This window comes from Streptococcus sp. OMI750, from assembly GCF_047463895.1.
GTDB lineage: Bacteria > Bacillota > Bacilli > Lactobacillales > Streptococcaceae > Streptococcus.
On the sequence record NZ_JASHCZ010000004.1, the window covers coordinates 57,672 to 115,342 of the forward strand.

Consider the following 57,671-nt stretch of genomic DNA (forward strand, 5'->3'; position numbering starts at 1 on the left):
TTTTGATAGTGGCAAAAGAATTGATGAAGCAAACTTGAAAAATTATGTTTTGGTAGCAGTAAATGGGAAAGAATTACTCCCAGATTATGGAATCAAACTATCATCTTTAGTAAATGGGCAGCTACATCCATATGTCAAAGAGCCTAGTAGAGGATACGAGAGTTTGAAGGACATAATTGAAGAAACAGAATCTGAGCCGTTTATACTCTATATCAGCTCAGTCTACGATGATATAGTTTCAAGAATAGACGAATATAAGATGGAGGCAAGTATATATGTTATTGGTCTTGTCTTATCTATTGTTATTTTAGCAACGTTATTAAAAATAGATAAAGAAACATATTTTTATAATCATGGACAACGAATAGATGTTTCTAGGTTGTTGGGATATGGATTTTTTGATATACATCATAAGAAAATTATTGAAAATATCGTTGGTTATATCATAAGTATTATTATTTTATTTATGGTTATTATGGTAACAGGAGTAATAAGTGATGTTGGACTGTTTATACCAAGAGATGGTTGGAGTATGTCTAAACTTTTGATTAGTTTAATAATAGGTATTTGTGGAAGCCTTATATGTTTTGGCATAGAAATTTTACAACTAAAGAAAAGTGAAAGAAGCATTGTACTTAGGTTAAAGGAGGGGTATTAAATGCAAAAAGAAAAGGAATTGCAAATAACCTTAAGAAATGTCTCTAAGAAATATGGGGAACACAGTATTTTGGAAAATATTAGTTTGGATATTTATAAAGGAGATTTTGTTTGTATCTTTGGGAAAAGTGGAGGAGGAAAAACAACACTTTTGAATATAATTGGGACATTAGAAAATTATGATAGTGGTAGTGTAACCTGTTTTTCAAATCGAGATCCTATAAAAGATCCTAAAGTAGGAGAGCTATTACGCAGAGAAAAAATTGCTTATTTATTTCAAAATTTTGCTTTGGTGGAAAAAATGACGGTTGAGGAAAATATGATGCTTGCTGCCAAATACAATCAAGAAAAAAATAAGAAAAATCTTATAGAAGCTGCCTTGAATAAAATGGGCATTTCAGACAAATTAAAATCGAAGGTTTATGAACTTTCAGGTGGAGAACAGCAAAGGGTAGCCCTTGCAAGAAATATGATAAAACCGTTTGAAATTATGTTGGCGGATGAACCGACAGGTTCTCTTGATTATGAGAATAAAAAAATTGTAATCGATACACTTATTAGATTAAATGATGAAGGTAAGACGATCGTAGTTGTAAGTCATGATAAGGACTTTGAAAAAGTAGCACATAAGAATTATATTATTGAAAAGTCAGCTATAAGGGAGGTGTTAAGATGAAAAGGAAGATTGCTTTATTAGTACCGGTTATAGCACTGTGCATTTGTGGTTTATTCTTTTACATGAACAGAAATAGTGATGATATTGATGTTGCATTTACAGTAAAAAATGAAACAAAAGAAAAAATAGATACAGTGGGTATTGCGATGGGGAAAAAATGTATTTTGAATAGAACAAATGGAGAAAAATTTTATTTTCCAAAAGATCTAGTCAAAGAAAAACAAGACAAAGCTATTGTTTTTGTAGTATCTAAAGATGGAATCATAGCAAAGTCAGGGGAAATAGATTTAAAAGAAAATAAAGAAGTAAGCATAAGGGAAATTAAAGAAGGAGAAATATCATTGGATATAGCTGCTCAAAAAACAGATATAAAAATTAGTATTCCTAGATTAGATGCTTGGAAAGTTAGTACAGATGAAAAATTTATCAAGGGTTCTTATGAAGCAAATACTGATTCGCAATATACATTATATTTATTAGGAAAAGGAGGAAAATTAGGTATTTCCAGTACAGAAATGAAAGGAATACGTGTTATTGCAAGTTGGGAAAAACCGAAAGATAAAATAGATAGTTGGCTTATATTTAATGATTAAAAACACAATATTTGTAATAAAAGTTGTAAAATAATAATTTATTGTTAGGGGAGGATTTTATACTGACCCCAAAAAGATAGACAAATAGGCTATCCAAAGGATTTAGTTCTGTATTTCACATGACTAAATCCTTTTAGTTTTACCTGGACAACAAGTGAACTATAAACGGGTATTTAGATTTATTAAAAATAACCAAATTTGTATCAATTTCATTTTTGAATTCATCAGATTTCCCGAAAGTTATTATTTGCTATTATAATAGACATTTCTTCATTTTTCCGTTATAACAGACACTGACATACTCTTGTAATATTATTTTGGTATAATTAAAATTATAGAAGGAGGCACAGATTATGAGAAAATTAATAGGTATATTACTACTTTCATTATCAATAATTACGTTAATTGCTTGCTCTAAAAACAACTACCAATCTTTAGATGGTGAGTATTATTGGATCTCAAGTGAAAGAAACGAGTTAGCGTTTACTATTAAAGGAAATAATGCTTCCATTGAGCATGGAGAAGCCGACGGCTTTACCATTAACAAACAAAAGAATACGATCGAATTAACTGGACAAAATATTGCAAGTCGAACAGAAGAATATTCATTTAAAGATGGGGTCTTTTCTGTTGATATTAGTGGAGTTAAGCATGACTACTATCTTAAAGGTAGCGAAGCGTATAAAAAGGCTCTAAAACAATATGGATATAAATAACATCATTCACACCTATTTTACCGAATAGGTGTTTTTTTGTGCTGAATAGATTACTTCAAAAAATTTTTAAGCTTATTCTTAACCGAATAGTTTATATTTTATGCAAATTAGTTTAATCAAAGAGATTGGATTATATTTTATTATACAATGGAGTCATGAATAATTTAAAAGAAGCGAATATTAGAAAAGTCATTTGGCATATTAGACGTCACCTAAACGAACTATTAAACTCACAGGATGAAAAATATAGGAAACATGAAATGTTTCACCTAAGATCTAGTATTGAATGTTTAGAACGTGTAATGAACAACGAAAAACCCTATCCACCTATGGATAGGGAAGAAGTGTTTTAAAAGTCATTGTATCTATTATATTATAAAATTTAGTATTAAAAAAAAGTATGTTTTTTAAATGATAAAAATAGATACGACCATCCCAGATAGGTTCTCTATCCCTTTAGGTAAAAATACCGATTTTATGGTATAATAAAGATAACGTTATACAAGGAAGTGTGCCATGACTCTTGATGTAAATAAAGAAGAATTAACAATTTTAGGGATTCCCTTTGATAACTTTTCAGATTTCGATACCGTCTGGTATGCTATTGGGTCATCAATGATTGAAAATTATGAACCTACTGTTCAAGATGTGATTGATTTAAAAACTTATGTTATCAACAAACGAAAGGAATTGAATATTGGTTAAAAATCAATACGAAGGCTATGAGTACATTGACCCCAATCACCAATATACCTATCCAAATTCCACAGTCTTAATCAACAAACAAAATATTACAAATATTGAAGAAGCCTACCGGAATGAGCATTTATTTGTTACTAGAAGGCTTGCAGACTTACGCTTGAAAGTCATTGAAGTCTACTCCATTAGTGATATTTTAGCCATTCATAAATATTTATTTCAAGATGTCTATGCTTGGGCGGGACAATATCGCAAGGTGAATATCTCAAAAAATGGGAATCCTTTTATGTCAATACAATCTTTCAGTACTGCCCAAGCATATATAGACCGCCTTATTCATACCTATTATCAAACTGCTAATTCAAAAGATGAGATTATTAAACAATTAGCAAAAATTCTTGATAATCTTAATTATTTCCATCCCTTCCGAGAAGGTAATGGACGAACTCAACGAGAGGTCATTCGTTCTTTAGCACTATCAAAAGGATATTCTGCACAAATACGTGTGGAGCAAGATGACGAGGTTTACAATCTTTATATGGATGGAACAGTTTATGGAGATTTAGGAAAGTTAGAAGAACTACTTGGTAAAATACTGGAAAAATTGTAAATTAGTCTACAAAAATACTTCTATATTTTTAAATATCCTAAATATCACAGAAAATTATAACTTACCAAGGTTTAAATCATAATAGATAGACAAAAAGCTTCTGAAATTTAACATTTCAGAAGCTTTTTTCTTGTCATAAAATGGCTGCAACTATTATTATTCAATACATATTATATCAATTTATGTGATAATCTTTCTAAATTATCCTTGCTATCCTAATATCATTCCTAAGAAAATCAAAGATTTATGACTAAATGGATAGATGATTACGAATATAAGGTTAGGAGATTAGAGAATTTTATCAATATACTTGATAATACAAGAAATCAAAATGTTACCAAATTAGAACGGGAAACAAAATCAGTATAGTTATTTGAGATACCATGAAAAAATTATAAGGCTGATAGTATTAATATCACTATCAGCCTTACAGGTTATTTAACGTTTCAGAAAAACTATAATGTCAAGATTAACTAAACAGTATCTAATTCTTTCAAATAATTCTCTATCTTCATCAACATTAAAGGATTGTTATAAATCTTACATAACTCTCTTGCTTCTATATAATAATTTTTGACTTGTTCTTTGTCTAGAAATTTGGCTCCAGCATTTCCTACAAGAATAAGTAGGGGAGCCAGTTGGTAGCTTGTCTGTCTTTGTTTACAGAGTTCAATCGTCTCAAGAGCTTCTTGGATAGCTTCGTTATATTTTTCCTTTGACACTAGGTAGTGAGCGTAGTTATAACGAACTCTGATGTAGCCAAATAAAAACTCTTGATGCTCAAAATTTTTTGTCTGATATAACTCCATTAAATGAGAGTAGTTTGCCTCATATTCTTGTTCACGACCCACTAAGGAATAGAAGTTAGATAGAGTATTCAATACCTTTAAATAAATCAGAGTATTTGAGGAGACTTTTAATAATATATTTTCCAATGAAGAAATAGCCTCACACTTACTGTCATATTGATAGAAGTCAATAATAGCTTTAATCCATTCAAGGTAAGTTCGGTCTTCTAGTGTTAGAAAAGTACTTCGTTCGATCTCTATTCTATAAATATATTCCAAATCTTCATAATTTCTGTCATCTAATAGTCGAGCAGATAATTGCTTGAAATTAGAGAGGTTAGATTTAATTTCAATTTGTTCATTAAAAAAATAATCTAATGGTACTTCAAGTCGTTGTGAGAGTTTGAACAAAAGGTCTGCGGAGGGAATGAAATGCCCTCTCTCAATTTTACTAATCTGGCTTTGTTCACAAATTCCTTCTGCAAGAGTTTGTTGGGAGAGTCCTAGCTCTTTTCTTTTTAATCTGAATTTCTCTGCGAGTGTATTCATTAAAGATAATAAACCTTCCTATTTGCTTAATTTCATTATAAAATTTTTAGTTCAAAATAGCAAGTTAAAGGAATAAATAATTCTTTATGGTAATAAAAAAAAAAAAAAGTTCAAAGTGCAATAAAAATAATTGCCTAAATAATATATATGTGTTAGAATAAAAACAAGGAAAAAGAAAGGGGTTTCATTGCATGAGAAAAAAACGTGGAATTAAAAAATTAGTTACATTTGCATTACTAGGTGTTTTTATGTTTAGTAATACAATTCCTTACCAACAGTTTATTCAGAAGAATAAACAATTGGAGATTCGAGTGCAATCACAAAAGGAGTCCAATGGTCTTGATGTTGGGAAGGCTGATTAGTTGATTAAATGATGAAAATACTAATTAACTATATGGTATTTCTGTTTTATCTAATTTTTAATTAGAAAGAAGTGATTCTAATGTACAAGGGTGTAATTTGTTAGAATTTCAAAAATTTAGAGCATTTTTGGCTTAGTAATATGTGTTGAAGGCTCAAAATCTATGGTAAAAAAGTAGCTTTGAAAACGTATTACCTCCAAAGATTTAGTTAAATAATGAATTAACATAAAAAGAAATTATTGAAGTTCTGGAAAGATGTTGTTTCAGTATTGAAATCATTGAGAAAAAGTGGGAAAAATTTGCGATTTTCACAGAGAAAGGAAGAAAAAGTATAGAAATAAGTCTTGAAAAACTGGATTTGAAGAATTATTTTGATTATATTGTTTCGGATGACAATTGCTATTGAAGATTCGTACTCAGGGATACAGGTATCAACTAGTGCTGGTATTGATACTATTGGATATTACGATTACCCATTGCCTTTATTTAATGCTAAGGCAAATTGGAAGTCTGGAAGTATGCAAGAAGTATTGAACGTAATTCAATCACAACATGAGTTTTAAAACGTCTAGACGTACTTAGAAAAATTAGAAATATACTTTTCGGGAATCTGTCCATAGATGAACAAAAGAAGCTTCAAAAAAATGTTTCTAATATTTATTTTAGGTCTATTCTTAATCCCATTACTTAGACCACATATAGTTGGTTGGCTAAAAACTATATGTGGTTAATAGTAATGATAACCTTATTTAACAAAAAGTTTTCCCTTTTATTTTTTAATAGCATTGTTTCGACAAATTGACTTCCACGTTTATTGGCGGTAGAAGTTAGTTTAAGAATATAGCACTTCGAGAAATTGCCTATTTTTATAGAAGCATATTATTAAGTAAAAAAACAAAAGGAAGGTGATATTATGAAATATCATAAAATAATTATTAAAGGTAGTTGTACCTTATTGTTAATTTTTTCTTCGTTCTCTCCCTTAAGTACTGTACTGTCTGAAGAACAGTCAGCTCCTCCGATTGAGATTTTGCAACAAGAAATCTCCAAATTAAGATTAGAAGAAGGTAAGCAATATACATTACAAGAATTATTAGACAGAACGTCTCTGTCAAACTATGAAAAAGAAACAATATCTAAGGAAATCATTACACAAGTACAAAAAGAAATTAATGAAGAACAGTCAAGATCTATGTTTCGAGCTCTCGTAACTAATGTTTATAGACATTTAAGTCCTTCGGAAGTTAAAGAATGTGCACGACAATTTCGAACAATTGGTAGTTTAGTAAAATTAATTCCAAGATATGGCTCTTTAATTGAAAAACTCTATATCGTAAACGCTGAATCATATGAATATGCTGCTGCAAGAGGTTGGGGAATTGATCTTTTGATAACCTTAGATCCTTATAATCCTACAAGTACAGGTATGACTTTTAGTTATAGATATTCTCATTAGTTTAATTAAAGGGGGGACTGTGTTATGGTAACTAAGTATTACAAGTATATTCCTTGGTTGGTTTTAGGAGCTATTGGATCTTATGAGTCCGCAACTTATTTTGGACATAGTACATTTGATATACTGTATTTATCTATTGTTTTTATGATTGTTTACGTAGCTTTGTTCATTCTACACGAAAAATATCTGAAATATAAATATAAAGAAATATTTACAAAGATTATGAGCAATCCTGAAAAAGATCATCATCCCTAGTAAGATATAGCATAATAAAGCCCTAGCAACCAGATTGTACTGACCCCAAAAAGTTAGACAATTAATTTAAGCAAAGGATTTAGTTCTGTATTGCACAGGGCTGAGTCCTTTTCTATTATTTGTATAGAAGTGTATACATTTTTAATCTATAGTCGTAGAGATTTAGTAAAACTATAGCCAAATATAGATCTTTTTCTAAAATTTACTAATGTCTGTTATAATGGACATTATTTGAAATTTCCATTATAACAGACATTGATACAGTTTTGTAACATTATTTTGGTATAGGAATATTATAAAAGGAGGCGAGAAACATGAGAAAATTTGTTAGCATATTATTGTTGTCATTATCAATAATTACGCTAATTGCTTGCACTAAAAATAAGCAACAATCTCTGGATGGCGAATACTATTGGATATCAAGTGAAAGAAATGAATTGGCATTTACTATAAAAGGGAATAGAGGTTCAATAAAACACGGAGAAGCTGATAGTTTTACAATTGATCAAGAAAGTAACACCTTCCTTTTATCAGGAGAAGGTAGAAGTGATTCAACAGTAAAATATAAAGTTAAGGATGGCACCATTACAGTCGATATATCTGGAATAGAACATGAATATTACCAAAAAGGCAGTAAAGCATATAATAAAGCACTTCAACAATATAATAAGTAGAAATAGAGCGATGAAGTTTTGGTTTCTTATGATGTTGCTTTCGGAATGATTGTTATATTAACAAGACAATATGGAAAAAGGAGAATGATTCATGAGTAATATTTTGGTGACAGGCGGTTGTGGCTATATTGGTTCAAGATTAGTTGAAGAATTGCTAAATAATCAAGAAAATAAGGTTGTTGTTTTAGACAGCGGTATATTTGGTTTTGATTCACTATCTGAGTTTTTATATTCAGAACGTTTTAAATTAGTTAAGGGGGACATTCGAATCAAAGAGGACATTTTGAAATCCCTAAATCAAATTGATACAATTATTCATTTGGCAAGTCTAGTTGGAGAGCCTTCATGTGTTGTTGACAAAGATATCGCTTACGATATTAACGTTCGTGGAACAAGAAATCTAGTAGAATGTGCAGTCAAAAAGGGGGTGAAAAATTTTATTTTTGCCTCAAGCTGTAGTGTCTATGGTTTTGGTAAAGATAAGTTTGATGAACATAGTATTCCCAATCCTGTTGATTATTATGCAGAGCTAAAGCTACTTTCAGAGAAAGATTTATTAAATTATAAGGATAAGTTGAATATTATCATATTGCGATTTTGTACCGTTTTTGGTTTATCGAGGAGGATGCGATTTGACTTAGCTGTAAATGTAATGACTGCCTCTGCATTAAATAACGGAGTTATAAATGTTTACGGCGGTCAGCAAGAGAGACCATTTATTCATTGTGGAGATGTGGCCAGAGCTATCAATTTGCTTTTTGAAGAAAGATGTAAAAATAAATATACAGATAACGGTATAGAAGTATTTAATGTTGGTAATAATTCTGAAAATTATAATCTTACTGAAGTAGCTAGCATAATTTCAAAAGCTACTGGAAATACTAAAGTTAACTTAGATGGTTTAAAGGAAGATAATCGAAGCTATAGTGTTTCTTTTGATAAAATAGAGCAGTTGGGTTTTTCATCACAGAAGTCTATTGAAGTTGGAGTAGAAGAAATTGCAAATAGCATGAAATCAGGGTTAATTAATAATCCATTCTGCGATATATATAGCAACGTAAAAGTTGCTACTAAGGAATATTTGAATTAAGGAGTTAGAATATGAAACAATTAGCAATATTAGGTGGGAAACCAGCGTTTTCAAGTCAATTAAAATTTATAAAACCTATGTTTCCTACTTATTCAGAATCAAAATATGAGTCATACTTTAACGAAGTTTTTAAAACTGGGATGCTCTCAAAAGGGAGATTTTTAGAAAAGTATGAGTCTGAGGTGAGCAGTTATTTAGGAGCTCCCTATGTAACTGCTGTCTCTTCTGGGACTATAGGATTAATTTTAGCATTAGAAGCATTGGGAATAAAAAGTGGTGATGAAGTCCTTGTCCCTAGTTTTACATTTTGTGCAACTGTTCATGCAATTAAAAAGGTTGGAGCTATTCCTGTTTTTGTAGATTGCAACTCTGAAACATTTACAATCGAAACAAATAACATTGAAAAATATATCACTCCTAAAACAAAAGCAATTATTGCTGTGCACATATTCGGAGTTGGAGCAGAAGTATATGAATTAGAAAGGGTATCTAAAACCCATAATCTTAAACTTATCTATGATGCTGCTCACGCATTTGGTAGTACCATTGACAAAACACATTTGGGAAACTTTGGTGATATCTCAGTATATAGTACCTCTCCTACAAAAACTCTAGTTACAGGTGAAGGGGGAATTGTCGTAAGTAAAAATAAAGAAATTGATAGCAAAATTAGACTTTTAAGAGAATATGGAAATCCGGGAGATTATAATTGTACTGAGATTGGTGTTAATGCTAGACTTAGTGAGTTGGCAGCTATAACTGGTCTAATGTCATTGAGTATAATTGACAAAAATCTATCGGAGCGTAAAAAGATTGGCAATTATTATAGACAGTTATTATCTGAAATTGAAGGAGTATCGTTGCAAAAAATACCGGATAACCAAATTAGTACATATAAAGATTTATGCATAGTAGTGCATGCAAGGTCATTTGGGTTAGATAGAGATACAGTTGTTCAGAGTTTGAATAGAGAGGGTATTCCAACAAGAAATTATTTTTCTCCTCCTATACATAAAATGGATTGTTATTCTGAATACAATGATCTTGTTTTAGAAAATACTGAAAATATTTCCAAAAATATAATTTGTTTACCTATGCATCCATTTCTAACGTATGCAGATATCGAAATGATAGTTAATATTTTAAGAAACATTCATATCAATGCTGAAGAGATAAAGAAACGGGTGATACAAGATGCTTAACACACCAACAGAAAATTACGTGTCAACAATTCGAAAAAAGATAGGTAATGACTTACTTATTCTAGTAGGTTCAAATGTTATTATTGAAAATGAACTAGATCAAGTGTTGCTTCAAAAACGGTCTTCAGGAACATGGGGATTGCCAGGTGGATTATTGGAAGTAGGAGAGACACTTGAACAAACGGCAATTAGGGAAGTATTTGAGGAGACCGGATTAACAATTGAAGAATTGAAGTTAATTCATACTTTTTCAGGGCAGGATTATCATTTTGTTCTGCAAAACAAAGATGAAATCTATGTAGTTACCTCTCTATACAAAGCGATTAATTATACGGGAGAATTGAATGTAAGTTCAGAAGAAACGCTGGAGTTAAGTTATTTCAATTATAACTCCCTTCCTTATAACATTGAACAAGAATATCTTGATTATATAAACTATTATAGAGGACTAAGATGATTGACAAAAAAGAAATATTTATTTTTGATTTTGATAATACTATTATTGAATCACTCCCTCTTTGTTTTAGTTGCTTCAGGATAGTGTTTGAAAAATATAAAAATATCAAAATGAGTGATTCGGATATTGAATCATTATTTGGAGGTAGTGAGGAAGATATTATAAGGAGCCATGTAGAAGAAAAATATGCTGATGAAGCAGTCGAATTATTTTACATTCTTTATGAAAATTTACACGATCATTTTATTGTTCAAAATAAAGTATTTGAAAATATTACTTTGCTATTAAAAAAATTAAATTACAAAGGAAAAAGACTTGCTGTTTTTACTGGTAAGGGGCGAAAAAGTATACAAATAAGTATGAAGAAATTAGAATTAGAAAAATATTTTAATTACATTGTATCTGATGATGATGTTGCTAATTCTAAACCTGATAGTGAAGGAATTTTGAAGATACTTGACCATTATAATGCAACTCCCTCAGATGCGATATTCTTTGGTGATTCAGATGCAGATATTATCTCAGCCAAAAAAGCAAATGTACTAGCTGTTGGTGTCAATTGGTATAAAACAAGAAAATTTACTATTTCTCCTGATATAATATCTAAGAATCCATTAGATATTATATACTCCTGCTGATAGTTGATTTGACTTAACAAAAAAGCCCATTTGGTGTACACTGCAAGTGAAGAAAAATAGCAGGGAGGTAAACCAAATGGACATTTTCCATTATACACCGAATCGCCATCACCTTCAACTCAGTATGCCGCAGCTTCGTAAAGTCTGCCGTGACTTATATCAAAAAGTCGCTCCTGATGAGTTGATCCACCGCAAGAATGTAGAGCAATGCAAGGTTTCGAATGTTTCTGTTTTAACCTTGATGCAATTTCAGGCAGAAATTGGGATGAAGTCACAGCGAAAGTTTTATCAATTTATCCGAAATTTCTTCGGATTCAGGGATTGGAGAGAAGCCGCTTCTATCGCCGTGTTCATTATCTGATGCCCCTGCTTCAGCTGATTTGCCTCTATTTCAATCAGCTGGATTTTGATGAATTAGTCATTATCGACAGCTTTCCAGTCCTCTTGTGTCAGCCGGTTAGAAATCATCAGGCCAAGGTCTTGAATGAGGTGGCCAACATCGGCTACTGCGCTTCCAAAAACATGTGGTTCTATGGTTTTAAAATTCATCTGGCGGTGACAGAGTCGGGCTATATTTTGGATTACTTGGTTACGCCTGTCTCGGTCCATGATATTCAGGTGGCAGAAGAGTTGCTGGATGCCATCCCCTATACTCCTGTTTTAGCGGATTTGGACTACTTGGGTAAGGAACTGAAAAAACGATTGGAAGCCAAGGGAATAGACTTTTTGACGCCGATTTGTAAAAATATGAAAGGAGCAGCTGAGCACAACAATCCTGCTATCCTGACAATCCGAAGGACCATCGAAACTCGGATCTCTGTCCTAAATGCATTGTTTAACATTGAACATCCGCTTGCTCGCTCTTTAGCAGGTTTGCAATTAGAGATCGAACGGGCTATTTTGGTCTATAATTTAGGATTTTTTATCAACTAGCAACATGGGTATTATATATGATAGATTTTGATTTTAAAGGAGGATTTATGAATTTGAAAGGTATAATCTTCGATATGGATGGAGTTATAGTTGATACAGAGTACCAAGATTTTCTAATACAGAAAGATTTTATCAAACACCTTAATCCAAAATCTAGTTACGAAGATTCTGAGCTATTGGTATTAGTTGGTAAATCATATTTTAATCTTTATAGGCTTTTACAGCAATTTATTGGGAAACAATATGATATAAAAACTATAGAAAAAGAATATGCTTCTTTTAGTGATGAGAGATATGAAAAAATTGATTATTCTTTACTTTTTAGAAAAGAAATTCTAAAAATTATTGACTATGCATTGAAAAACGGAATCAAATTAGCTGTAGCATCATCATCAAAATATGAGCATATTAATGAAGTTTTAGAAAGGTGTGACATAAAAAAATATTTTGATGTCATCGTTAGCGGAGAGAATTTTGTAGAAAGTAAGCCAAATCCGTCTATCTATTTAACAACGCTACATAAGTTAGAATTGCAAGCAGAACAATGTATTGCAATTGAAGATTCATACTCTGGAATTGAATCTTCAACTAGCGCCGGAATTGCAACTATTGGTTATTATGATAGCCGATTACCATTTTTTAATGACAAAGCGCAATGGAAAGTTGAAAATATGAAAGAAGTTTTACAAATAATAGAATCACAGAGTCTTTGAGTTGAAAGGCGATGAGGGTCTTGAGGACGTTAGAAAGAAATAAACTTGTTTCATAACGAAATTTAAGGTAGAACTTATCAGGACTCTGCCTTTTTAGGCTCTTTTCTACCATTTGTCAAGTCTGTCAAGGCTTTAAGTAAAAAAATGAGATATGAAAAGGCAACACTTTTCTATACAAAATTTATAAAGTGTTTTTTTAAAGCGCTGATTCGCTTAGCGATTGGGGTTTGGTAGTTCAGACTGCTGTGAATGCGGTGATGATTCCACCAGTAAACGTAGTCCTTTGTTTTAAAGGTTAGTTCTTTCAGCGAATGGAAGGTTTCTTGGTTGACAAACTCGAGTTTGAAGGCACGGTAAGTACTTTCAGACACGGCGTTGTCATAGGGACAAGCTGCTTGACTTAGAGACCGAGCGATGCCGCATCTCATCAATCAGCTGGTTATCAAACTCCTTACCACGGTCAGAATGGAACAGCTTGACATTGGTAAGCGCGTAAGGAATGCTTTGATTGGCTTGTTTGACGAGCTCTGCAGTCTTGTGCCACCCAACTGACAGTCCAATAATTTCGCGGTTAAAGAGATCAATGATCAAACAAACATAAGCCCAACGATTTCCAACACGGACGTAGGTCAAATCTGTTACAATTGCTTCAAGTGGCTTTTCTTGGTCAAATTCTCGAGCCAATAGGTTTGGAATAGGTGCTTCATTTTTTTGAGCTAGTTCTTTATCAAAATAAACAGTATTATAATCCTGATCATTATAAACCGTTGAACCGATACCAGCAGACATTTTTTCGTAAACATGATATTCGTATAGTTTTGCTGATATTGAAACAACGTTCTTATAAGCTTCTTTTTGAACTAGGTTTCTGACATAATTAAGTGCATTATTCTTACCTTCATCTGATAAAGTATTATATAGTCGGACGATTTCGATCTCTGTAAAAAAACCTTTTGGTACATTTAGAATCTGCTCTAGTTGTTGCACTTTTTCTCTAGATGGTTGTTTTACTCCACGTTCCCATGCGGAATAGGCTTGATAGCTGACTCCCAACTGATCAGCAATATCTTTTTGAGTCTTTTTTAGCTCTTTTCTACGAGCTTTTAGTTTTTCTGGTTGATACATCGTTTTCCTCACATTAATAGTAACTTCAATTCAGCTTTTTGTTTTGCCTCTTTGTCTGTTAGCTTATTTTTATCCCAAACATAAGCTATAGATTTTCCTTTATCATAGATGAGCCATACTTTTAGATTGTCACAGCAAGTCTTAATTGTTTTCCAATTCTCTTGGTTTAAAAGTTCAGGATACTCTTGACTAGTCACAAAACTTTTTTTGATCACAGATCGCTCTATCTTATAGATTAGAGAAGCCTGATAGTTTTACAATTGATCAAGAAAGTAACACCTTCCTTTTATCAGGAGAAGGTAGAACTGATTCAACAGTAAAATATAAAGTTAAGGATGGCACCATTACAGTCGATATATCTGGAATAGAACATGAATATTACCAAAAAGGCAGTAAAGCATATAATAAAGCACTTCAACAATATAATAAGTAGAAATAGAGCGATGAAGTTTTGATTTCTTTCCCAATTTGGCTATAAGAAAACACCCTGAAAGATAGATAGGAAAATCTAACTTTTGGGGTGTTTTCAATTTTAAGAGCGTTGAATATGTCTTTATTTTGTGAGTGAGACACGGAAATCATTGTATTTGCTATAATCAAAGTCTTCATTAAGTCCTGTTACAAATACAATCGGTGTATAATGGCCCTCTTCCAAAATGAAACCGGCTTTTACCTTGGCATTGGCTCCCCCAAGTCCAGCAATACCGGGAAGAAGGGCATCAAAAGCTCCAGGTTCGTCTGTTTCCCAGTAATAGATATTACCAGAAGCTTGAACAGCTTTTGCTCTAGTCGTTGCTGTACGAATTGGGTTCACATCTGCTTGATAAAAGTTTGCTGTCGTAGTAACCGTTCCGTCCGCAGCCACTGTCATTTGGACATCTTTTGCGATTTCAGTTGTACCTGTCCAAGTCCCTACCAGCTCTGCAGGAACCATTTGAGATGAATCTGTAGCTTTGTCACCACTTGTTGTATTAGACGCTGTGGTTGTTTGACTTGATTGTGTTGTTTCTTCTGAACTAGATTCAGTTTCTTTTGTATTTTTCTTTTTAGAAGACTGATTTGTTTTATTCTGACCAGATTTCATAGAAGTCTGTGTTTCTTTTACAGAAGAACTGTTCTCCTCTTTTTTAGAACCACAAGCTACTAGTAGAGTTGCAGAAGTTAAGCCTAAAAGTGCTAAACTTGTCCATTTTTTCATAATTATGATACCTCACCTAAATTTATATTAGCTATTATATTACAATGTTACAGAATGTCAAGTGTTTTTGAAATATTTTTGTAACATTTGTAATTTATCTAAATTTTCAACAGGGTGGCGCATAGGGTTACAAAGTAAAAGATTTCTATATTCTTTGTTACATAATCATCAGAAATAGAAAAACAACGTAAATAAAATGTTGTTAGAGTTTCATTGGTACAAAATTACCAACAATAATTCCTACAATTCTAGGATCTTCATCATACGAAAGAAAAATATCTTTATAGTTTGGATTGATAGAAACCAGCCTTAAGCCATGCTCCTCTCGATAAACTCGTTTAATATAAGTCCGGCTATTGCAGACTACGGCATAAACTGCTCCATCATAATCAAATCCTGTCTCACGAATGAGAGCCACAGAGCCATTTTGATATTTGGGCTCCATTGAGTCACCAGAAATCCATGAGGCGAAATCATGGGCTAGTTCTTCATGAAAATAAACAGTATCATAGTTCTGATCGTTATAAACCGATGAACCGATACCGGCAGACATTTTTTCGTAAACATGGTACTCGTATAGTTTTTCTGATATTGAAACAACATTCTTACATTGTTCTTTTTGAACTAGTTTTCTAACATAACTAAGTGCTTGATCTTTAGCTTCATCTGACAAACTATTATATAGTCGGACGATTTCAACCTCTGTAAAATAACCTTTTGGAGCATTTAGAATTTGCTCCAAAAGCTTTACTTTGTCTCTAGATGGTTGTTTTATTCCACGTTCCCATGCAGAATAAGCCTGGTAGGTAATACCTAATTGATCTGCAATATCTTTTTGAGTCATTTTTAGCTCTTTTCTACGAGCCTTTAGTTTTTCTGGTTGGTACATCATTTACCTCACATTAACAATAATTTCAATTCAGCTTTTTGTTTTGCTTCTTTGTCTGTTAGCTTATTTTTATCCCAAACATAAGCTATTGATTTTCCTCTATCATAAATGAGCCATACTTTTAGATTGTCATGGCAATTCTTAATTGTCTTCCAATTATCCTGATTTAAAAGTTCAGGTAACTCTTGGCTAGTAACGAAGCCTTTTTTGATTACTGATTGCTCAATCTTATTGATTAGAGAAGTCTGATAGTTGTTGAATTCCTTTATAATCTGATCTTTGACACCGTGAAACAAAAGGAGTAGTGTGGCATTTTGTCCATCAATATAAGCATCGATAGTCTGCTTAATGGTACTTTCTTTTCCAGGATAATATTCTCTAAGAAGATCTAAAAGGCGATAAAACAATGCCTGTTTTGAAACATCCAGACTATTTTGAATCTTTTGAAAGGTGTCGCAACTATAATAAATCTTTGACAACAAAACAATGTCAGGCATTAATACTACAGCAGAGAAAATATTCGCTTCTCGCTCTAGTAGGTTCTCCTGATTATCAATAGATTCTGCAAAATAATTACCTTCATGCTCTAGGATAAAATGTCCTAGCTCATGACACAGAGTAAAATTTTGCTTCACTATTGGATTATCTTTTTCAAAAGAAAAACTAATACCTAATTCATCAATAACAGTTAATCCTTCAATCTTATGATTAGAGAAGTGGTGACTAATCACTTGAATCTGATATTCTTGAATACAGTGTTGAAAGAAGTAGTTGAAATTATAATTTAGTAATGAAATATCATGATTCTTCATATACTGGTATAACACATGTTTTGTAGACTTACTTATTCTTGTATACAATTCATCCAAAGAATGATACCTCCTTTAAGTATAAAACACAAAACTAAACCGATTTGGTTGAGTATATTGTATAAAAAAAGTGGACTGTTGTCCACTAAGACTTGGGTTTAGGGTAATATAATATTCTTTCTAAATTAACAAATTTTTCTAAAATCGGATCAAGAATATCTGATAAAGAAATTGTTTCTCCTGATGAATCAAATGCAGTCAAAATATACCCTTTTCTATATATTTCCAAGTATTTTAAGAATTCTAATATATCCTTTTCATTCATTTTTTCATATATCTTTTTCAGATCAACTTCTGATTCTTTTACATTTCTATAATCTCCCTCAACCAAAAAGTATGCTACATCAGCAGGATAATCAATTGTCTTATTAGCATTTTGAATACAGGAATCTATATAAACTTTGGCTTGTTCTTTTAAATTATCATAAAAATGAGAAAACACATTGATTTTTCTATATATATGACATTTTTTTCCAACAGAATAATCTTTTAGTTTTTCTTCCCAAAAATCAAATGTACGTTGTTTAAACGTGTCAATTGGTCCATTTTTAAGTCCCACTGAATAAGTCACACAAGTGTATAGTACTTTATTTAATTCAAAATATCCATCTTTATCTATTGTTTTTAAAATTATTCTTACTATTTTATCTTGATCGGATTTTTCAATGACCTTATTTTTCAGATACAATAAAAATTCACCCTCTTTATTAGTTTTAGATAGGTAACTATTTGGATTATCTAGTAAGTTTGTATATATACTATCAGCTTCTTTATCAGATAAATTTGTTATATTGTCATCTAAAAAATAGGATATTGGGTTATCAGAAAAACATTGTGGGAATTCGTCCTTATATGAGTTGAACAGTAATTCTTCAATAAATTTTTGTTTTATATATTTACTTTCATTAACACTAATTTCATTAACACTAATTTCATTAAAAAATGTTACATTGTTTTCTACTTGGTAATTTTTTATTAATTGATTATACAATCCTTCCTCAAATAAACTTAAGTATAAAATAGCAATGAATTGATGTACTTGTACGCTTCCATATTTATATCCTAATTCATAGTTTAGAAGTTCAATAAAATGATCAATCTCTCTCAAAGAATAGCGATTACTAATAAATACTTCATTTAAAAAATTTTTAAATTGTTCTTGTTCTATACCACGTATTCCTCCATAAATATCTAATATTTTTTCTGAATATAATTTCGATACTTCAAAAGAGCTGAGATTTACTGGTAATTCACATTTTCTATCAACAAATTTGGACAGGTATTGAGAAGTTATGGTTTGACTGCTAACGATCTTTTCCCAATCACCAACAAATACAATAGGAATTTCCCCATGTAAAATATTAAATAGCTTATACACTTCAAGTTGTTTGTCATTAGATATTCTATCAAAATCATCAATTATCAATACTTGTCTAAATTTAAATCTATTATTATTAAACAGGTGAAGTAAATTAACGTAGATACTATCTGATTTCGCCTTAATAAATTGAAAAACCAAAGCAAACAGTCCAAATAGCATAAAAAAGGATTTCATGGGTTCAGTTACCCATGGTGGGGCTCCAAAGAGATTTAAGAATAAAATATAATATTTTTCTAACCCCAAATTAAAGGTAGGAGTACTTAATATAGCAGTAACTATTGAAGTTATAATTATAACGGATACTATACGATATGTTACTGGGTGTAATTCTTTAAATGCAATTTTTATTAACGACCTATCATCCTTAATCTCCCAAACTTTTAAGTATTTTAATTTCCAACCATCTTTTTTAAATTTACGCTCACATCTTTCTAAAAACTGAGTTTTACCGCTGCCCCACTTACCATTAAGAAAAATAGTCATATAATTTCCATCATTTTTGACTACAATTTCTTTGAATTTTTTCTCAGCATAATCAGTTTCGATGAAAATTTTTTCAATTGATTTCTTTTCCATTTTCGCTTTCTAAAGTTAATTCAAAATTCATTTATTTTTAAAATATTTCTTTCTCTCTTCCATAAATTCAATTAGTTCTTTTTTGAAGATTTCCTTTTCTTCATCAGTTAAACCTTTTGAATTCATACGGAAAAGGAGTTCTACATTATCTAACTCTTCATCATTTCCCGCAAGGTAGTCCATCGTAACTCCGAAGAAATTCGCAAATTTCTCTAAAGTTTCAGACGAGGGTTTTCTTTTTCCACTTTCCCATTGCTGATAATTAGGTTGCTTGATACCAAATTCTTCCGCAATTTCCTTTTGTGTCAATCCTTTTTTCAAACGGAGTTCTTTTAATCGTTCTGGAAATCCCATTTCTAATTCCTCAAAAAGTTTTAAAATATTTTGCAATAATCTCTTGACAATATACTCAAACGAGTATATAATATAAATATATTCGAAAGAGTATATATCTTCTAAAAATAATAACCTTATTTTAGAAGGTTTAGATCATTGACAATTAAATAAAAAGTGCGTCTGACAACCAGAGGACTGACTATCAAACTACACTAAACTTCGTACCTTTATTGTAAATGTTTTGATAAGAAAAGTCAAGTCCGTTTTATGGTTGAAGTGAAGATAAAAAACAAGACTCCATTCTTGTGGGCTTACACGCATTTCGGACTTTCGCACTTTTCCGAATAGTAAAGTGAACTGGCTTCGCCAAAGGGCGTAAGAGAATCTTTTGGGCATGATCATGACTACCTAAAGAGATTGGCTGGGAAAGCGATGGTAATTGACGCAAAGCACCTTGCTAAACGTTGCCACCGTGAAGGAGGGATCCTTCAACCAAATAACTTTTCTTTACTGCTGTCTATCTAATAAGATAGACCTACTCTCAAGCTACTAAGTTCTTTCCTTTTTTCACTTAGTAGCTTTTTTACTTATTACAATAAAGGAGAATGATATGACAAACTTTTTTCGCACTACAATGTAAACGACTCTATGAAAACTATCTCTTTACCTATGAGATGTTTGATCGTTCAGAAAGTCTACTAGCTAAACTATATAGTCAAACTCTGGTAGATATCGATCATTTGGTCTCTAAGGCAAAAGAAACAGGATTTGCTTATGGAGATATTGATCTCTATAGTCGCATGTATAAACGCAAAATTTTTACACACTATTACTCAAGAGTGAAGCAATTAGCTTAACTCTTTTTATTTTACACTCAGAAAGGAAAATCTTATGATCTCAGAAACACTTAAAATGAAACCAGAATTTATTGGCCCTGCTTACTATGAACGTTTAGGAGATGCTCCTAAATTTATTTTTAGAAAAGAAGGCAAATACCAACGTCACATTCTAAACAGCGCAGAGCACGGCGCCTTTCATGTCATTACACCAGCCTCTACAACAGTTTTCCCAGAAGATGCTCTAGTAGAAGCGGTTAACCCAATCTTTTTCCCAGATACTGCTTTAAACGGCAATACTGTTGCCCCTTATCTCAATGTCTTTGCGGAAAAATTGGTAATCAAAAAATAAGAAATAAAAGGAGAAAATCACATGGCTAAAATTGGATTAAACTACGGAGAAAAACTACAAATTGCTGACAAGACTTATCGTGTTATTACAGACGGGTTAGATGTCCCAGCTGTTCTTGGAAAACTGACTTTCCGAGGCATTGAAGGGCCTGATATCATCTTTGAAGTGGATCGCTCGCAACGTAATCCTGATGGCTCATTTGTACAAGTCAATACAGGTGAGATCCGTGGAATTGTCGTAGGGATTCACTCTTCTGTCCAGCATGAAACCCTCTTTTTCACTATCGCAGATATGTCTGAGTCTGAAATTGAAGACCTAGGTATTAAATACCGAGAAGAGGTTGAACTAGAAGATATTGTTATCACACATACTCACGTCAATCGTAATGATATCTATAAGCTCTTTGCTTCTAAAATCAAGAAAAAAACTGGAGGCGCACCAACCAAAGAAAACAAACCGGTAGAAAATAAGAAGGAAAACTAGGAGGTGATGCAGAATGAAACTCTTTACCTATCGGGGAAAAAGAGTTCGAGTTTTTCATCGTAAACTAAAGGGAATCACATGGTTTAGCTGGTGGTTTCCTTTTTTGTTGGCTATTAGTTTCTACAGCTACTTACATCTAGAAGAATTAAAAGTCCATCCCTTACCTCAAGGATATTTTCTAGGAGCTGGGCTTCTCTTTTCTTTAATCTTCTCATGGTTTATCAATCGGGTTTGCTACAGGAAGTTGCTCTTCTTTCAAAAGCTCAATAGTCTTCGGATACTCTCTCGCTTTCTGCTAGAGAATAACCTCTATCTTGTTAAAAAGGTCAAGCGTGAGAACAAGATCATTGAAAAAATAACCTTACCTCAAGTGTATATCAAACAGTCTCGCTACAAGATTGAAGTGAGTTTCATTCTAGAAGGTAATAAATTTCAAGATCGCTTCCTCAACCTTGGGGCTACGCTTGAAGTCATGTTTAACGGGGACTTTCGTAATAAAACCTTTGATAATCGCTTTATCAAATATGAAATTGCTATTAACCGAATTGATAGCAGGATCACCATCGATGAAGTAAAAGTTAAGGGATCCAAACTCCAGCTCATGAAAGATGTATCCTGGGATTATATCGAAGAACCTCATCTTCTAATCGGTGGTGGAACTGGTGGAGGTAAAACCGTTGTTCTCATGACCATTATCTATGCACTAGCTAAAGTCGGCTTTGTTGATATCTGTGATCCAAAGAATTCTGACCTGGCTGGATTAAAGAAAATTCCAGTCTTCCATGGTCGAGTCTACACCAGTAAGGAAGATATCATTAACTGTTTTAAAGAGAATGTAGAGTTCATGGAAAAACGCTATGAATTGATGTCTACTTCGCCAAAATTCCAAGCTGGGAAGAACTTTACTCACTATGACATGAAACCAAAATTTATCCTAGTGGACGAGTGGGCAGCTCTCATGGCAAAGATTGATCGTGACTATAGCCAACAGTCAGAACTCATGGAATATCTCTCACAGTTAGTTCTAGAAGGTCGTCAAGCTGGTGTCTTCATCATATTTGCTATGCAACGGCCCGATGGGGAATTTATCAAAACTGCTCTTCGGGATAACTTTATGAAGCGTCTCTCCGTCGGTCATTTAGAATCAACAGGATATGACATGATGTTTGGAGATGCCAATAAAACCAAAGAGTTCAAAAAGCTAGATGAAATCAATGGAGTCAAGGTCAAAGGACGGGGCTATATCGCAAACAATGGCGAGCTGGCTGGTGAGTTTTTCTCTCCTTATGTACCGCTTGATCAAGGTTTTTCCTTCTATGATGCCTACTCTAAAATTCCGATCATGGAGTTTGAAGGAGAAGAATTCTCAGTATTTGAAGAATATAAACCACCGGTTGAAACAATTGATCCTATAGAGGAAGAGGAGGCTATAGAAAACGAATCAAACAAGAGACCACTCAAGGAATTTGCGGACGAACAAAATCTTAAAATGCCAACCTTACGCAAGATTATCTATCTCTTAACAGAACAAGGGATCATCTTTGAACGGACTGTATCCGCTATTCTAGTGGATCCTTTTCAAGAAAAACTTCTTCTTGAAATCCTCGCTCAATTTGAAGAGGGAGGACGCAGGTCTTATCCAAAAGCAGTTGAAGCGACGATTGTTCATCATGGGCTAGGGCAAGGGCAAGGGCAAGCCTGACCGCAGGTCAGGCGCAGACCGTAGCCCGAAGTCTCTAGGCCATGGTGAAACTTCAACCCCCGTTTTCTAATAGGGGGGTTACATTTGGCAAAAACGCCAAGTCCACCCCTCCTCATTCCTTATGGGAGTTGGGTTTTCAATTTTTATGAAGTGTGTCACTTTCGTCAAAAAAGTGTGTCACTTTGTTAGAAAGAGGTGTTGCGATGAATGGACAAAATTAGTCCTTTTCATATTAAGAATTTCAGAAAACAAACAGGACTTAGTCAAAAAGCATTTGCACAAGCTGTTGATCTCCCTACAAGAACCTATCGCTCTTATGAAACAGGCGAAAGAGGACTGACGATTGATAAGTTTAGAGAACTTAAAGAAAGACTTGGTTACTATCAAGATTGCGATAAAAATAGTCTTCGGGCTCAAATCGACTATCTACGATTGACCTTTCCTCGATTAAAAGATTTAGATGCTTTCTGTGAAAACTTTCTTCACTGTCACCTAAGCGAATTTACAGACCAAGAAACTCGCCTTATGAACTATACCCACTTATGGCAACGAGGAAACATCTGGATTTTTGATTTCTTTGATAAGTCTGTGACCAATGACTACCAAACTTGTCTTCAACTATCCGGTCAAGGATGCCGTGAGTTGGAATTGCTTCTAGAAGACAAGGGAATCACTTGGCAGATCTTTCTTCAAAACATTCTTTATTCCTATGAAGATGTTCGGGTGAAGCGACTCGATATTGCTCTAGATGAACTATATAAGGGTTATGGTCACGAGGACGAACAAATTCAAATTCCCAAATTGATTGATAAACTCTATTCCAAAGAGATTGTCCTAGACACGATCAAGAAATGGAATATCACGGGTGGTGGATCTTTCACAGATAATGAAGACATGGAAGCGAATCACGGCTTGTCCATTTACTTTGGAAGTCGTCAAAGTCAACTTTATTTCAACTTTTATGAAAAGCGCTATGAAATTGCTCGAATGGAAAACATCTCCTTGGACGAATCCTTGGAGATTTTTGGTATCTGGAATCGCTATGAATTGCGTTTTTCAGATCAGAAAGCTCAGGGCATTGTGGAAGAATACATCAATGGTGTAGATCTCGGAGAAATCGCTAGAGGCATCATCAATAAAGAAATCCAAGTCTATGATGGTGTTACTCGTTTTGGAGCTTATAAACCTGATGAAAAATGGCAACGTCTCTTTGGAGGCGTCGAACCCTTAAAGCTCTCAACTAACCCACAGCCTTACAGTATTGAGCGAACGATTCGCTGGCTGACCTATCAAGTTGCTAACTCCCTTGCACTAGTCACTGAAGCAGATAAGATCCTCCAAACAGAATACATGAAGATGATTCAGAACAGCGGAGAAATAACAGATCGAGGAAAAGCCATGTTACGACTTCTCAAAGCCAATAAACACTATGAACACTAGAAAGGAAAAACTATATGGAATACAAAGTTCAAATCAATTCACTAGACAACTTTAAAGCCTGGTCTGGTGGACTAACCACCTTGAACACTGTCCGTGAACGTGGTGGAGTAGATACCCTAACCGTCATTTGTGAGGATATCTTCTCTGGGAATACACCAACTGAAGGACAGATCAATGACTGGCTCTGGTTCGATTCAGATTTTATCTACCAAGCTCTAGGCTACGATGATCTGCTTGAGGCTTCTTAAGATGTTAAAGAAGATCTATCAAGCTGACTTTTTACTTCTTCCAGAACATGAATTCTGGAATATGTATATCCTCTTACGAAAGGGCAAAGACTTCTACTATGAATGCGCTGGAAGATCTACCGAAAAACCACCAGATGCGAAAGGTTTCTATGACTATGAACATGCCTGTTTCACGCTAGATGGTCAAGTGTTGAGCGTAAATAAAAAAATGCGCCCCTCACTCATTACTTATATCCAAAAGACCATCAAAGACAATCAAGAAACATTTAGAAAGGAAATTGAAATGGCTACTAAAACTATTTTTGAAAAGAAAGTCTCTCAAGTCACGAATGAACTGGGAGAATTACTTAAAAAGAAAGATCACAGAGAGGCTTGGACCAAGGCTGGAGAATTAAATAGTCTCCTTAAAAAAGAAGAAGCCAAAGACCTAAAACCTGACCTGATCGAACAACTCCAAACTGAGCTACGAGGCTACTATTACATTAATGGCGAGATCGAAAAAGCCAATAAGCGCCTCTATGCAAAAGGCTCAAAGCTCATTGAACTTGCTAGTCTCTAAAAGGAGGATCTATGGATAAAGCCAAACGCTACTTGCTTCAAGCAAAAGAATACCTCTCACACTTTAAAAAGGTGGAGAAAAAAGGAGGCCCACAAAAACTAAAAGTCACCAATAAAAAGACCGTCAATATTGCAGTCATAGGAGGAATTGCTTTCCTCCTTTTTGTTGGTCTCTTGGGATCCTTTCGTGCTATTACACTATCAAATAAGGTAGGTACACTACAAGCTCAAGTAGAGGCTACTAAAAAACAAAAGGCACAGCCAATGGAGTCTAGTAGAAAATACGACTATAAACTCCAGTACTACTTGAACGACTATGTCTATGCTTATTTCACCCTTCCACAAGAAGGAGACAAACAACAAGCTCAAGTGGAATACTTAAATAGCTTTTACAACTTCATTCCTGATGTGAAAGCTCAAGGTCAAGTTCGAAATCCTAGTGAGCTTCTCTACTCTCAGTTAGTGACTGTAGAAGGAAAAGTTGCGACCTATAAGATCAAATACAAGGAGACTATCCGCCGAGATAATAACACAGAAGAAAAAGAAATCGTTACAGGTTTCAATATTCCATTTGATGAAAAAGATGGGAAATATTATATTTCTGGCCTTCCTTGGTTTTCTGCTATTGAATCTTCACAAGCTGGACACTTTAGCGAAGACGATCAGCTCCAACTAACTGCTAATGATCACTTTTCGGATACTCAGCGTAAGAAGGTTGAAAAGTTCCTCAAGGTTTTTTTCACCAACTATACTACTAACCAAGACAACCTCAATCTGATTGCTAAGGATGTGGATATTATAGCCAATACCACCTTCAAAACAATTGATTATACCTATCTTAAAAAAGATGGAAAAAACATCATCGCATATGTCCAAGCAACCTTTGAGGTCGGAGGAACCACTCACTCAGAAAACTTCACCTTTACCCTCTCAGAAAAAGAAAAGACCTACTATGTCACAAAACTAGAACACACCATTCCACTGAATTATGCAAATGATAAAGAATAGGAGAACTCTATGAATACAGACAATCTACGAACCTTCCTCCAGGGCGATGGAATTTGGATTCTGACAGCCATTGCCGTGCTCTTAGCGATCAAGGCTTGGCGAAACAGCTCTTGGCTTCAACTCTTCTCTGTCGTTGGCTTCTATGCCGTTATTGTTTCTATTGCGAAAGGACAAGATATCCTAAAAGCAGTCGGCTGGTTCCTGCGACTCTTCGGTATTGAATCAGGACTTTAAGTATGAATGAAGAAAGACTTTATGATTACAGTAAGGGCCTAAATGCTCCTTATTGGATCCAAGAAATCAAGACAAAAAAGGGCACTCGACTATGGTACTTTGCAACACCGATGCAGTTGTCCTTTTTCATTGTCTTTATCATCGTCTTTGTGGCCATGTTACTCTTTGGTGGGTTTATCTTTGTGCCACTCGCAAAAATCACTCACTCAATTTCATTGCTACTCTATTGGTATCTCCCTTATAAATTGGCAAAGTTCTATACTGAATATGAGCCTCACGGTAAAAAGATGCACGTCTTTATTGGAGATTACCTGATTTACTTCTGGGATTTTAAGCTAAACAAAAAAGCTATCTACCATGAAGATCGAATAGAGCCTGTAGAAGAAATTGTCTTTGAAAAAACAAATCTATAGAAAAGGAGGATCTATGAGTATTACTTTAACCTATCCTATTAGGGAAACACATGAAAATCTAGCTCTCAAAAAAGATCAAACTGTCGTTGCTTATTATCGTATTCCAAACACTCCCATCACAATCACGGATGATGAGAAAAAGGGCAAACATAAAATCACTGTTGCTCAAATGATGAAAAAGCTCCAGAAAAACAAGTTCTTTGAAATATCTCTGATCCCTAAAGACTATCTCTTAGAAGAGAAAATGCGGGACTTTTCAGATGCTCTAGCAGATGACAGTCGTGAACTTGGAGAAGAACTGCTTCTTTACACCGTTGATCGTCTAACAGATGAAATGGAAATTCCTTATCAGTTTGACTGGGTCGTTGGAGTGACCTTACGCAAACAAAATCATGGAGCTACCGTCAAAGACTTGGCCTATGAGAGCTTTAATGAGTTCACTGAAAAAATTGCCAAAGGCCTTGGCTATGAATATGAATTAAGTCCCACCTGGTATGAAGACTACAAAAGTGATGAATTCACTATTTTCCAAGCCTTCTCTGTCCTTCGGGCAAAACGGTTATCCAATGAAGAACTCTTTTATTACCAGCGGATGCAGTACCTTCGCTATATCCCTCACTACAAGAAGGAGGTGCTCGCCAATCGTGCTCAATTCAATATTACAGACACCTTGATTAAAGTCCTAAAAGGTGGCTTTCTTAAGCTAGAAAGCCCTTATGGATCCTCTTTTGTGACGATTCTTCCGGTTGGTAAATTTCCTGTTCAATTCAACGGCTTTCACCTAGGCGAATTTATCCAACGCTTAAACTTTCCTGTAGAGCTACGAATCAAGGCAGAATTCATTGATACTGGTAAAATCAAGGGTCGAATGGGACGTTCGAATACACGTTACAGAAACATCATGGAGGAGGCAGAAAATACCGATACTGTCCAACAAGACGAGATCATTATGGGATCCATCTCCCTAAAAGACTTAATGAAGAAAGTCGGAAACAAGGAAGACATCATAGAATATGGAGCCTATCTTATTGTCTCTGCTTCTAGTGTGAACCAACTCCGCCAAAGACGACAAGTTGTTTTGAATTACTTTGACGATATGGGAGTCGAAATTAGTGAAGCATCTCAAGACGGACCTTATCTCTTTCAAGCGCTGCTTTATGGAGAAAACCTCCAAAAGAAAACTCGCACTTGGACACATATGGTCACAGCTCGTGGCTTTTCAGAACTCATGCCCTTCACCAATACCTCTTCTGGAAATCGTATCGGTTGGTATATTGGCCGAGTAGATAACTGGACAGGCCGTTGGGACAATATTGCGAAAGCCATTGACTCTTCTAAAAATATCGTCCTCTACAATGCGACAGTAGGAAATAAAGAAGATATTGCTGGAAAGATTACCAAGAATCCACACATCATTATTACGGGGGCAACAGGTCAAGGAAAATCCTTCCTTGCTCAGATCATCTTTTTAAGTGTGGCTTTACAGAATGTCAAGACACTTTATATTGACCCTAAACGTGAACTTAGAAATCACTATCAAGAAGTGATCAGCTCACCTGAATTTGCACGTCTCTATCCTGAACGCAAGAAACAGATTGAAAACTTTAACTTTGTGACACTAGATAGCTCGCTTCCATCAAACCACGGAGTCTTAGATCCTATTGTCGTTCTAGATAAAGAACAAGCTGTAGAGGTCGCAAAGAACATGCTTGAGTTTCTACTACAAGCTGTTGATGATGTCACAATGGATCAAAAAACAGCTATTACAGAAGCTATTAATGCGATTGTAGAAAAACGAGTCGCTGGTGAGAAAGTCGGCTTTAAACACGTCCTAAAAGTGCTGAGAAGCTCAACTTCCCCTGAAATTGCTTCGGTTGGTCGTTATCTGACTTCAATTGTCACAAACTCTATCTTGGAACTAGCCTTTTCAGATGGAACCACTCAAGGACTTAACTACGAGTCACGGGTGACCATCCTAGAGGTCAATAACCTCAAACTACCAAAAGACGATTCCACAAAAATTTCAGATCATGAACGCAATTCTATTGCTCTCATGTTTGCGCTTGGTGCCTTCTGTACCCACTTTGGAGAACGAAATGAAAATGAAGATACCATTGAGTTCTTTGATGAAGCATGGATTCTTATGAAGTCCGCAGAAGGAAAAGCCGTTATCAAAAATATGCGTCGGATTGGACGCTCCAAAAATAATACCTTGGCACTGATTACTCAATCTGTACATGATGCAGAAAATGACGATGATACAACGGGGTTCGGGACCATCTTTGCTTTTTATGAAAAGTCTGAACGTGAAGATATCTTAAAACACGTCAATCTCGAAGTCACTGAAAGCAATCTCGAATGGATTGATAATATGATTTCTGGTCAATGCCTGTACTATGACGTCTATGGCAATCTCAATATGATTTCCGTACACAACATCTTTGAAGATATTGATATGCTTCTAAAACCAATGAAAGCTACGGTATCATCAAGCCTTGAAAATAAATACGCTAGTTAGGAGGTGAATCCATGCAAGAAGCTTTTGACAAACTAAGAGGAGTCGATATCTTCTCTCTCAAGTCCTACATGGAGCCTACTGGATTCGCTTCCTTTAACGGGGCTTGGGTTCTGATTAATGAGCTTTTCGTCAACTTCTTCTTTTTCATTCTAAACGCAGTGGTGGGCTTCTTTTCTTTGCTGATTCGAATTCTTGAAAAGATTGATCTCTACTCCAACTATAAGAACTATGTATTTAATGGAGCGATGAATATCTGGAAAGGATTCATCGGTTCAAGCTCTGGTGGAGTCGCAAAACAATCACTCGTTTCAATGTTGCTTCTGATTCTAGCTTTCTACCTCTTTTATCAGTTTTTCTTTTCTAAGGGAGCTTTTTCAAGAACTCTCCTTCATGTCTTTCTAGTTCTTATCCTTGGCTTTGGTTATTTTGGAACAATTGCTGGAACATCAGGTGGTCTGTATCTACTTGATACTATCAACCATGTCTCTCAAGATGTCACTAAAAATATCACGAATATCAAGGTGGAGTATGGCAATAATAAATCCATTAAAATTGGTGATTCCATGGCAGATAGCTATATAGCAGAAACCTCTTATAAAGCCTACGTTTTCGTCAATACTGGACAAGAAAATGGGAAATATAAGAATAGCCAAGATGGGAAACAAGAAACTTTTGACGATAGTAAGGTATTAGGAACAGGCGATAAGAATGGAAACTTTAAAGCAGTTAAGTCTAAAGATCGCAATAAATATCTAGATGAACTAGGAAATGGAGCCAATGATGATGGTGAAAAGAACCGTTGGGTTTCAGCTATGCCTGACTTCATCTTTACCCGCATGTTTTATGTCATCTTCAAAATCTGTGAAGCCTTCGTATTAGCGATACCGGTTATTTTGATTCAGATGTTAAACGTCATCGCGCAAACACTCGTCTTGATGATGATCCTGCTCTTTCCGATTGTGCTATTGATGTCTTTTGTACCAAGAATGCAGGATCTGATTTTTGGAGTCTTGAAAGTCATGTTTGGTGGGCTACTTTTCCCAGCTATCACTAGTCTACTGACTTTGTTAGTTTTCTACATTGAGAAAATGATTGAAAATATCGTCATTACTGGCTTTGATAGCATCCTTAAAACTCTTCCATCCTTGATCATCTTCGGCCTTGTCTTTAAACTACTCATCTCAGTTGTCTCAAAAGGACTTGTATATTTCCTTCTATGGAAATACAAAGCTGAGCTGATCCAATTCATTCTTGGATCTAAAGCTCGAATGGTGGCAAGTGATATTGGAAACAAAGTTGAAAAAGGAGTCACAAAGACCAGAGAGGTAGCTTCACAAGTACCATCGAGAAGCCTTTCATCTGCTCAACACCTTGGAAACTTTGCCTTAGCAGGTGCTGGTTTGGGAGCTGGGATGATGATGAATGCCAAGAGTCACTTCCAAAATGTTGGTTCTTTCTTTACCAATAAGGAATCAGAGCACCAACCTGATGAAGTGCTCCCAGTAGAAACACTTGAGACTCCAATAAGTCCAGATACTCCAGAACCAAACATTCCGAAAACAAAGGCAATTCCTGAGAAGGTTAAACCAGTTAAGGAAAAAACACCAACTCCCTCAATGGAATCCCCAATCACAGCGGAGCCAACATCAAGTTCAAACGAGGAATTCCAAACCCTTAAAGAAGAATGGATTTCTCCATTTAAACAACTCCGCATTAATAGTATTGAGCGCAAATTAGAGGAATATAAAGATCATCAAGCCATGTACAAAGCTCAAGGATCGAATGCTTTCACTCGTGCTTATAGAAAGACTATGACACGAGACGATAAATTGAGAGCCAATATTGAACGAAGAGACCGATTAACAGAACGCTTAAAACAACTCAGAGGAGAATGATATGAATACCAAAATACGCTCAAGAACTTCTTTTCCAAGAGTTCTTGAAGAAACTCTTTATCAGGCCTACCAAGAAGGAAAACGCTCAGTCGATTTCCTTCTTTTATTTCCAGTCACAGAACAAGAGCGAGACCAAATTATCTTACAGGCTAAGTCCTATTCAGTCGTTTTAGATGCAAAATGGCGTTTTGGGACTGTTTTGTTCACTGCTTATATAAGACATTAACTAGAAAGGAGATTCGATGAAAAAACTAAAATGGTTTCTATTAGCCGGCCTCATTCCTCTCTTTCTACCAGTCCTCATTATCATTATCCTTATGGGGGCTGTCGGAGGTGGTGGAACAAACGGCTCGCCCCAATCTCAAAATGGAGTGACTTATGCGGATCACTGGTCAGATGGGGACCCTTATACTCATAACCTACTGGTTCATCGCTTCGGGATCACAGCAGAGCAATTAGATGGCTTTTTAGATACGTTAGGAATCTCCTATGATAAGAACCGAATTAATGGGAAAAAGCTCCTCGAATGGGAAGCTAAATCTAATCTTGATGTCCGTGGAATCGTTGCGATCGCACTGAATGAAAGTTCCCTTGGAACTGCTGGGGTAGCCACTAATCCTGGAGCCAATATGTTTGGTTTTGGGGCTTACGACACCAATCCAGGATACGCCAATAACTTTAATGATGAAGTCGCGGTTGTCGGACTAACCCAACAAACTATTATTGGGAATAAAAACCAAACCTTCAAAATTCAAGATGACAAAGCTAAAAAGTTTGCGAATGGAACACTCAATCCAGCAACTGATGGTGGGGTCTATTTCACAGATACCACCGGATCAGGAAAAAGACGTGCAGAAACCATGCAAAAACTGGATGCCTTCATTGATGAACATGGAGGAACACCAAAAGCTCCTGAACAAACTACAGGAAAAACTAGAGATGGTGGTGGCATCACTTCAAATGATATACCAGTAGGTTACAGTCTGACAACAGCTATTGATACCACAGGATATATCACTAGTACATATCCTTGGGGACAATGTACCTGGTATGTCTTCAACCGTGGAAAACAAGTCGGAGTCAACTTTGATCCATTTATGGGAAATGGTGGTCAATGGATGAATAAGCCAGGATTCACAATAACCCATACGCCAACAGAACACTCTGCACTATCATTTAGCCCTGGACAAGCTGGAGCTGATCCAATATACGGACATATTTCATTTGTGGAACAGGTCAAATCAGATGGTTCAATTCTCGTATCAGAATGTAATGTGAAAGGATTGGGGATTATTAGTTACCGTACTTTTGACGCAGAAACTGCCAAACAATTTACCTATGTTATTGGACATTAGAAAGGAATAGATATAGATGATTCAAGTTGTAGATAAAAATGATTTAATGGAATTGATTGGATATTCTGAAACACAAGCTAGTAAATTAATACGAAAGGCTAAAAGCCAGCTTGTACAAGAAGGATTTGAATGGTATAAGAATAAACGTATTGGACGTGTACCGATTATTACAGTTGAATCCATTCTTGGTTTTCAAATACAATTAAAAAATGATATAATTGAGGAGAACCTTCAAAGCGCTGTCATGACTGAAGGAGAAAAATAGCATGGCGGTAATAAAACAGGACGATGGACTGTGGCTAGTTGATATTAGTGATGGTAAAAGTTCCTTAACTGGCAAACGTATACGACATCGCAAATCTAATTTTTTAACAAAAAAAGAAGCAGAGGAATATGAGGCTTATTACCGTATCCATAAGTTAAATCAGATACAGAATACACAAAAACTCACCATTTCCTCTCTTTATGTAATGTTAAAAGAAGAAGATGAGCTTCGTGGAAATAAAAGAGGTACAGTAGATACCCAGAACTCATACTATACCCAATATGTATCGCGATTCTTTGAAAATGCTGATATGTCTTCAGTTACCATTCAAGATGTAAAAAAATATAGAGATTGGTTAATTGAACAGCCTAGTGTAAAAGGTGGCACACTTACAGCAACGCATATTAACCAACAAATGATTTTTGTTCATAAGTTGTTTGATATCGCTATTTCAAAAGGTTTTAGACAGGATAATCCATGTGATGCTATTCGGAAACTTCCAGAAAAGCATAAAGAAATGTCTTACTATACTCCTGAACAATTCAAGGAGTTTGAGTCCTATTTCGAAGAAAGTGAATATCCTTTTAAACTTCTATATCGTGTACTCATGTTTACGGGAATTCGTATGGGAGAGGCACTTGCCTTGACTTGGAGAGATGTTTTTCTTGACGAGGGATATATTAAGATCCGTAAGTCAGCCTATTATCGCAATGGGAAAACACATATTGGATCTGTAAAGACAACTCAATCAAATAGAGAAATCTACATCCATAAAGCTTTTGTGGATGAGTTGAAAACTTGGAAGTCAGTACAAAGTCAGAAGTTGTCTAAGCTAACTGATTCAACTGATGATTTACAGATTTTCCAATTTTTAGGGGAGCCTATGACTGCTCCGAATGTCTCTAACTTTAGAGCATCATTCAAGAAACGATTGCCAAAAGACTTCAAATTGATTCGAAACCATGATTTTAGGCATTCGCATGTGGCCTTTTTAATTAATCAGGGATTGAGGAGAGGAGAAGGAAAGGATTATATCTTTTTCACTCTGATGAAACGACTAGGACATAGTTCTATCAATACAACAATAAATATCTACTCACATTTGTTCCCATCACAACAAAAAGAAGTCGCTAACGCATTTGACGATTTTTAAAAAAATGGGCAGAAGTGGGCAGTAAAAATAAAACAATAGGGTATAAACCCTTGATACGAAAGGAATCTAGAAAACATTATGATGAATATGCAAAATATGATGAAGCAAGCTCAAAAATTGCAAAAGCAAATGGAGCAAAGCCAAGCAGAATTAGCTGCAACTCAATTTGTAGGGAAATCTGCTCAGGACTTGGTTGTTGCAACCCTGACAGGCGATAAGAAGGTCGTTTCCATCGATTTCAACGCCGCAGTGGTTGACCCAGAAGATACAGAAACGCTTTCTGATATGACGGTGCAAGCCATCAATGCCGCCATTGAAGAAATTGATGCGGCAACTAAGAAAAAACTCGGTGCTTTCGCAGGGAAATTACCATTTTAAGCAAAGAAAGTTTCATCAACTCAAAAGAGGCTGGGACAAAAGTCCTAGCCTCTTCTTGTTTTTGGATTGTCGAGCAAGATGCAGTGGTTGAGTGGGCTCTACTACGCTGATTTCATCAGCTTTTACAGCCCTACTCAACTGTGCGGAGGTGGGACGAAGAAATTGAATTCTAACGAATTACCGATTTCTGTTCCACTCTCTCTTTTTATTCATCAAAAAATCCGGATAAGTCCAAGCCTCCAAAGGGGTTGATGGAGAAGTTCTCTTGCTCTTCAAGGAGGGTACGGCCTTGATCAAATTCGAGGAATTGTTGGTAGACAAGAGCTGTCATGCGGGCGTCTTCTAAGCTATCGTGTGATTTTCCTGCAACTCCTAGAAATGCTGCAACGGTGTGGAGTTGGAGATTTTTAATGCCATGAAGGTCAGATGGACGACGTTCGAAGGCTTCGTCAAAGACATCGACAGCGTATTGCTCTTCTAAATCCAAGCCATTTTCAAGTAGGATGGGAAGGTCGCTTTTTTTGGCATTGTATCCAATCAAGGGCCGGTCTCCAACGAAGGCCTTGAATTCGCCGAGGACCTGCTCTAGTTGAGGGGCGTTTTGGATCTTATCCTGAGTAATGCCGGTCAGGCCGTTAATAAAGCTTTTTAGAGGCTTATCGGTGTAAACGTAGGAGTCGTAGTGGTCGACTTCTTTACCGTCCGTGAAACGCACGGCAGATACCTGGATGATCTGATAGGCACCTTCGTATTGGTTAAATTCGAGATCGAAGGCGATATAATCTTCTAATGCTTTCATGGAAAATCTCCTGTGGTAGAAAAGAAAAGGGACTGGTAGGATCCAGCCCCAGATTATCGACGGAAAACGCGTGCCCAGAAACCTTTGCTTTCTTGCTCTTGCACTTTTTCATTGGCTTGTTCGAGTTCAAGTTTCAAGGTATCGCGGTCGTTCATTGCTTGTAAAGTCAATTGTTGTTGCTGGTCCAATTGCTTGTCTTTTTCAGCAATTTGAACGTCTTTCACGCGCAACTGTTCATCTTTCTTAGCGAGTTGCTCGTCTTTGGCTTTGAGTTGCTCGTAGAGACGGACGATTTCAGCATTTTTTTCATCTACCAAAATTTCCATCAATTCGCGTTGCTTCACATCATCGCTGACTGGCTCATCTTCAAAAATAGTTTTTTTGTAGATTTCTTCGAGCTTGATCAAGCCACTACGGGTTACAACGGTAACCCCTTTTTCATTTTTTTGGGTATCTTCTGGAGCCAGCGCCTTGACACGGTTATTGACCGCCTGGCGGCTGACTCCTAAAATTTCAGCAATTTCGCTGACAGTTTTTTCAATCGCCATAACTTCCTCTAATATCTTTTTCTATGAAATACTCTATTAGATAGTAACATAAGTGGGCTAAGCTGTCAAATGAAGCAAAGAAAGGATAAGCCTTGATACCACGATTAGTGAGCCTCTGTCATTTCAGGAAGATGGAGGCTTGATTGTGCTACATCAATGGTCAGTTGGTAATCGGTTTGATCGAGCACAGTGATTTCAAAGTCCGTTGTGTAAAGGACCAGGCGAAGGGTCGCTCCTTTTTCGAGCTTGTAGATGGTTGGTTGGAGATCAAAGTCAAATTCCATCCACTCTCCTGGTGTGACAGGCTCGACTTGTAAGAGGTCATTTCGGTTTTGAAGGTTGAGATAGCCCTTTGTAATCACTCGTTGGCCGGCCTCTTTGAAAGGCAACTCGGTCAAGTTGTCCAGCATATGGTAACGACCGTTATCAAGGGTACGGACGGATAAGACGGCTGGATAGGGTTGGAGGTACTTCTTGTTTCCTAGCTCCATGAGTTGGGCTGAAAGAAGCCCTTTATTGGTGCTGGAGTGAAGCCGTAGGTGAAGGCGAGCTTTTCCGTTGAGGTGCAGGTCTTCTTCGATCGGAAGATCAATCGTTACTTGTTGGGCCTTATCCTGGTAGAGGTCCGTTAAGAAGGTCGGATAGGCCTTGCCATAGCGCTCATAATCTTCTGTCTCGTAGCGGTTTTGGATGACCTTTTCACCATCCCCCAGTGAGAAGGTTCGCTGAGCTGTTTGGTTGCCAAAATCATCCAAGGAAATCCAGCTTTGCTCTCCTGTATTGTCCTGCCAGATGACAGTTGGCAATTCATAGTTTGAATCGTAGCCTAGCAATTTTTTAGAGAGAAGGGCATTCATGCTCTCACGGAAGTCAATGGACTGCCAGTTGTTGAGGTAAACATGGGCTCCATTGTGGTAGAAGAGGTGTTTCTTGATGTTTGCTGGAAGAGCCTGGAACATATTAAAGACATGGAGGGGCTTCACGTTCCAGTCTTGCGAACCATGGGTGAAGACGACTTCAGCTTTGACTTTGTCTGCCTGAAGAAGGTAGTTACGGTCGTGCCAGAACTGGTTGTAGTCCCCTGTTTTGCGATCCAATTGCTCCTTGAGTCGTTTCAAATCCTCTAGATGGGCTGCATGGTGGCGGAGATAGTCACCTGCCCGAAGGGCGCGTGAATAGGTCAACTCAGCGAGCGAATCAAAATCCTCTCCAGGATAGCCCCCAGGACTCGTCACGAGTCCGTTTTCCCGGTAGTAGTTGTACCAAGAAGAGATACCAGCTTCTGCGATGATGACTTCTAGGCCATCGACACCTGTAGTCGCAAGACCATTAGACATGGTTCCAAGGTAAGAGATCCCTGTGGTTGCTACCTTGCCATTAGACCAATTCGCCTTAATTTGGCGTTTGCGTGTATGGTCTGTGAAGGCACGACAGCGTCCGTTGAGCCAGTCAATGACATTCTTATAGGCCTCGATTTGGCGGTAATCCCCGTTGGTCATCAAGCCTTGGGAGTCCTTGGTCCCTAGACCGGAGACGTAGAGATTGGCAAAGCCACGGGCGAGAAGGTAGTCATTGAGAGTATAGCTGCTGTTGATATGAGTGAGAGTTTCTTCAGCCTCAGAGACCAGTTGGGCTTCTCCAACTGGGTCAACGATTTCGAGCGTGGGTTGACTGACTTGGATGCTTCTTGCTTCTTTTTTCTCCAGGTCCACATTCATATTATAGAGCGCCTTGTCACTGGCCTTGTCATTGGTTCCTTGGTGATAAGGGCTGGCAGTCATAACAGCTGGAATTTTTCCTTCATAGCGAGGGCGAATAATATTGACCTTGACCAAATCCGGAAGACCATCTTGGTCGCTATCAATCCGACTTTCCACATAGACCACCTCACGGATCACATCATGGCAGTTAAAAGTGGCTAGACTTTTTCCGTTGAAAAAGTGGTAGCGATTGTTTTCAGGGATTAAGCCATCGCTGACCAACTGCTCAATTAGTAAATTCCCTTTGACTGTTCGAGTATTGAGGAGGTGATAGAGATTTTCTACCAAGTTTCCGTATTTAATCGGAAATTGGACTTCTTTTAAGAAGCTATCTGTATCTTCAAAGTCAATAAAATAGCGGAAACCGAGTAATTGGAGGGCCACTGTGTAGAAAATATTTGGAGACCATTCGCGGTCAGATTGGAAATAGCTCAGGAGATCTGTTTCAGCATCCGCCACTAGGTTAGAGAGAGGATAATCTGTATTTTTGTAGGTGAAATAAACCTTGCGAACAAACCATTCAAACAGTTCTTTCTCTGTAAGATGAAGGGGAAGGTCAAACCCGATTTCTTTCAGTTCCTTTAGAATGTCTGCTTGGTCGACTGGTAGATAGCTATATTGATTGAATTTCATAGGATGCTCCTTTTATCAGCTTCACTGTTTCTTTACTTCTTATATTATACGTGATAAAATAGTATTTGTCTAAAGACCTTTGATCTCTGAAGGAGGGTGTCATGGTGAGAAAATTATCTGTTGAAGAAGTTGCAAGAAGACGGACTTTATTGTTTGGGGTTCTTGCCGTCATTTTTGGGATCCTCATTTTTCGAAACGGTGTTGGTTTCACAAAATTTTCCTTGGATCTATTAGCCATTTACTTTTTAGTTGATGGACTAGGAAGCTTTCTTCTTCGCTTTTTGTTACGTAGCAAGTCTATTTCCTATAGCCACTCTATTTGGTTTATTTTTCTTTCACTTGCGTTGATCTGGTTGAATCGACTGAGTAGTCTGCCCGTAAACTTAGTTGTGATTTGTTTAGGGGCATATCAGTTGGGGAGTGCCATTGTCTATGGGATCACATTTTGGCTTTATAAGGCCAATCGGGTAAAAGGAGGCTGGCTCTATTTATGGGATGCGCTTTTAAACGGTGGGATTGGTCTAGCAACTGTCTTGGAACCTGGTTCAGATGGGCACTTCCAATTTATCCTCTTGGGGGCTTATCTGGTCTTGTTGGGGATTTCTAATATTCGAGATGGTATTTTATTTGACAAAGACCAACAAGGCCAAGAGTTAAAACGTCGCTTTCGTATTAGCCTACCGGTTATCTTTGCAGCCTTTATCCCTGCTAAGGAGTTAAAACGGTTTAACCAGTTTCTTCAAAAAGGGAGCTCGGCGGGACACACAGGCCCTTATCGATTGGTGAAAAAAGAAGAAGAGGCAAGGGAATTAGAAATTTTGGTTCATACTTCTGACAGCAACTTATTTGGAGCGATTGGGCATGTAGATATTTGTTATCAGGGGAAGGTCATTTCTTACGGAAGTTACGATCCCTTTTCAGAGCGTCTATTTGGGACGATTGGGGATGGCGTACTGTTTAAAGTGGATAAGGAACCATACATCGAACTATGTAAAAAAGAGAGTCAAAAGACGCTGTTTGGCTACAGCCTATCCCTTACCGAAGAAGAGAATCAGGCAGTAGAGAAGCGTCTAGCTGAAATTGATCAGTTGTTAGAACCTTGGGATCCACCTAGTAGGTTACTGGAAGACGGTCAGCCGACCTACGCTTACAAATTGAAATATGATTTAGGGGCTGAGCTATATAAATTTACTTCTTCGCGTTTTAAATCTTACTTTGTTCTGTCTACGAATTGCTGCCTGTTAGCAGATTCAATTGTGGGACAGGCGGGAACGGCCGTATTAGATGTGCGGGGAGTGATTGCACCAGGGACCTATCAGGATTATTTAGAGTATGAATTTGAAGCTCCAAATGGGCTGGTCCATACAAGAACAGTATATTAAGAAAAGAAAGACAGATTCTAAATTTTGAGAAATCTGTCTTTTCTTGCGCAAAATTTCTTGTAAAAAACCAGAAAATTATTTACAATAAAAAGAGCTTGGAGGAAGTTATGACAGCAAATCAGATCGTAAGAGTGATCCCAGTCTTGAAAGTGAATAACCGAAATGTCAATCAACGCTTTTATGAAGAGACATTGGGAATGAAAGTATTAGTGGAAGAAGGAGCTCTCCTATCTTTAGGAGATGCCTCAAAAGTAGAAAAAATCGTCTTAGAAGAGTCACCGAGTATGCGTTCGCGTAAGGTCGAAGGTCCAAAGAAATTGGGTCGCATCGTGGTGAAAGTGGCACAAGCTCAAGAAATTGATTATTTGTTGGCCCGCCAGCCAGAAACAAGCGCCCTTTACCAAGGAGCTAATGGTCGCGCCTTTGAAGTTGTGTCTCCTCAAGGAGATACCATTTTCGTGCATGCTGAAGAAAATCTTGAAAGCCTAGAACCTTTGGAGAAAGCGCCTCTTGTTGACGTGCCAGAAGATTTCAAGGGTTTGACCAGCTTTGATGTGGACTTTCTTGAAGTCAATGTGGCCGATCTGGCCCAATCTCAGGAGCTTTACAGACGCTTGCCAGATCTTGCCCGCTTTATCCATTTGCAGGAAGCCCAAGGAGAAGATCTCCAAGTGGAAAACAAGGTAACTTGGGATTTGAGCATGATCAAGGTCGAATTGGCACCTTTTGATGTGGAAGACTTGAAAGAACGCTTGGGAGACGCTGTCGATTTTGTGCACCGTAAGGGAACTTTCTTGATTGCCAAGGATCCAAGCCAGATCGAACTCTGGTTTGAAGCCAATCAAGATCAGGTCCATATTTCTTATGAAGAATAAGAATGGAGTGATGAGCGTGAAGGCAATCATCGAAAAAATTACCGAACAAATCCAAGAAGGCATCTATCCAGGTGCCTCTCTTGCGCTTTACCGCAATGGTCAGTGGAGTGAGAACTATCTAGGACTTGCGGACCCTGAAAAAGGTGAGCCAGTAGAGGCTGATCTGGTCTATGATTTGGCCAGTGTCAGCAAGGTCGTCGGAGTCGCTACCATCTGTGCCTTTTTGTATGCGAAAGGGGAGCTTCCACTCGATCGCCCCTTTAAAGAGCTTTACCCACGTTTTGCTCATGAGAAGACGACCATCCGGGAACTCTTGACCCATACTTCTGGTCTCGATCCTTTTATCCCCAACCGGGATCAATTGGATGCGAGGCAGTTGAAAACAGCCCTTGAAAATTTGCAGTTAAAAGAAGACAAGAGTTTTCATTACACCGATGTCAATTTTCTTTTGCTAGGTTTTTGGTTAGAAGAAGCATTCGGTCAGTCCTTGGATGACTTGTTTGAAGAATTGATTTTTGCACCCTGGAAGATGGCGAAAACCCGGTTTGGACCGGTCAAACAGGCAGTGCCAACGGTCCGTGGGCTTGCTTCTGGAAGTGTCCATGATCCAAAAGCGAGAGTATTGGGCTGTCATGCGGGAAGTGCTGGACTTTTTTCAACGGTTCCAGATCTAGAGCGCTTTTTAGAGCATTATCTGAAGGATGATTTTGCGCGTGACTTGTCTCAGAATTTTGCGCCTAAAGAGGGTAAAACCCGGTCTCTCGGATGGAATCTAGAGGGGGACTGGTTGGATCATACGGGCTATACAGGAACCTTCATCATGTACAATCGCAAGAGGCAGGAGGCTGTGATCTTTTTGTCCAACCGGACCTATGAGAAGGATGAACGGGCCCAATGGATCTTGGACCGCAACTCTTTGATGGACTTGATCAAACAAGAATGTGAGAAATAGAAATGGATGGCTGGGATGATGGATCCCGGCCTTTTCTTGTCTGTCCATAAGAAGGAGCTCTTCTGGGTGATTCATTTTTGGACTCCGTCTTAGGTTGGATTTCCTTCAAAAGCATCGCTTTTTTGGCTGATTTATATTAAAATAGTAATGACCTTAATAGAGCGAGATGAATATGCATAAAGAGATAGGCGTCGGAAGGGCGCATAGTAAAATTATCTTAATTGGAGAGCATGCGGTGGTCTATGGCTATCCAGCTATTGCCCTGCCTCTCCATCATATCGAAGTGACCTGCCAGATTATCCCAGCAGACAGTCCATGGATTTTGTTTGAAGACGACACCTTGTCCATGGCGGTTTTTGCGTCTCTTGAGCACCTCGGGATTCGTGAGGCCCGGATTCGCTGCCGGATTCAGTCTATGGTACCGGAAAAACGGGGGATGGGGTCCTCTGCGGCGGTCAGTATCGCAGCTATTCGTGCAGTTTTTGACTATTATCAAGAGGAGCTGGATGATGAGACCTTAGAAATCCTGGTCAATCGAGCAGAAACCATTGCCCATATGAATCCAAGCGGGCTCGATGCCAAGACCTGTTTGAGCGATCAAGCCATCAAATTCATCCGGAATGTCGGCTTTTACCCGCTGGAGCTGGGTATAAAAGCGAGTTTGGTGATTGCGGATACGGGGATTCACGGCAATACCCGTGAGGCGATTCAAAAGGTTGAAGCTAAAGGGCAGGAAGTTTTGTCTCATTTCCATGGGATTGGTCAGTTGACCCAGCAGGTAGAAGGGGCTCTGAAAGAAAAAGATCTCATTGGCCTTGGGCAGGCTCTTACGGCTTGTCATGACCACTTGAGAGCTGTCGGTGTCAGCTGTAAAGAAGCAGATCACCTGGTCGCTGTTGCCCTTGAAAATGGGGCCTTAGGGGCTAAAATGAGTGGGGGTGGTCTTGGAGGCTGTGTGATTGCCCTCGTCAAGGATTCTCGTGAAGCAGAAACCATTGCCCATGCATTAGAAAAAGAAGGAGCGCACCATACATGGATCGAAAACCTGTAAAGGCTAAGTCATATGCCAATATCGCGATTATCAAATACTGGGGAAAAGAAGATGCCAAACAGATGGTTCCTTCGACCAGTTCGATTTCGTTGACCTTAGAGAATATGTATACAGAGACGAGTCTCTCTCCCTTGCCAGCAGATGCGACAGCGCATGAATTTTACATCGATGGGGAATTCCAACATCCAGCTGAGCAGGCCAAAATTGGGGCTGTCATTGATGGTTTGAAGCCAGCAGATGAAGCAGGATTTGTTCGGGTGGATACCAGCAACAATATGCCAACCGCAGCAGGCTTGTCCTCTAGCTCAAGCGGCCTCTCTGCTCTTGTCAAGGCCTGCAATCGGTATTATGATTTGGGCTTAACTCAGGAGGAATTAGCTCAAAAAGCCAAGTTTGCTTCGGGTTCCTCTTCACGGTCTTTCTTTGGTCCCTTAGCAGCCTGGGACAAAGAAAGTGGAGAGATTTATAAGGTTAAGACAGACCTGAAATTAGCCATGATTATGCTGGTTCTCAATGATAAGCAAAAGCCCGTTTCTAGCCGCGAAGGGATGAAACGCTGCATGGAAACCTCGACCAATTTCAAAGAATGGGTGGAGGAGTCTTGTCAAGATTACAAGGACATGCTGGGCTATCTAGCTGCCAATGATTTTGAACGGGTCGGTCACTTGACAGAGCGCAATGCCCTTGCCATGCATGGAACGACCAGGACAGCCACTCCAGCCTTTAGCTACTTGACAGAAGAAAGCTACAAAGCCATGGATTTTGTCCGTGAGCTTCGCGCTGCAGGCCATGCTTGTTACTTTACTATGGATGCAGGGCCGAATGTTAAGGTTCTCTGTTTAGAAGAAGACTTGGATCAGCTGGTACCTTTATTTGATGCCCGCTATCGGACCATCGTATCTAAGACAAAGGACCCTCAAGATGAAGACTAAGTATCAGGTACAGACTGGAGGCAAGCTCTATCTAGCTGGAGAATACGCAGTGCTAACGCCTGGCTATGGAGCCGTGATTCAGTTTATTCCCATTTATCTGTCAGCTACTATCCAAGAATCTAGAAGCTATCAGCTAGTCTCAGATCTCTTTGGTTACCAGGTGGATTTGACCCCAAATAAGGACTACGCCTTGATTCAAGAGACCATTCAGCTCATGGAAAAGTGGCTGAAAGATCAGGGGATAGCCCCTAAACCGTTTGATCTTCACCTAAGAGGGACGTTGGGCGAAGAGAGGAAAAAGTATGGGATTGGTTCCAGCGGAAGTGTGGTCTTGCTCGTGATCAAGGCCGTGGCCGCTCTGTATGAACTAGACCTAAATCCGGACCTGCTCTTTCGACTAGCAGCAGTCGTCTTGGTGCAAAGAGGGGACAATGGTTCCATGGGTGATTTGGCTTGTATTGCCTACGAGGACTTGATTTATTACCAATCCTTTGATCGGGCTTGGTTGCATGAAGTCTTGACTTCCCAGCCCCTCTCACAAGTTTTAGACCTGGATTGGAACTATCAGATCCGAGTGATCCAGCCAGCCGTCTCTTATGATTTTCTGGTTGGTTGGACTAAGGAACCAGCGATTTCAAGTGATTTGATCCGCCAGATCAAGGGAGCGATCAATGAAGCCTTTCTCAAGAAGAGTCAAACTGCAGTGAAGAATCTTGAAAAAGGCCTCCGTGAAGGAAACCAAAAGGAGATCGAGGCCAGTATCCAACGTGCAGATCAGAACCTAAAATCCTTAAACCATCTGATCTATACCCAGGCTCTAAAAGTCCTGCAGCAAGCGACAGAGGGCCTTTCTGCCTGTGCCAAGTGCAGTGGCGCTGGAGGAGGCGACTGTGGGATTGCCCTTAGTTTTGACCCAGTTGAGACTCAGACCTTGATAGATCGCTGGAAGGAACAGGATATTGAAGTCATTTACCAAGAAAGGATGGGAGATTCGTGAGCGAAAATCGAAAAGACCAGCATATTCGCTATGCTTTGGAGCAAAGCTCTTCCTATAATAGCTTTGATGAGATCGAGCTAATTCACCGTTCCCTCCCACTTGTGGGTCTAGCGGAGATTGATTTGACAACCCATTTCGCAGGGCGTGATTGGGAGTTTCCTTTTTATATCAATGCCATGACAGGCGGGAGTAAACGGGCTAAAGAGATCAATCAAAAGTTGGCAGCAGTAGCCCAAGCCTGTGGGATTCTCTTTGTGACTGGTTCTTACAGTGCAGGGCTGAAGGATCCGAGCGATCAATCGTACGCTGTCAAAACAGATCACCCTCGTCTTCTGTTAGCGACCAATATTGGCCTCGATAAAGAGCCAGACTTGGGCTTAAGAACAGTGGAAGAGCTTCAACCTCTCTTTCTTCAAGTTCATGTGAATCTGATGCAAGAGTTGCTTATGCCAGAAGGGGAGCGGATTTTCCACACTTGGAAAGACCATCTCAAGAGCTATGGGCAGGGCTTTCCTGTGCCTGTAGTCCTGAAAGAAGTGGGCTTTGGTATGGATCCCAAAACAGTCCAGCTGGCACTAGAGGCTGGGATCAAAACCGTTGACATTTCTGGCCGTGGTGGTACTAGTTTTGCCTATATTGAGAATCGTCGTGGAGGCAATCGCGCTTATCTGGATGATTGGGGACAATCAACTGCGCAGTGTCTCTTACAGTTACAAGATCAGATAGATCAGGTTGAGATCCTCGCGAGTGGTGGCATCCGTCATCCCCTTGATATGGTCAAGGCCTTGGTCCTTGGAGCGCGTGGCGTAGGACTTTCCCGCATTTTTCTTGAGATGGTAGAGACCAAGAGCATCGAAGAAGTGATTGCTATTGTCCAAGGATGGAAAGAAGACCTTAAATTACTCCTTTGTGCGCTCGGTTGTCAGAACCTGAAAGAGCTTCGAGAAGTCGACTATCTCCTCTATGGAAAATTATGGCAAGCGAAGCAACAGAAAAAATGAAAGAGAGTGGGACAGAAATCGGTCATTCGTTAGAATTCGATTTCGTCGTCCCACCTCCGCACAGTTAGTAGGGCTGTAAGAGCTGATGAAATCAGCGTAGTAGAGCCCACTCAACCACTGCGTCTTGCTTGACAATCCAAAAACAATTAAGAGGCTAGGATTTCTGTCCCACTCTCTAAACGTATAGGAACTAATTTTTAAGTAAAATAGGTTAAGTTATTCTTCAAAGAACTATAAAAGAGTTCTAATTTTTAAAATGATTCATGATATACGAAAACTTTCCGCCGTGAGAAAAGTGCTTGAAACATGATAATTTCAAGCACTCGGTAGTTTTGAAACCTTAGGTTCAAAACTAAGTCATGGAACTTCGTAGAAGTTCGCTGACGTCCGTACTCACCTAAGGAAAGTTTTTAAGTTGACTTTATCTATATTCTAAGGATTGGCAAAATGAGCCAATCCTTTCTTTTTTTGAAAAAGTGTTTTCCCTCAAAAATTCTGATAGTTTACGAATCCTTTACGGTTGCTGGAATCGCTTGCAAAACAGGATCGTAAAAGAGTATACTAAATAAGGAAAAACATTTTAAAAAAGGAGTTTAGGATGAAGAAGCACTATTTTCGCTCAGCTGTAGCAGCCTTGCTTCCGCTTTTGTTGATTGCTCAACCTGTTGAGGCCTGTACGGGGTTCATCATCGGAAAGAAACTGACGGCCGACGGCTCGACCTTGGTAGGGCGTACCGAAGATTTAGAGCCCAACCATAATAAAAACTTTGTGGTCAGAGAACGGGTTTACAATAAAAAGGGGGCTATCTTTGAGGATGCCGCCAACGGTTTTCAATATCCTTTGCCAGAGATAAGCTATAAGTATACAGCAGTCCCAGATGTCACCCCTGATCAGGGGATTTTTGACGAAGCAGGATTCAATGAATATGGAGTTTCCATGTCTGCCACTGTCTCTGCTTCAGCAAATGACAAGATCCAAAAAGTGGATCCCTATGTCGAGGATGGCCTCGCAGAATCGGGCTTGACCAGTATCGTTCTCCCAAGTGTGAAAACCGCAAGAGAAGGGGTTGAACTCATTGCTAAAATCGTCGAAGAAAAAGGCGCTGCAGAAGGAAATATTGTGACCATTGCCGATAAAGAAGGCGTCTGGTATATGGAAATCCTATCCGGTCACCAATATGCGGCCATTCTCTTTCCAGAAGATCGCTTTGCAGTCTTTCCAAATACTTTCTTCTTAGGTCATGTAGATGTATCAGATACAGAGCGTACGATTGCTTCAAAAGATCTTGAAACAGTCGCCAAGGACGCAAATAGCTATAAGGAAGTGGATGGAAAATTCCATGTTTCTCAATCCTATAATCCGCCTTTGCAAGAAGCGGATCGCTCGCGGGTTTGGTCGGGGATCAAATCTCTAGACCCAAGCTCTCATGTTAAATATGACGATGCGTCCTTTGACCTTCTTCATACAACCGATCGGAAATTAACTCTCCGCGATGCCATGAATCTCCAACGCAATCGTTTGGAAGGAACCAAATACAAACCACAGGATCAAATGGAGTTGGATGGAAAAGGCATTCCGAAAAAAGGAGAGTTTGATGCGGTTTATAAATACCCTATTTCCAATCCAAATGTCATGGAGGCCCATATTTTCCAACTGAAAGACGAGGTCCCAGCGAGTGCGGGTGGAGGCACCATGTGGCTGTCGATGGGCAGTCCGCGGAATGCTCCATATCTACCGTACTATGGCAATATTCTCAACACCTATCAAGCCTACCAAGAATTAGGGGATCATTACAATGACCGCTCCTGGTATTGGACCATTTCAAGAATCAATGACCTTGTAGCCAAGTATCCTGATTTATTCGAAGATGGGGCGATTCGTACTGAAATGGAACGATTGGAATCTCAGTGGATGGTTGAACAAGATCTGAGTGATCAGGAACAAATTGCCCTTGCTTCTCAGCCTGAAGAAGCGAGTAAGAAGGCAACAGAAGAAGGGATGGCAAGAGCTGAGAAAACCTTCGAACGTTTGCAAGAAATTAGAAAAGAAGCAGAACAAAAGGTGGCAGATGAGCACGGAAAAAGTGCCCTGCAAGATCTAGATGACGAAGAAGATGCTGCTTACGAAGAACAGATTGATCTGGTTGATTTTGACTATGATTACATCCTAGCAGCAGGCTTGTTCGGAGCAACCCTTCTAGCGATTGTGATCTACCTCATTCGCTCAAAGAAACAAAAGGGAGGAAAACAAGATGACTAAAATTCAAAGAGCCTTGATCTATCTCTTTCTACTATTTGCAGGAATTGGCTTGGAGTTTGAACTCGGTCATCTTTCTCAACAAGAATTTAGCCAGTCTGCAGGCAGAGATTTGGTCTTGAACTTGTCTGTTTTAGCTGCTATTATTATCCCACTCTATCTCTTTTCAAAACGATTGGCCAAGCAGTTGTCTGTCCCAACCTATCTTTTATGGATTGCTATGTTTGGGGGTGCCTTCGTAGCAGGCTGGTTGAGCTTTTCAGGTAATAGCTTGATTGATATTATGAATAGCCATGTGATCAAGGATGCCACTGTCTTTAATAAGTGGACCGATGCCTTGACAGCGCCATTCTCAGAAGAATTCTTTAAGGCTCTAGTTGCCTTTTGGGTAGTTTTGATGGTTGGCAAAAAAGATCTAAAAGCGATTCTAATTGCCGGCTTGGGCTCTGGCTTTGGTTTTCAAATCATTGAGGATTTAGGGTACGTTGCCCGCCAAACAAAAACTAGCCAATTGGCCGCCGTTACTGAGGCCATTAACCGTATTTCTGGTGGGTTAGCTTCACACGCCCTCTATACAGCTGTTGTATCCGTTGGTGTCTTCCTCTTGTTGTCTCAAGTGACCCAGCAAAAGGAAAAACTCTTTGGACTCTGGTGTGTTCTCTCAACAGTAGCCAATCATTTCTTATGGAATTCTCCGTTTTATGAAACAGACCATCGGATCAATCTTCTCGTCGGACTGCTCTTTGCCGTCCAAGTAGGGACCTTTATCGAAGTGGTGCTCTATACCAAGAAAGAGCCCGAACTACCACTCTTAAAACAATAAGAAAATCTTTACAAACACAAAAGAACTAAGACGTGGGTCTTAGTTCTTTTAGAATGTAAACAAACTGTTTTTTACATAAAACAATCTAAGTGATGAAGAATAATTAAAAATGATAATACCAGTAGGCTCGTTCAAACATACATTGAAACTTTCCGCAGTGAGAAAAGTGCTAGAAATTGGATTATTTCTAGCACTCGGGAGTTTTGGAACCTTGGGTCCAAAACTAAGTCATGGAACTTCAAAGAAGTTCGCTGACGTCCGTACTCACCTAAGGAAAGTTTCAAAAATGACATTGTCTTCAATCTGAAAACGAAAAACATATCTTAGTTCTTTCATTTTCTCAATTCTTGTAAGAGTGTTTGTGCCTTTTCTAAATTGAAGGGTTTGTTTTCAAGGAGTTGGCTGACCAGACGGGGAACTTCCTCTTCCTTAGCTCCTGCTAGAAGGGCTAGAGAGCGTGCTTGGAGTTTCATATGTCCTGCTTGGATCCCTGTGGTGACTAGGGCCTTCAGGGCAGCAAAATTCTGCGCCAAACCGAGCGACGCGATAATACCGGCTAATTCAATAGCAGAAGGCTCTCCTAGCAAACGGTGGCTGACTTGAACCGTAGGGTTGAGGCCAATGGAGCCTCCTTTTGTTGCAACTGGCATTGGCAAAGTGATCTCACCATAGAGTTTTTTCTCTTCCGGCTGACTTTTCCATTGGCTCAAACCCTTGTATGGGCCGCTTTTTGCGGCATAGGCATGGGCTCCTGCTTCGATGGCCCGCCAGTCATTACCTGTCGCAAGGACCAGGGCATCAATCCCGTTAAAAATTCCCTTGTTATGAGTGGCTGCACGGTAAGGATCCACTTGAGCCAGTTGGCTAGCTAGCTCCATCCGGTGGGCAATTTCAATAGCTTCCTCAGGATTTCGACTCAGTGCTTTAAAATCGATGGCACACCGTGCACTCACTAAAGAGCGAGTAGCCAAGTTAGATAAAATTGCCATCAAGGCCTGACCACCAGAGAGTTCCTGGATGCGATCGGTCAGAGCTTCCAGCATCGTGTTGAGCATATTGGCCCCCATGGCTTCTTTGGGATCGACAGCCAAGTAGACAATAAGAAAGTCCCCCTTGTTTTCGACCCAAAGATCCCTCGCTCCACCTCCACGATTAACGATAGAAGGATAGGCTTCATTAGCGAGCTGAAGAAGGGTTTCCTTGTCTTCGAGGATGCGCCTGCTAGCAACTTCTATGTCTTCAACATCCGTCAGAGCAATCTCACCGATCATTTGGCGCTGGTGCACCTGGGTGGTGAAGCCGCCCGAACGTTGGATGAGCTTGGCTGCAAAGCTGGCAGCCGCGACCACGGATGGCTCTTCTGTGACCATGGGAAGGACATAGTCACGACCATTGATCAGGAAATAAGGAGCAAGGCTAAAAGGCAAGTCAAAAGTCGACAAGACATTTTCTGTCAATTGATCTGCAATAGAAAGGGGAAGTCCCTTTTGTTCTTTTAAGATCTGTGCTTCATCCCAAGTTAAGAGGCCTTCCTTCAGTAAGGCCTCTATGCGTTCTGTGGGAGAAAGTTTTGCAAAACCTGGTAATCGTGCCATTATTTTTCTACTTTCTGGTAAGTGCGTTGGTGTTCCTTGATCTCTGTCAAAGCAAAAGTTTGATTCGTAGCAGGCTCAAACACTTGATTGCCACTAGGATCTAGATCTACTTCCTCATAAAAGAGTCGTTCGTAGTCAGCAACACTAAGAACCGTACGTTGGTCCAGTTTTTCCATGCGTTTGTGATCTAAGAGTTGCTCAAAACCAGGAACGAGATTGGCACTGAAAATTTCAGCAACCGCTCCACTTCCGTAGCTAAAGAGGGCAATCCGATCTCCAGCTTTGAGTTGTGGTTGATTTTCAAGCAGAGATAGTAAGCCTAGGAAAAGAGATGCAGTATAGATATTTCCGATGCGTTGGCTGTATAAGATAGATTGATCAAAATTGTATTGTAACTGGGCCTTTTGATCCTCTGGCAGAGACTTATCCAAGATTTTTTTCAAGCCCTTAAGGGCCAATTTTGGATAAGGCAAATGGAAACAAACAGCAGCGAAGTCTCTTAGGTTGAGACCTGTTCGTTTCTGGTATTCTGCCCAGGTGGTTTTTAGGGAATCCAGATATTGTTGGGTAGAATAGAGACCATTCACGAAGGGGGTTGTTGCATAATTTGGGCGCCAAAAATCCATGACATCACGTGTTTGAGCTACATTGTCATCATTAAAAGCTAAAATACGCGGGTTTTGACTGATCAGCATAGCAACTGATCCAGCCCCTTGTGTTGGTTCTCCAGGAGTTCCAATTCCGTATTTAGCAATGTCACTGGCAATGACCAGGACTTTACTTTGCGGGAATTTTTCAACGTGGAGTTTGGCATAATCCAAAGCAGCAGTTGCAGCATAGCAAGCTTCCTTCATCTCAAAAGAGCGAGCAAAGGGCTGAATGTCTAGTAAACCATGTACAAAAACAGCAGCAGCTTTACTCTGGTCAATCCCAGATTCCGTCGCAAGAATCACCATATCGATCGCTTCTTTATCTTCATCTGTCAAAATGTCATCTGCAGCAGTTGCAGCCAGTGTGACAATGTCTTCAGTGATCGGTGTAATACTTTGTTCTTTTAAGAGAAGACCTTTGCTTAATTTTTCAGGATCGGTATTCCGAGCAGCGGCCAAATCTTCTAAACGCAAGACATAAGGGCTCGTCGCAAAACCAATCTTATCAATCCCAATTGTCATTCTTAACCTCTTTTTAATTTGATATCTACTAGTATATTTCCTTACTATTTTACCATATTTAAGGGTAAAACTCCCTTGAAAAAGCTAGATCAGCAAGGAAATCATTTTCGGGACCGATTTTGCAATGTTTCAAATAAAAAATAGAGAATCTATAAAAAAGCCATCCTCAGATGACTTTTCAACTCTGATGCTTAGCTATCTTTTTTAGGGTTACTCATGACCCGTATGAAGAGTTCTTTGCATTTGTCTCTTAGAACTTTTTCGTAGAAGACGATTAAAGCGATGTACACAATCAGAAAGTTCAAGGTCAGATAAAACAAGTCAAATGAATTGCGGGCATAGTAAGTCGCTGATTGATAGGAGGGGAAGGCTCCTAAGATCATCCAAGGAAGATACTTGATATACTTGTTTACCATCCTACAGCACCTCGCATCCTTTAAAGAATTTGTTTTTCCACTATTATTGTACTCCTTTTAAGCGATAAAGCAAGCGATTACATAGATAAAAATTAGAAAACCAATGCTAGTTGGCATTGGTCATTTTTCTTTTTTGATAGCGTTGGTAGGAATGGTAGAGTTTCAAGACGACAGATCCGCTAGCCATCCCGATGGAGATGACCAAGGCCAGGATAACAACCAGACTCACGCTAGTCACTGCTTGCCGGTATTGGCCACTAACAAAGAAGGAAGTGGTCCGATAGGAAATATATCCAGGAACCAAGGGTGCGAGAATAGCCAGCATAAAGACAACGACAGGTGTCTTAAGGACGATACTTAAAATCTGACTAATACAAGAGCCGACAATGGCCGCGATAAAAGTTGCTACGATGACATTGGTAGGCCCTTTTAGTACATAGTAGAGGAGCCAAATCCCCATACCGAGAATACCTCCAGGAATCAGCATGGAGCGTTGCACATTTAGGACGATTAAAAAGGTGATGATGGCAATCAAACTGGCCACTGCTTGGATTAAAAATTCAGTTAAGTTCATGGTTCTATTTCATCAGGACAAGGGCGACGGTCGTTCCGGCACCAAGGGCAAGAGTAATGAGGAGAGTCTCAAAGAGCTTACTCATCCCAGAGTTAAGGTGGTAATTCATGAGATCGCGGACAGCATTGGTCATGGCAATACCAGGAACAAAGGGCATAACACAGCCGGCAATGATGAGATCGGTATTAGAAGGGAAACCACTATAGCGCGTCCAGATATGAGCCAAAAAGCCAAAGACAAAAGCGGCCGCAAAAGCAGTGGCAAAAGGAATGCGCACATATTTATCAACGACAAGTGAAAAAGCAAAGGCAAAGACAGTTGCAATGCCCGCTCCAATGGCATCGTAGAAATTTCCACCAAACATGATGGAGAAGAAAGGCGCACTAAGGGTTGCCGCAATGGTCAACTGGAGATTGGTATAAGGAACACGCTTGTTTTTCAACTCGCTCAAGGCCTGGTAGGCTTGGTCAAGATCCAACTCTCCAGAAACCAGTTGACGAGAGATCTGGTTGACATCGCAGACTTTTTCAATGTTGTAATTGGTCCGTAAGATCCGTTTCATGCGCGTCACATTGGCGTTTTCAATTGAAAAGAAAATAGCGACGGGCATCGCTAAAACATTGCAATCGATGATTCCCTGTGAATGGGCGATCCGGATCATGGTATCTTCGACCCGGTGAATCTCAGAACCACTCTCAATAAGGAGGGTTCCAGCTAACATCAGGACGTCGATCACTTGGTTGATCTGTTTTGACTCTTCCATAATTTCCTTCTTACTAAATAATCTGTTTCTATTATAGCAAAAAAGGACGAGAGACAGAACTAAAATTTGACAATTCTAGTTTGTTTCTTGTCCTTATGAATTCCATTTAGAGAGCTATTCGTTTAGCTTTATCATTCGTTAACTCGGGTGGTGATGCTGCACGGTCGTATCCTGGACGAGAAGGGTTGCTAAAAAGATCAGTGCAATCAGAATAAAGAGCCAAATAATAGCGAAAATAAATGTTAAAAACATAGGATCACCCCTTCTATCTTATTTACAGCTCTACTATAACACTTGGAGAAAACGCTGTCAAACGCTATACTGCAAGCTGTTAAACTCTTTCAAAATTCAGAATAGTCTTACGATGGGATGAAAAAAACCAGCCGTTTCCGACTGGTTTATATGATTTGCTTGAATCTTAGCTCAATGCATCATCCATTGAAAGAACTTCGTGGAAGACACGTTGTGTCAATTCAGTTTTTTGTTCTGGAGTGAGGTATTTAGTGTTTACGCAGTATCCAGAGATACGAACGATAACGTCTTCACCGCTCATGATCTTTTCGTAAACATCGTTCAAGTCCATAACGTTCAAGTTAACGTGTTGTCCACCGTTTTCGAAGTAACCATCAAGGATTGTTACCAAGTTATCAACTTGTTCGTCACGAGTTTTACCAAGAGCACGTGGTGAAACTTGAGTAGTGAGTGAGATACCGTCAGCTGCATAACCAAAGTCAAGGCTAGCAAGTGAGTTCAAGTTTTGCAACCAACCACCTTTTGCTTTGTTAGATGGGTTAGCACCTGGTGAGAAGAATTCCAATTTAGACAAGTTCACAGAACCATCTTCGTTGAGGTATACCCCTTTGTGGACTGGAGAGTTACCAGTTTGTTTAGAGTATGCAACGTTAGAAGTGATAGTCAAAAGTGATACAGTAGCTTCTGCGTCTTTGTAAAGTTTGTGGCTACGTAGACGAGTTGTGTAAGCTTCGATCAACCATTCTGCCAATTCGTTTGAACGTGGATCATCTTCACCCCAACGTGGGTATTCACCGATTGTTTCGTAATCGTAGATGTAGCCATTTTCGTCACGGATTGGTTTAACTGTAGCGTATTTGATTGCTGACAAGGTATCAACAGTGTTAGCGAATCCACAGATACCGAATCCCATGTTAGCGCGTTGGTGAGTTGGCAAGAAGGCCATTTGAACTGCTTCGTAGTTGTACTTATCAGTCATGTAGTGGATGATGTTCAAAGCATCTACATAAGTGTCAGTCAACCAGTCAAGAGATTTTTCGAAGTTTGCTTTAACAGATTCGAATTCAAGAACTTCGTCACGGATAGGATCGATGTCAAATACTTTGTAGTCTTTATGAACGTCGTCGTAACCACCGTTCAAACCAGTAAGAAGAGCTTTAAGCACGTTTACACGAGCACCGAAGTACTGGATGTTGTGGCGTTGTTCTTCGTTTTCTGGGTCAAGTGGAGATACACAACATGAAATACAGCTCATTTCACCGTATCCGTCTTTAGCCATTGTTGTCACACCTTCGTATTGGATAGAAGAGTGTTTGTGGCTCATGTGCATACAGTAGCGACGGAAGCTATATGGCAATTTGTCAGTCCAAAGAACTGTCAAGTTTGGTTCTGGAGAGTTACCGATGTTGTCCAAAGTGTTCAAGAAACGGAAGTCCATCTTAGTAACACGGTGACGTCCGTCGTTCCCCATACCAGCCATAGAAGTTGTGATGAAGGTTGGGTCACCTGAGTACAATTGGTCGTAAGCTTTTGTACGAGCAAATTTAACAGTACGCAATTTCATAACGAAATCGTCAACGAATTCTTGGATTTCAGACTCAGTGTAAGTACCACGAGCCAAGTCACGTTCAGCATAGATATCCAAAACGATTGGCACACGTCCAAGAGAAGTAGCAGCACCGTTGATCACACGGCAGACAGCCATGAAGGCGATGTTTGTCCATTGGATCGCTTCTTTTGTATCGAAGGCAGGACGACGTACATCTACACCATAAAGGTCACCCAATTTAACAACTTCTTTAAGTGCTTGGTATTGAAGGTTTACTTCTTCACGAAGACGGATTGATTCTTCGTCGATTTCAGTGATCGCATTCCAGTCGTTTGCTTTTTCAGCCATCAAGTAGTCAGCACCATAAAGAGCCAAACGAGCATAAACCCCGATGATACGTCCACGTGAGTATGCATCTGGAAGACCAGTTACAGTGTGAGCGTGACGTGCACGACGAATGTTTGTAGTGTAAGCACGGAAAATACCATCGTTTACAGTTGTAACATATTTAGTGAAGATTTCATGAACAGCTGGATCTGGTTCATAGCCATTTTCTTTCAAAGTAGTTTCCGCCATACGGATACCACCACGAGGCATGAAGTTCAATTTGAACAACTCATCGTTTTGGATACCGAAGATCACTTCGTTTTCTTTGTCGATGTATCCAGCATCAATATCAGCGATAGAAGTTGGGCGTGTATCGTATGGGAAACGAGTTTCTTCATAATGAGCTTTCGTTTCTTCAACAATTTTCTTGATATGAAGAGAACGTTCAGTTGGACCAGCTAAGAAGTTTTCATCTCCATCATATGGTGTGTAGTTAGCTTGAACGAAGCGAGAAACGCTTGCTTTTTCTTTCCAATCTTCACCTTTGAAGCCTTCCCAAGCTTTGTCAAAAATATCTTGTGCTTCAACAACTGTTTTAACAACCATTTGTATTTTCCTCTATTTGTCTTTCTAGCAACTACATCTGTTGCATTTACACTAGTAGTATACCATACAGAAATCGGTTACACAAAGAAGAATCGCGGAAAATGACAGATTCTTTTATAATACAGTTTTTAGATTCTTGTTATACTGTACTATATTTTTGAAAACCGAAAATTATTTCCATCAATTTCCAAGAATTGGGTGAATGTCGATTTTTGCAATTCCGAAATTTTATTTTTATAATAGAAAAAGGAGGGCGAAAAATGCTGATATTTCCATTAGTGAACGATACAAGTCGTAAGATCATTCATATTGATATGGATGCATTTTTTGCTGCTGTCGAAGAAAGAGACAATCCTAGTTTGAAAGGCCAACCGCTTGTGATTGGCCAGGACCCTCGACAGTCAGGGGGAAGAGGGGTGGTCTCGACCTGCAACTATGAAGCTCGAAAATACGGGATCCACTCGGCTATGAGTTCCAAAGAAGCGTTGGAACTCTGCCCCAAAGCAATCTTTATTTCTGGGAATTATGAAAAATACCGAGAAGTGGGCGAGCAAGTTCGTGAGATTTTTAGGCGCTATACGGATCTCATAGAGCCAATGAGTATTGACGAAGCCTATCTGGATGTGACGGAAAATAAAATTCAGAGCAAATCAGCTGTCAAAATCGCCCGCTTGATCCAGCACGCTATCTGGGAGGAACTACATCTGACAGCCTCTGCAGGGGTCTCTTATAATAAGTTTTTGGCCAAGATGGCAAGTGACTATCAGAAACCCCGTGGTTTGACGGTGGTCTTGCCGGAGGATGCTGAGGATTTTCTGGGCCAGATGGACATTGCCAAATTTCATGGGGTGGGAAAAAAGACAGTGGAGCGTCTACACGAGATGGGGGTCTATACTGGTGCCGATCTGTTGGATATTCCGGAGATGACCTTGATCGATCGGTTTGGGCGCTTTGGCTATGATCTCTTTCGAAAGGCGCGAGGGATTCACAATAGCCCTGTCAAAAATCATCGAATCCGGAAGTCGATCGGAAAAGAGCGGACCTACCGCAAGCTCCTTTATGCAGAAGATGATATTTTAGAAGAAATTACCAATCTGTCCAGTAAGGTGGCCCAATCGCTGGAAAAACATGGTAAGCAAGGAAAGACCTTGGTTTTAAAAGTGCGCTATGGAGACTTTACCACCTTGACTAAGCGCATCACCTTGACGGAGCCAACGCGAGATGCTGAGCGCATCAATCGTTCAGCGCGTCACATTTTCCAAGAGATTGAGTCGACAAATATGGGAATTCGCCTCTTGGGGGTCACCATGACTAACTTTGTTGATCATACTGAGCTGCCTCTGGTAGAGGAAGAAAAAGACAACTAGTCTATTCACTAGTCGTCTTTTTTGATATCAAAAAAGGCTGCAATCTCTTCTTCTGTTAGTCCAATCATAGGCGAGATGGTGTGGAGATTGTCTTCAGTCAGTCGATAGACAGTCGGTTCGTCAAGATCAGCCTTCCTTTCAACAGTTTCTTCCTTCCTTCGTGCAGATTCGACTGTAGCAGAAGCTGTGGTAACGGCTGAAGAAGAGTCTTTGGTGTCTGCGCCTCCATCCAGGTCCTTGAAGCGCTCCACCAAGTAGGTCTTACGTGCAGTACCGGTATTTTTAGTAGCGTAATCAAAGGCGCTGTATTCTCCTAAGAGAATCAGCTTGCTCTTTGAGCGCGTGATGGCGGTATAGATCAAATTACGTTGCAACATCCGGTGGCTTTGATTAGTAATGGGTAAAATCACCACAGGAAATTCGCTTCCTTGCGATTTGTGAATACTCATGGCGTAAGCTAGGCGAATTTTGTACCATTCATTGCGCGGGTAGACGATTTCATTGCCATCAAATTGAATGGTCAATTCATCTTGCTTGGATTCTGTATATTTTCCTGGTAGAAGGTCTGTGATGTAGCCAATATCTCCATTAAAAACATTGCTTTCCGCATCGTTGACCAGATGGATGACCTTATCCCCATCACGGTATTGGCAGTCTGGCGTGTCAAAGACGACCTGATCTTTGACAGCTGGATTGAGAAGGTCTTGCATGAGTGTATTGATATTGTCAATACCGGCCTGGCCCTTGTACATAGGAGCTA

At 38.6% G+C, this 57,671-nt stretch carries 58 protein-coding genes and 4 pseudogenes (2 of these 62 cut by a window edge); 42 read left to right on the top strand and 20 right to left on the bottom strand.

Annotation, left to right across the window (positions count from 1 at the left end):
• The 6 genes from QM830_RS08320 to QM830_RS08345 all read left to right on the top strand — a co-directional run.
• Positions 1 to 658, top strand: partial view of a membrane protein gene (locus QM830_RS08320; RefSeq protein ID WP_049489287.1) — the end only. It extends 1,511 nt beyond the left edge of the window; 658 of the gene's 2,169 nt are visible here — the last part of the coding sequence; its start codon lies beyond the left edge, outside the window; it ends in the stop codon at positions 656 to 658.
• On the top strand, positions 659 to 1,333 hold the full coding sequence (locus tag QM830_RS08325) for an ATP-binding cassette domain-containing protein (protein ID WP_045613439.1): 675 nt from the start codon (positions 659 to 661) through the stop codon (positions 1,331 to 1,333).
• On the top strand, positions 1,330 to 1,926 hold the full coding sequence (locus tag QM830_RS08330) for a hypothetical protein (RefSeq protein WP_049489286.1): 597 nt from the start codon (positions 1,330 to 1,332) through the stop codon (positions 1,924 to 1,926). The genes QM830_RS08325 and QM830_RS08330 overlap by 4 nt, the downstream gene beginning before the upstream one ends.
• A gap of 353 nt (positions 1,927 to 2,279) precedes the next feature.
• Positions 2,280 to 2,642, top strand: coding sequence for a hypothetical protein (locus QM830_RS08335; RefSeq protein WP_070590144.1), 363 nt, complete (start codon positions 2,280 to 2,282; stop codon positions 2,640 to 2,642).
• Positions 2,643 to 3,158: 516 nt separating this feature from the next.
• Positions 3,159 to 3,347: a hypothetical protein gene (locus tag QM830_RS08340; RefSeq protein WP_000171299.1), complete on the top strand. Its 189-nt coding sequence runs from the start codon at positions 3,159 to 3,161 to the stop codon at positions 3,345 to 3,347.
• Positions 3,340 to 3,951 carry a Fic/DOC family protein gene (locus QM830_RS08345; protein WP_195311716.1) on the top strand — a complete coding sequence of 204 codons (612 nt, stop codon included), beginning with the start codon at positions 3,340 to 3,342 and terminating at the stop codon, positions 3,949 to 3,951. The genes QM830_RS08340 and QM830_RS08345 overlap by 8 nt, the downstream gene beginning before the upstream one ends.
• 473 nt (positions 3,952 to 4,424) lie before the next feature.
• Here the strand turns inward: QM830_RS08345 and QM830_RS08350 are convergent, their stop codons facing one another.
• Positions 4,425 to 5,288 carry a helix-turn-helix domain-containing protein gene (locus QM830_RS08350; protein ID WP_254743080.1) on the bottom strand — a complete coding sequence of 288 codons (864 nt, stop codon included), beginning with the start codon at positions 5,286 to 5,288 and terminating at the stop codon, positions 4,425 to 4,427.
• 191 nt (positions 5,289 to 5,479) lie between these two features.
• Between QM830_RS08350 and QM830_RS08355 the strand changes: the two genes are divergently transcribed.
• From QM830_RS08355 to QM830_RS08365, 3 genes are all read left to right on the top strand, one after another.
• Positions 5,480 to 5,650: a PhrA family quorum-sensing system peptide gene (locus tag QM830_RS08355; RefSeq protein WP_001227861.1), complete on the top strand. Its 171-nt coding sequence runs from the start codon at positions 5,480 to 5,482 to the stop codon at positions 5,648 to 5,650.
• A 913-nt stretch (positions 5,651 to 6,563) separates the two neighbouring features.
• Positions 6,564 to 7,106, top strand: coding sequence for a hypothetical protein (locus QM830_RS08360; RefSeq protein ID WP_414326460.1), 543 nt, complete (start codon positions 6,564 to 6,566; stop codon positions 7,104 to 7,106).
• A gap of 24 nt (positions 7,107 to 7,130) precedes the next feature.
• Positions 7,131 to 7,361 (top strand): hypothetical protein, encoded by a 231-nt coding sequence (locus QM830_RS08365; protein ID WP_070594655.1) that lies wholly within the window; start codon positions 7,131 to 7,133, stop codon positions 7,359 to 7,361.
• Positions 7,362 to 7,427: 66 nt separating this feature from the next.
• Here QM830_RS08365 and QM830_RS08370 read toward each other — a convergent pair whose 3' ends face one another.
• Positions 7,428 to 7,496 (bottom strand): hypothetical protein, encoded by a 69-nt coding sequence (locus QM830_RS08370; protein ID WP_367998130.1) that lies wholly within the window; start codon positions 7,494 to 7,496, stop codon positions 7,428 to 7,430.
• A gap of 179 nt (positions 7,497 to 7,675) precedes the next feature.
• Here QM830_RS08370 and QM830_RS08375 point away from each other — a divergent pair, with 179 nt between their 5' ends.
• From QM830_RS08375 to QM830_RS08405, 7 genes and pseudogenes are all read left to right on the top strand, one after another.
• Positions 7,676 to 8,035: a hypothetical protein gene (locus tag QM830_RS08375; RefSeq protein WP_037615877.1), complete on the top strand. Its 360-nt coding sequence runs from the start codon at positions 7,676 to 7,678 to the stop codon at positions 8,033 to 8,035.
• A 91-nt stretch (positions 8,036 to 8,126) separates the two neighbouring features.
• The gene (locus QM830_RS08380) at positions 8,127 to 9,125 is read left to right on the top strand and encodes an NAD-dependent epimerase/dehydratase family protein (RefSeq protein ID WP_003005029.1); all 999 of its coding nucleotides are present in this window, start codon (positions 8,127 to 8,129) and stop codon (positions 9,123 to 9,125) included.
• An 11-nt stretch (positions 9,126 to 9,136) separates the two neighbouring features.
• A complete protein-coding gene (locus tag QM830_RS08385; RefSeq protein ID WP_371585342.1) occupies positions 9,137 to 10,327 on the top strand; it encodes a DegT/DnrJ/EryC1/StrS family aminotransferase in 1,191 nt (396 codons plus the stop codon).
• Positions 10,320 to 10,784, top strand: coding sequence for an NUDIX hydrolase (locus tag QM830_RS08390; RefSeq protein ID WP_049514452.1), 465 nt, complete (start codon positions 10,320 to 10,322; stop codon positions 10,782 to 10,784). Before QM830_RS08385 ends, QM830_RS08390 begins: the two co-directional genes overlap by 8 nt.
• A complete protein-coding gene (locus tag QM830_RS08395) occupies positions 10,781 to 11,422 on the top strand; it encodes an HAD family hydrolase (protein WP_003005641.1) in 642 nt (213 codons plus the stop codon). The genes QM830_RS08390 and QM830_RS08395 overlap by 4 nt, the downstream gene beginning before the upstream one ends.
• Positions 11,423 to 11,498: 76 nt before the next feature.
• Positions 11,499 to 12,355: pseudogene (locus QM830_RS08400) on the top strand (IS982 family transposase).
• A 47-nt stretch (positions 12,356 to 12,402) separates the two neighbouring features.
• On the top strand, positions 12,403 to 13,068 hold the full coding sequence (locus QM830_RS08405; protein ID WP_003005418.1) for an HAD family hydrolase: 666 nt from the start codon (positions 12,403 to 12,405) through the stop codon (positions 13,066 to 13,068).
• 170 nt (positions 13,069 to 13,238) lie between these two features.
• Here the strand turns inward: QM830_RS08405 and QM830_RS08410 are convergent.
• The 8 genes and pseudogenes from QM830_RS08410 to QM830_RS08445 form a co-directional block, all read right to left on the bottom strand.
• Positions 13,239 to 13,782: pseudogene (locus tag QM830_RS08410) on the bottom strand (integrase core domain-containing protein); the annotation flags it as partial.
• A gap of 249 nt (positions 13,783 to 14,031) precedes the next feature.
• A pseudogene (locus QM830_RS08415) lies at positions 14,032 to 14,193 on the bottom strand (helix-turn-helix transcriptional regulator); the annotation flags it as partial.
• Between the two features lie 8 nt (positions 14,194 to 14,201).
• Positions 14,202 to 14,447, bottom strand: a pseudogene (locus QM830_RS08420) (hypothetical protein); the annotation flags it as partial.
• A 299-nt stretch (positions 14,448 to 14,746) separates the two neighbouring features.
• Positions 14,747 to 15,391 carry a hypothetical protein gene (locus tag QM830_RS08425; RefSeq protein WP_347112648.1) on the bottom strand — a complete coding sequence of 215 codons (645 nt, stop codon included), beginning with the start codon at positions 15,389 to 15,391 and terminating at the stop codon, positions 14,747 to 14,749.
• A gap of 202 nt (positions 15,392 to 15,593) precedes the next feature.
• Entirely contained in the window at positions 15,594 to 16,280 is a 687-nt protein-coding gene (locus tag QM830_RS08430; RefSeq protein ID WP_414257141.1) for a LexA family transcriptional regulator, read from the bottom strand.
• An 8-nt stretch (positions 16,281 to 16,288) separates the two neighbouring features.
• The gene (locus QM830_RS08435) at positions 16,289 to 17,149 is read right to left on the bottom strand and encodes an ImmA/IrrE family metallo-endopeptidase (RefSeq protein ID WP_414256980.1); all 861 of its coding nucleotides are present in this window, start codon (positions 17,147 to 17,149) and stop codon (positions 16,289 to 16,291) included.
• A gap of 85 nt (positions 17,150 to 17,234) precedes the next feature.
• Positions 17,235 to 19,106 (bottom strand): P-loop NTPase fold protein, encoded by a 1,872-nt coding sequence (locus tag QM830_RS08440; RefSeq protein WP_414256978.1) that lies wholly within the window; start codon positions 19,104 to 19,106, stop codon positions 17,235 to 17,237.
• 27 nt (positions 19,107 to 19,133) lie between these two features.
• Positions 19,134 to 19,460 (bottom strand): helix-turn-helix domain-containing protein, encoded by a 327-nt coding sequence (locus QM830_RS08445; protein ID WP_414257139.1) that lies wholly within the window; start codon positions 19,458 to 19,460, stop codon positions 19,134 to 19,136.
• Positions 19,461 to 20,333: 873 nt separating this feature from the next.
• On the opposite strand from QM830_RS08445, the gene QM830_RS08450 reads away from it, so the two are divergent.
• From QM830_RS08450 to QM830_RS08525, 16 genes are all read left to right on the top strand, one after another.
• Entirely contained in the window at positions 20,334 to 20,630 is a 297-nt protein-coding gene (locus tag QM830_RS08450; RefSeq protein ID WP_049486013.1) for a hypothetical protein, read from the top strand.
• Between the two features lie 21 nt (positions 20,631 to 20,651).
• Complete coding sequence (locus QM830_RS08455; protein ID WP_014713934.1) at positions 20,652 to 21,113, top strand: hypothetical protein; 462 nt, start codon at positions 20,652 to 20,654, stop codon at positions 21,111 to 21,113.
• Positions 21,114 to 21,126: 13 nt separating this feature from the next.
• Positions 21,127 to 22,815, top strand: a complete 1,689-nt coding sequence (locus QM830_RS08460; protein ID WP_414256976.1) for an FtsK/SpoIIIE domain-containing protein — start codon at positions 21,127 to 21,129, stop codon at positions 22,813 to 22,815.
• A gap of 207 nt (positions 22,816 to 23,022) precedes the next feature.
• Positions 23,023 to 24,255, top strand: coding sequence for a replication initiation factor domain-containing protein (locus QM830_RS08465; RefSeq protein ID WP_118095871.1), 1,233 nt, complete (start codon positions 23,023 to 23,025; stop codon positions 24,253 to 24,255).
• Between the two features lie 14 nt (positions 24,256 to 24,269).
• Complete coding sequence (locus QM830_RS08470; RefSeq protein ID WP_070846246.1) at positions 24,270 to 24,503, top strand: hypothetical protein; 234 nt, start codon at positions 24,270 to 24,272, stop codon at positions 24,501 to 24,503.
• A 1-nt stretch (position 24,504) separates the two neighbouring features.
• Positions 24,505 to 25,062, top strand: coding sequence for a conjugal transfer protein (locus QM830_RS08475; RefSeq protein WP_414256974.1), 558 nt, complete (start codon positions 24,505 to 24,507; stop codon positions 25,060 to 25,062).
• Between the two features lie 11 nt (positions 25,063 to 25,073).
• Positions 25,074 to 26,069, top strand: coding sequence for a conjugal transfer protein (locus QM830_RS08480; RefSeq protein WP_414256972.1), 996 nt, complete (start codon positions 25,074 to 25,076; stop codon positions 26,067 to 26,069).
• Between the two features lie 9 nt (positions 26,070 to 26,078).
• Entirely contained in the window at positions 26,079 to 26,303 is a 225-nt protein-coding gene (locus tag QM830_RS08485) for a TcpD family membrane protein (protein ID WP_003005585.1), read from the top strand.
• Between the two features lie 2 nt (positions 26,304 to 26,305).
• Entirely contained in the window at positions 26,306 to 26,716 is a 411-nt protein-coding gene (locus QM830_RS08490) for a conjugal transfer protein (RefSeq protein ID WP_006149323.1), read from the top strand.
• Positions 26,717 to 26,729: 13 nt separating this feature from the next.
• Positions 26,730 to 29,234 carry an ATP-binding protein gene (locus QM830_RS08495; protein ID WP_414256970.1) on the top strand — a complete coding sequence of 835 codons (2,505 nt, stop codon included), beginning with the start codon at positions 26,730 to 26,732 and terminating at the stop codon, positions 29,232 to 29,234.
• Positions 29,235 to 29,245: 11 nt separating this feature from the next.
• Entirely contained in the window at positions 29,246 to 31,129 is a 1,884-nt protein-coding gene (locus QM830_RS08500) for a conjugal transfer protein (RefSeq protein WP_070846238.1), read from the top strand.
• A 1-nt stretch (position 31,130) separates the two neighbouring features.
• The gene (locus QM830_RS08505; RefSeq protein WP_006595216.1) at positions 31,131 to 31,355 is read left to right on the top strand and encodes a hypothetical protein; all 225 of its coding nucleotides are present in this window, start codon (positions 31,131 to 31,133) and stop codon (positions 31,353 to 31,355) included.
• A 16-nt stretch (positions 31,356 to 31,371) separates the two neighbouring features.
• On the top strand, positions 31,372 to 32,484 hold the full coding sequence (locus tag QM830_RS08510) for a CHAP domain-containing protein (RefSeq protein WP_070846235.1): 1,113 nt from the start codon (positions 31,372 to 31,374) through the stop codon (positions 32,482 to 32,484).
• Positions 32,485 to 32,500: 16 nt separating this feature from the next.
• A complete protein-coding gene (locus QM830_RS08515; protein ID WP_021153905.1) occupies positions 32,501 to 32,749 on the top strand; it encodes a DUF3173 family protein in 249 nt (82 codons plus the stop codon).
• Position 32,750: 1 nt separating this feature from the next.
• Positions 32,751 to 33,902 carry a tyrosine-type recombinase/integrase gene (locus tag QM830_RS08520; RefSeq protein WP_414256968.1) on the top strand — a complete coding sequence of 384 codons (1,152 nt, stop codon included), beginning with the start codon at positions 32,751 to 32,753 and terminating at the stop codon, positions 33,900 to 33,902.
• A gap of 78 nt (positions 33,903 to 33,980) precedes the next feature.
• Entirely contained in the window at positions 33,981 to 34,280 is a 300-nt protein-coding gene (locus tag QM830_RS08525) for a YbaB/EbfC family nucleoid-associated protein (RefSeq protein ID WP_003005613.1), read from the top strand.
• Between the two features lie 205 nt (positions 34,281 to 34,485).
• Here the strand turns inward: QM830_RS08525 and QM830_RS08530 are convergent, their stop codons facing one another.
• The 3 genes from QM830_RS08530 to QM830_RS08540 all read right to left on the bottom strand — a co-directional run bounded on the left by QM830_RS08530 (position 34,486) and on the right by QM830_RS08540 (position 38,020).
• Positions 34,486 to 35,079, bottom strand: a complete 594-nt coding sequence (locus QM830_RS08530) for a 3'-5' exonuclease (protein ID WP_414326467.1) — start codon at positions 35,077 to 35,079, stop codon at positions 34,486 to 34,488.
• Positions 35,080 to 35,132: 53 nt separating this feature from the next.
• Positions 35,133 to 35,627: a DUF536 domain-containing protein gene (locus QM830_RS08535; RefSeq protein WP_003008835.1), complete on the bottom strand. Its 495-nt coding sequence runs from the start codon at positions 35,625 to 35,627 to the stop codon at positions 35,133 to 35,135.
• Between the two features lie 104 nt (positions 35,628 to 35,731).
• Entirely contained in the window at positions 35,732 to 38,020 is a 2,289-nt protein-coding gene (locus QM830_RS08540; protein WP_414326468.1) for a Xaa-Pro dipeptidyl-peptidase, read from the bottom strand.
• A gap of 101 nt (positions 38,021 to 38,121) precedes the next feature.
• On the opposite strand from QM830_RS08540, the gene QM830_RS08545 reads away from it, so the two are divergent.
• The 9 genes from QM830_RS08545 to QM830_RS08585 all read left to right on the top strand — a co-directional run bounded on the left by QM830_RS08545 (position 38,122) and on the right by QM830_RS08585 (position 48,290).
• Entirely contained in the window at positions 38,122 to 39,402 is a 1,281-nt protein-coding gene (locus tag QM830_RS08545; protein ID WP_006595554.1) for a DUF308 domain-containing protein, read from the top strand.
• A 107-nt stretch (positions 39,403 to 39,509) separates the two neighbouring features.
• Positions 39,510 to 40,277, top strand: coding sequence for a CppA family protein (locus tag QM830_RS08550; protein WP_254727525.1), 768 nt, complete (start codon positions 39,510 to 39,512; stop codon positions 40,275 to 40,277).
• Positions 40,278 to 40,287: 10 nt separating this feature from the next.
• The gene (locus tag QM830_RS08555; protein ID WP_414326469.1) at positions 40,288 to 41,229 is read left to right on the top strand and encodes a serine hydrolase domain-containing protein; all 942 of its coding nucleotides are present in this window, start codon (positions 40,288 to 40,290) and stop codon (positions 41,227 to 41,229) included.
• A gap of 172 nt (positions 41,230 to 41,401) precedes the next feature.
• Positions 41,402 to 42,280 (top strand): mevalonate kinase, encoded by an 879-nt coding sequence (gene mvk, locus QM830_RS08560; RefSeq protein ID WP_414326471.1) that lies wholly within the window; start codon positions 41,402 to 41,404, stop codon positions 42,278 to 42,280.
• Positions 42,262 to 43,212: a diphosphomevalonate decarboxylase gene (gene mvaD / locus QM830_RS08565; protein ID WP_414326473.1), complete on the top strand. Its 951-nt coding sequence runs from the start codon at positions 42,262 to 42,264 to the stop codon at positions 43,210 to 43,212. Before mvk ends, mvaD begins: the two co-directional genes overlap by 19 nt.
• A complete protein-coding gene (locus tag QM830_RS08570; protein WP_414326474.1) occupies positions 43,202 to 44,209 on the top strand; it encodes a phosphomevalonate kinase in 1,008 nt (335 codons plus the stop codon). Before mvaD ends, QM830_RS08570 begins: the two co-directional genes overlap by 11 nt.
• Positions 44,206 to 45,210, top strand: a complete 1,005-nt coding sequence (gene fni, locus QM830_RS08575; RefSeq protein WP_414326476.1) for a type 2 isopentenyl-diphosphate Delta-isomerase — start codon at positions 44,206 to 44,208, stop codon at positions 45,208 to 45,210. Before QM830_RS08570 ends, fni begins: the two co-directional genes overlap by 4 nt.
• A gap of 598 nt (positions 45,211 to 45,808) precedes the next feature.
• On the top strand, positions 45,809 to 47,470 hold the full coding sequence (locus tag QM830_RS08580; protein WP_414326477.1) for a C69 family dipeptidase: 1,662 nt from the start codon (positions 45,809 to 45,811) through the stop codon (positions 47,468 to 47,470).
• Complete coding sequence (locus QM830_RS08585; RefSeq protein WP_414326479.1) at positions 47,463 to 48,290, top strand: PrsW family glutamic-type intramembrane protease; 828 nt, start codon at positions 47,463 to 47,465, stop codon at positions 48,288 to 48,290. Before QM830_RS08580 ends, QM830_RS08585 begins: the two co-directional genes overlap by 8 nt.
• A gap of 332 nt (positions 48,291 to 48,622) precedes the next feature.
• On the opposite strand, the gene QM830_RS08590 is transcribed toward QM830_RS08585, so the two are convergent.
• The 6 genes from QM830_RS08590 to pflB form a co-directional block, all read right to left on the bottom strand.
• The gene (locus QM830_RS08590) at positions 48,623 to 49,885 is read right to left on the bottom strand and encodes a hydroxymethylglutaryl-CoA reductase, degradative (protein WP_414326481.1); all 1,263 of its coding nucleotides are present in this window, start codon (positions 49,883 to 49,885) and stop codon (positions 48,623 to 48,625) included.
• On the bottom strand, positions 49,885 to 51,057 hold the full coding sequence (locus tag QM830_RS08595; protein WP_414326482.1) for a hydroxymethylglutaryl-CoA synthase: 1,173 nt from the start codon (positions 51,055 to 51,057) through the stop codon (positions 49,885 to 49,887). Before QM830_RS08595 ends, QM830_RS08590 begins: the two co-directional genes overlap by 1 nt.
• 191 nt (positions 51,058 to 51,248) lie before the next feature.
• Positions 51,249 to 51,473 carry a hypothetical protein gene (locus QM830_RS08600; RefSeq protein WP_009731685.1) on the bottom strand — a complete coding sequence of 75 codons (225 nt, stop codon included), beginning with the start codon at positions 51,471 to 51,473 and terminating at the stop codon, positions 51,249 to 51,251.
• Between the two features lie 106 nt (positions 51,474 to 51,579).
• Entirely contained in the window at positions 51,580 to 52,047 is a 468-nt protein-coding gene (locus QM830_RS08605; protein WP_414326483.1) for a threonine/serine exporter family protein, read from the bottom strand.
• A gap of 4 nt (positions 52,048 to 52,051) precedes the next feature.
• Positions 52,052 to 52,810 carry a threonine/serine exporter family protein gene (locus tag QM830_RS08610; protein WP_009731683.1) on the bottom strand — a complete coding sequence of 253 codons (759 nt, stop codon included), beginning with the start codon at positions 52,808 to 52,810 and terminating at the stop codon, positions 52,052 to 52,054.
• A 418-nt stretch (positions 52,811 to 53,228) separates the two neighbouring features.
• Positions 53,229 to 55,544, bottom strand: a complete 2,316-nt coding sequence (pflB, locus tag QM830_RS08615; RefSeq protein ID WP_414326485.1) for a formate C-acetyltransferase — start codon at positions 55,542 to 55,544, stop codon at positions 53,229 to 53,231.
• 260 nt (positions 55,545 to 55,804) lie between these two features.
• Here pflB and dinB point away from each other — a divergent pair, with 260 nt between their 5' ends.
• Positions 55,805 to 56,911, top strand: coding sequence for a DNA polymerase IV (gene dinB / locus QM830_RS08620; RefSeq protein WP_414326486.1), 1,107 nt, complete (start codon positions 55,805 to 55,807; stop codon positions 56,909 to 56,911).
• Between the two features lie 8 nt (positions 56,912 to 56,919).
• On the opposite strand, the gene QM830_RS08625 is transcribed toward dinB, so the two are convergent.
• Positions 56,920 to 57,671: the 3' end of an ATP-dependent RecD-like DNA helicase gene (locus tag QM830_RS08625; protein ID WP_414326528.1), read on the bottom strand. Its footprint extends 1,681 nt past the window's final position; 752 of the gene's 2,433 nt are visible here — the last part of the coding sequence; its start codon lies off the right edge, out of view — the gene reads right to left on this strand; the stop codon is at positions 56,920 to 56,922.

Coding starts and splice junctions, on each gene's coding strand:
- QM830_RS08325 (WP_045613439.1), top strand. CDS start 659: ATGCAAAAAGAAAAGGAATTGCAAATAACCTTAAGAAATGTCTCTAAG.
- QM830_RS08330 (WP_049489286.1), top strand. CDS start 1,330: ATGAAAAGGAAGATTGCTTTATTAGTACCGGTTATAGCACTGTGCATT.
- QM830_RS08335 (WP_070590144.1), top strand. CDS start 2,280: ATGAGAAAATTAATAGGTATATTACTACTTTCATTATCAATAATTACG.
- QM830_RS08340 (WP_000171299.1), top strand. CDS start 3,159: ATGACTCTTGATGTAAATAAAGAAGAATTAACAATTTTAGGGATTCCC.
- QM830_RS08350 (WP_254743080.1), bottom strand. CDS start 5,288: ATGAATACACTCGCAGAGAAATTCAGATTAAAAAGAAAAGAGCTAGGA.
- QM830_RS08355 (WP_001227861.1), top strand. CDS start 5,480: ATGAGAAAAAAACGTGGAATTAAAAAATTAGTTACATTTGCATTACTA.
- QM830_RS08360 (WP_414326460.1), top strand. CDS start 6,564: ATGAAATATCATAAAATAATTATTAAAGGTAGTTGTACCTTATTGTTA.
- QM830_RS08365 (WP_070594655.1), top strand. CDS start 7,131: ATGGTAACTAAGTATTACAAGTATATTCCTTGGTTGGTTTTAGGAGCT.
- QM830_RS08375 (WP_037615877.1), top strand. CDS start 7,676: ATGAGAAAATTTGTTAGCATATTATTGTTGTCATTATCAATAATTACG.
- QM830_RS08380 (WP_003005029.1), top strand. CDS start 8,127: ATGAGTAATATTTTGGTGACAGGCGGTTGTGGCTATATTGGTTCAAGA.
- QM830_RS08385 (WP_371585342.1), top strand. CDS start 9,137: ATGAAACAATTAGCAATATTAGGTGGGAAACCAGCGTTTTCAAGTCAA.
- QM830_RS08390 (WP_049514452.1), top strand. CDS start 10,320: ATGCTTAACACACCAACAGAAAATTACGTGTCAACAATTCGAAAAAAG.
- QM830_RS08395 (WP_003005641.1), top strand. CDS start 10,781: ATGATTGACAAAAAAGAAATATTTATTTTTGATTTTGATAATACTATT.
- QM830_RS08405 (WP_003005418.1), top strand. CDS start 12,403: ATGAATTTGAAAGGTATAATCTTCGATATGGATGGAGTTATAGTTGAT.
- QM830_RS08425 (WP_347112648.1), bottom strand. CDS start 15,391: ATGAAAAAATGGACAAGTTTAGCACTTTTAGGCTTAACTTCTGCAACT.
- QM830_RS08430 (WP_414257141.1), bottom strand. CDS start 16,280: ATGTACCAACCAGAAAAACTAAAGGCTCGTAGAAAAGAGCTAAAAATG.
- QM830_RS08440 (WP_414256978.1), bottom strand. CDS start 19,106: ATGGAAAAGAAATCAATTGAAAAAATTTTCATCGAAACTGATTATGCT.
- QM830_RS08445 (WP_414257139.1), bottom strand. CDS start 19,460: ATGGGATTTCCAGAACGATTAAAAGAACTCCGTTTGAAAAAAGGATTG.
- QM830_RS08450 (WP_049486013.1), top strand. CDS start 20,334: ATGATCTCAGAAACACTTAAAATGAAACCAGAATTTATTGGCCCTGCT.
- QM830_RS08455 (WP_014713934.1), top strand. CDS start 20,652: ATGGCTAAAATTGGATTAAACTACGGAGAAAAACTACAAATTGCTGAC.
- QM830_RS08460 (WP_414256976.1), top strand. CDS start 21,127: ATGAAACTCTTTACCTATCGGGGAAAAAGAGTTCGAGTTTTTCATCGT.
- QM830_RS08465 (WP_118095871.1), top strand. CDS start 23,023: ATGGACAAAATTAGTCCTTTTCATATTAAGAATTTCAGAAAACAAACA.
- QM830_RS08470 (WP_070846246.1), top strand. CDS start 24,270: ATGGAATACAAAGTTCAAATCAATTCACTAGACAACTTTAAAGCCTGG.
- QM830_RS08475 (WP_414256974.1), top strand. CDS start 24,505: ATGTTAAAGAAGATCTATCAAGCTGACTTTTTACTTCTTCCAGAACAT.
- QM830_RS08480 (WP_414256972.1), top strand. CDS start 25,074: ATGGATAAAGCCAAACGCTACTTGCTTCAAGCAAAAGAATACCTCTCA.
- QM830_RS08485 (WP_003005585.1), top strand. CDS start 26,079: ATGAATACAGACAATCTACGAACCTTCCTCCAGGGCGATGGAATTTGG.
- QM830_RS08490 (WP_006149323.1), top strand. CDS start 26,306: ATGAATGAAGAAAGACTTTATGATTACAGTAAGGGCCTAAATGCTCCT.
- QM830_RS08495 (WP_414256970.1), top strand. CDS start 26,730: ATGAGTATTACTTTAACCTATCCTATTAGGGAAACACATGAAAATCTA.
- QM830_RS08500 (WP_070846238.1), top strand. CDS start 29,246: ATGCAAGAAGCTTTTGACAAACTAAGAGGAGTCGATATCTTCTCTCTC.
- QM830_RS08505 (WP_006595216.1), top strand. CDS start 31,131: ATGAATACCAAAATACGCTCAAGAACTTCTTTTCCAAGAGTTCTTGAA.
- QM830_RS08510 (WP_070846235.1), top strand. CDS start 31,372: ATGAAAAAACTAAAATGGTTTCTATTAGCCGGCCTCATTCCTCTCTTT.
- QM830_RS08515 (WP_021153905.1), top strand. CDS start 32,501: ATGATTCAAGTTGTAGATAAAAATGATTTAATGGAATTGATTGGATAT.
- QM830_RS08520 (WP_414256968.1), top strand. CDS start 32,751: ATGGCGGTAATAAAACAGGACGATGGACTGTGGCTAGTTGATATTAGT.
- QM830_RS08525 (WP_003005613.1), top strand. CDS start 33,981: ATGATGAATATGCAAAATATGATGAAGCAAGCTCAAAAATTGCAAAAG.
- QM830_RS08530 (WP_414326467.1), bottom strand. CDS start 35,079: ATGAAAGCATTAGAAGATTATATCGCCTTCGATCTCGAATTTAACCAA.
- QM830_RS08535 (WP_003008835.1), bottom strand. CDS start 35,627: ATGGCGATTGAAAAAACTGTCAGCGAAATTGCTGAAATTTTAGGAGTC.
- QM830_RS08540 (WP_414326468.1), bottom strand. CDS start 38,020: ATGAAATTCAATCAATATAGCTATCTACCAGTCGACCAAGCAGACATT.
- QM830_RS08545 (WP_006595554.1), top strand. CDS start 38,122: ATGGTGAGAAAATTATCTGTTGAAGAAGTTGCAAGAAGACGGACTTTA.
- QM830_RS08550 (WP_254727525.1), top strand. CDS start 39,510: ATGACAGCAAATCAGATCGTAAGAGTGATCCCAGTCTTGAAAGTGAAT.
- QM830_RS08555 (WP_414326469.1), top strand. CDS start 40,288: ATGAGCGTGAAGGCAATCATCGAAAAAATTACCGAACAAATCCAAGAA.
- mvk (WP_414326471.1), top strand. CDS start 41,402: ATGCATAAAGAGATAGGCGTCGGAAGGGCGCATAGTAAAATTATCTTA.
- mvaD (WP_414326473.1), top strand. CDS start 42,262: ATGGATCGAAAACCTGTAAAGGCTAAGTCATATGCCAATATCGCGATT.
- QM830_RS08570 (WP_414326474.1), top strand. CDS start 43,202: ATGAAGACTAAGTATCAGGTACAGACTGGAGGCAAGCTCTATCTAGCT.
- QM830_RS08580 (WP_414326477.1), top strand. CDS start 45,809: ATGAAGAAGCACTATTTTCGCTCAGCTGTAGCAGCCTTGCTTCCGCTT.
- QM830_RS08585 (WP_414326479.1), top strand. CDS start 47,463: ATGACTAAAATTCAAAGAGCCTTGATCTATCTCTTTCTACTATTTGCA.
- QM830_RS08590 (WP_414326481.1), bottom strand. CDS start 49,885: ATGGCACGATTACCAGGTTTTGCAAAACTTTCTCCCACAGAACGCATA.
- QM830_RS08595 (WP_414326482.1), bottom strand. CDS start 51,057: ATGACAATTGGGATTGATAAGATTGGTTTTGCGACGAGCCCTTATGTC.
- QM830_RS08600 (WP_009731685.1), bottom strand. CDS start 51,473: ATGGTAAACAAGTATATCAAGTATCTTCCTTGGATGATCTTAGGAGCC.
- QM830_RS08605 (WP_414326483.1), bottom strand. CDS start 52,047: ATGAACTTAACTGAATTTTTAATCCAAGCAGTGGCCAGTTTGATTGCC.
- QM830_RS08610 (WP_009731683.1), bottom strand. CDS start 52,810: ATGGAAGAGTCAAAACAGATCAACCAAGTGATCGACGTCCTGATGTTA.
- pflB (WP_414326485.1), bottom strand. CDS start 55,544: ATGGTTGTTAAAACAGTTGTTGAAGCACAAGATATTTTTGACAAAGCT.
- dinB (WP_414326486.1), top strand. CDS start 55,805: ATGCTGATATTTCCATTAGTGAACGATACAAGTCGTAAGATCATTCAT.